Source organism: Pseudonocardia sp. (genome assembly GCF_035305885.1).
Lineage (GTDB): Bacteria > Actinomycetota > Actinomycetes > Mycobacteriales > Pseudonocardiaceae > Pseudonocardia.
In genome coordinates this window covers 1-44,824 of the sequence record NZ_DATGOP010000125.1, presented here as the reverse complement: position 1 = coordinate 44,824, position 44,824 = coordinate 1, and the positions used below count along the sequence as shown (strand labels likewise).

The window sequence follows — 44,824 nt, the reverse complement described above, 5'->3', positions numbered from 1 at the left end:
CATCCGGCCAACACCGGCGGGTTCGCCCGGGCCACCAGGGCCGCCGCCTGCCGCCCCGGATCCGGCACGGGCGCCTCCGCCCTCGGGCCCAGGCCCGCGCTCAGCCGACCAGCTGCCGCGCACCCCGCGGGCCGCCGCCCTCCGAGCCCCATCGGGAGCACACCCGTGAACCCCACCACCAGCACGGCACCCCACCCGACCGCCACCCTCGCCGACCGCCTCCGATCCCGCCTCGTCACCGCCCGTGACGGCCCCACCCGGCCGCCCGGCCGCCCGGACACCGACGGCGTCGCCTCCGATCTCGACGCGCTCATCCCCACACGCGCCCCCCACCGATCGCACCCCGGTGCGGGGACGACCGACCGGCGACCGAGCAACCCCCGCACCAGCGCCCCGCCCTGCACCGTCCGCGCGAAACCGGAGGCACGGCGATGACACCGCACACCGTTGCGGCATCCCACCCCGCGACCACCCTCGTCGACCGGGTCCGCTCCCGCCTCGCCACCACCGGCGGCGAGCTCACCCAGGCGGCCGTGGCCGCCGCCGTCCGCGCCGAGTCCAACGGCGTCGCCTCCGACCTCGACGTCCTGACCGCCCTGCGGGTCCTGCGCCAGGAGTTCGTCGGGGCGGGCCCGCTCGACCAGCTGCTGCGCGACCCGCGCACCACCGACGTCCTCGTCTGCGGGCCGACCGCGGTGTGGGTCGACCGGGGCGCGGGGCTCGAACGCACCCCGATCCGGTTCCCCGACGACGCCGCGGTGCGCCGCCTCGCCCAACGCCTCGCCATCGCCGCGGGACGGCGCCTCGACGACGCCAGCCCCTACGTCGACGGCTGGGTGGCCGACGCGGGCGTGCGGCTGCACGCCGTGCTGCCGCCGGTCAGCGCCGACGGCACCTGCCTGTCGCTGCGCGTCCTGCGCCCCGCCGCGCACGACCTGGCCGGGCTGCGCGCGTCGGGCACGTTCGACGAAACCGGCGAGGCGCTGCTGCGGGCGGTGCTCGCGGCGCGGCTGGCGTTCGTCGTGTCCGGCGGCACCGGCAGCGGGAAGACCACGCTGCTCGCGGCCCTGCTCGCGGCCGTCGACCCGCGGGAGCGGATCGTCTGTGTCGAGGACGCCGAGGAGCTGCGGCCCCGCCACCCCCACGTGGTGCGGCTCGTCGCCCGGCCCGCGAACATCGAGGGCGCCGGCGGGGTCGGCCTCCGCGACCTGGTGCGGCAGGCCCTGCGCATGCGACCCGACCGGCTGGTCGTCGGCGAGGTGCGCGGCGGCGAGGTCTGCGATCTGCTCGCCGCGCTCAACACCGGCCACGACGGCGGCGCCGGCACCGTCCACGCCAACTCCGCGCACGAGGTGCCCGCCCGGATGGAGGCGCTCGCCGCCACGGGCGGCCTCGCGCGCGACGCGCTCCACAGCCAGCTCGCCGCCGCGGTCCAGGTCGTGCTGCACGTGAAGCGGCTTCCGTCGGGGTCGCGCGTGCTCGACACCGTCGCGGTGCTCGGCCGCGATCACGAGGCCGGCCACGCCGTCACCGTCCGCCCCGTCTGGACGCGTGCCCACGGCTGGACCGCCGACCGCCCGGCCCTCGACGCCCTGCTCACGCAGCGCGAGGTGGCCCTGCCGTGACCCGCGTCGCCCCGCCGCACCGCACACGGGATCACCGCGCCGCACGACGCGGCCACCCACCGCCGCGCGAAGGCCGCGCCCCGGGCTCGAACGGCGCCACCACGGGCATCGTCGCTGCCCGCTCCAGCCACGCGCACCCGACCGGACCACCGACCACCACCCAGCCCGTCGCCCCGCTCCCGAAACGCGAGGTCGATCGACGTGAACACCACAACCGTCGCCTGCGCCGCCTTCGCCGCCGCCGTCGCGTGCCTCCCACCGCCGCCCGCGGTGGCGCGGTTCGCGGCGCTGTGGCCGCCTCCCGCGCGCCGGGTCCGCATCGCCCGGCCCGCCGTGATCGGACCCGTCCTCGTCGGCGGGGTCGGCGGCGCCGTCCTCGCCGGGGTGGGCGGTGCGATCGCCGGCGTGGTCGCCACCTGCCTGATCCGGCAGCGGCGGGTGGCCCGCCGCGCGGCGCACGACCGGGCGACCGCCGCCGAGCAGCTGGCCGCCGCCGTCGCCCGCATCACCGACGAGCTGCGCGCCGGCAGCCACCCGGCCGCGGCGCTCGCCGGCACCGAGGCCGACGGCCCGCACGCCCGTGCCGTGCTCGCACCGGCCGCGGTCGCTGCGCGGCTCGGCGACGGGATCGTGCCCGCGCTGCGCCGCGGCGCGGCGGGGCGGCCCGACATCGGGCCGGACGTGGAACGGATCGCCACGGCCTGGGCCCTCGCGGACCGGCACGGCATCCCGCTCGCCGACCTGCTCGGCCGCGCCCACGAGGACATCCGCTGGCGGGTGCGGTTCGCGGCCACCGTGCGGGCGCAGCTCGCCGGGCCGCGCGCCACCGCAGGCGTCCTCACCACGCTGCCGGTGCTCGGCATCGGGCTCGGGCAGCTCGTCGGAGCCGACCCGATCGGCGTCCTGCGCGGCAGCCCGCTCGGACAGGTCCTGCTCGTCATCGGCGTGGCGCTGCTGGCGGCGGGCAGCACGTGGTCGGAGCGGATCATCGGCTCGGCGGTGCCCCGATGACGGGCTCGACGCCGGCCACGAGCGGTCAGACCGCCGCGCTCGTGCTGATCGCCGCCGCCCTGCTCGTCGCCGGCGCCCGGCACGGCCGGCTCCGGCTGCGCGCGCTGCACGACCCGCCGGCACAGCCGCCCCCGCAGCCCCCACCGCTCCGCCCCGCGTGGGTGGCGGTCGGCGCTGCGGCCGCCGCCGCGATCGGAGGGGCGGCGGGCGGGGTGGCGGGAGGCCTGCTGCTCGCCGCACTCACCACGGCCGCCGGGGTCCTCGCCGTGCGTCGCGCGCGGCCCGACCCGGCGCTCGCCTCCGAGCCGGACACCGACCTCGCGGCGGCGTGGGAGCTGCTCGCCGTGTGCCTGGAGGCGGGCCTGCCGGTCGCGTTGGCGGTCGCGGCGGCCGCCGAGGCGCTGCGCGGCGGGGTCGGGGCGCAGCTGCGCCGCACCGCAGGCCTGCTCGAGCTCGGCGCCGACCCGGAGAGCGCGTGGCTCGCCGCGGAGCAGCTGCCCGCCCTCGCCACGTTCGCCCGCGCCGCGGGCCGGTCCGCGAGCACCGGATCCGCGCTGGCGCCGCTCGCCCGCGCCGAGGCCGAGCGGACCCGGGCGGGCCTGCTCGACGCCGCGCAGGCCAAGGCGCAGCGGGCCGCCGTGCTGATCACGGCGCCGCTCGGCCTCTGCTTCCTCCCGGCCTTCCTGGTCCTCGGCATCGCCCCGGTCGTCGTCGGCCTCGCCGGCGAGGTACTCACCCAGTGGTGAGCAACATCACAACACGGATGAAGAGGAGAGAACCATGATCCAGACCCGCCTCACCCGCGGTGCCCTCCTGCCGGCCAGGCTGCGCCGGCTCGGCCGGGACGACCACGGGATGAGCACCGTGGAGTACGCGATCGGCACCGTCGCGGCCGCGGCCTTCGGGGCGCTGCTCTACACGGTGGTCACCGGCGACTCCATCCTCACGGCGCTCACCGACCTCGTCCGCCGCGCGCTGACGGTCGACTTCTGATGGGCGCCCGGGCTCCAGCCGGTGCCGCGCGGCGCCGGTGCGGGTCGGCGGACGACCGCGACCGAGGAGCCGTCACCGTCGAGGCTGCGCTCGCGGTGTGCAGCCTCGCGGTGTTCCTCGTCATGGCCGTCGGCGCCATCGCCGCGGCGGGCGGATCCATCCGCTGCGTCGACGCGGCCCGCGAGCTCGCCCGCCTCGCCGCCCGCGGCGAGGCCGAGCGGGGCCGCGCGGTCGCCGCCCGGCTCGCCCCCACCGGCGCCGACCTGACGCTGAGCACCGAGGGCGACCTGGTCGTCGCCGAGGTGTCGGCCGAGGTCCTGCGCCCCTTCCCGGTGCGGGTCGGGAGCCGGGCGGTCGCCGCCGTCGAGCCCGGGACGGCCCCGCCGTGAGCGAGCGGGACGGCGGGCGCGAGCGCGGCAGCGCCACGGTCTGGGCCGCCGTGGGCATCGCGGCGATCACGACGGTCCTCGTCGTCGGGCTGCACTTCGGCGCCGCGGTCATCGCCCGCCACCGCGCCGAGGCGGCGGCCGACCTCGCCGCGCTCGCCGCCGCCGGCGCCGCCGTCGAAGGAGCGGAGGCCGCCTGCGAGCGGGCCGAGCGCGTGGTGGAGGCGATGGGCGCGACCCTCGCCGCCTGCCACCTGGACGGGTGGGACGCCCTCGTCGAGGCGCACGCACCGGTCGCGATCGCAGTACCCGGCGTCGACACCGCCTCCGGCCGCGCCCGCGCGGGCCCGGTCACCCCTACCGATCCCGGAACGGAGCCATCGTGAACGAACGCGAGGATCGCCCCCGAAGGGCGGCGTGCGGCCCCGGCGGTTCAGCGGCGGTCGGACTCGTCGAAGCGGATGAGCCCACGGATGGTGGTGCCGGCCAGCATGTCCGCGTACCCGCCGTTGACCTCATCGAGCCGGTACTCCTTGGTCACCAGCTCCTCGAGCGGGTACCGGCCCTCCTTGTCGAGGTCGAGGATCCGCGGGATGTCCGTGCGCGGGTTGCACCCGCGAAAGACCGTGCCCCTGATCTGCTTCTCCAGCATCGCCGGCCAGAACGGTTTCAGCGCGACCGCGTCCATGCTCACCCTCCCGAGGCAGGCCGGCACCACGACGCCGCCCTTCGCGGTGAGGGTGAGCGCCTCCTGGACGATCTCGGGCTGCAGCTCGCCGACGGCGACGACGACCTCGTCAGCCCGCACCCCCCACGTCAGCTCGCGGACCGGCTCGGCGGCCGCGGCCATCCTGGGGAACCAGTGGGTCGCACCGAACCGCTTCGACAGGCCCTCCTTGACCGGCGACGGGTCGACGACGATCACCCGGGCGGCGCCCGCCGTCGCCGCGCCCCACACGGCGTTGGCGCCGACGCCGCCGCAGCCGACCACGACGACGGTCTCACCCGGGTACGGATCCGCACCGCCTGCGACTCGTGCACCGTGATGTCCGGCGAGAAGGTGCCGAGCAGCGACATCGGCGCGGCGCCCCGGCCCCCGACCGTGGTCCGGTGCGTGCCGTCGGCGATCGCGACACCGCCCATGATCCGGGCGCCGACGTCGCAGAGGTTCGACCGGCCGCGGGCGCACCACGCGCACCGCCCGCACGCGGGGATGTACGCCGCGACCACGTGGTCGCCCTCCTCGAGCTCCGATCGCCCAGGGCTCACCGGGACCCCAGCAGATCGCTCCCGTGGTCCTCACGGGACCTCCTCACCTCCACCGGGAGGCGCCCACGTCCGGGGCGGAGCCGGTCACGCCGTGGTCTCGCCCGACCGGGCGGGGTCGGGCAGGGGAGCGCATCGAGGCCCGTGTCGACGGAGGCGGCACACCGCGGTGCCGTGGACGGGTTCGCAGACCGTGCCGGCCTGGCCGCACCCGGTCGCTCCGGTGCACGCCACCGGCCCATCCTTCTCGCCGGGCGGGCACACGGACCGCGCTCGGCGGAGCAACCGTGCCCGTGCCACCTCAACCGGCTCGGCGCCCGCACCGGACGCGAGCCCAGCCGTGCCCGCGACGAACCGCAGCGCGCCACCGAGCGCACCAACGCGCCATCAGCCGCTCGGGGCCCGCATCGATGGCAGAGCGGCGAACCCCACGACGAGCGGTAGGTCCCCGTGGGCGGGCGGGCCCGCGTGGCGGCCAATCGCGCAACCCACGCCATCGCGCCGCCGCCCGACGACTCGGCGCACCACGGGAACGCTCGTCGTCGCATCCGGACCGATCAGCGACCCGGACTGGAAACGGCGCGCCGTGGCGCGCCTACTGGATGCCGTGCCCGGCCGGGTCCGCCCGGTCGGTCGACTCGAAAAGCCGCTCCCCAGACTGCGGTGGGGCCGGAACGTCGGAACCGACGCCCACCCCACTCCCGGCCCACCGCGCGACGACCGTCGCCGGCCGGCCCGGCCCCCGACGCGGCCGGCCGGCGGCGGTCTACCTCGAGGCCGCGCCCACCGGTCCGGGCCGTCCCGGCGGGACGGCGGTCGGCGCGGGCGGCTCCCCCAGCGCGTCGAGCACCACGTCCAGCACCGCGATCGCCCCCGACTTGTCCAGCGGGGCGTTGCCGTTGCCGCACTTGGGCGACTGCACGCAGGACGGGCAGCCGGCGCGGCACTCGCAGTCGGCGATCGCGGCGCGGGTGGCGGCGAGCCACCGACCGAGGACCGCGTGACCGCGCTCGGCGAAGCCCGCGCCGCCCGGGTGGCCGTCGTGCACGAACACGGTCGGCCGGCCGGTGTGCGGGTGCAGCGCGGTGGACATGCCCCCGACGTCCCACCGGTCGCAGATCGCGAAGAGCGGCAGCAGGCCGATCGCGGCGTGCTCGGCGGCGTGGAGGGCGCCGGGGATGCGCCGCGGCGGCACCCCGGCCGCCACGAGCGCCTCCTCGTCGAGGTCGTACCAGACGCCGCGCGTGGGCAGCACCTGCTCCGGCAGGTCGAGCGGGGTGGTGGACAGCACGGTGCCGTCCGGGGTGCGGCGCAGGTACTCGACCACGCGGGAGGTCACCGTCACCTCGCCGAACGACACCCGCACCGGGCCGAGGTCGCGGTGCTCGAGCACGCGCGCCACCTCGACGTCGGCGGTGGACCGCGCGTCGGTGCGGAACCCGGGGTCGGCGGGTGCCACCACCGCCACGCCGGCGTCGAGGTCCAGCTCCTGCACGAGGTAGGTCTCGCCGCGGTGCAGGTACACCGCGCCGGGGTGCACGGTCGCGGGGGCGGACGCGCCGTCCACGGTGCCGAGCATCCGGCCGGTGTCGGCCTCCACCACGGCCACCTGGCCCAGCCCCGAGCCCCTGATGTCGACCGAGCCCGCGGGGCGTTCCCGCGTGGACGGCCAGTACCACCCGGTGGGCCTGCGGCGCAGCACCCCGTCGGCCACCAGCTCGTCGAGCACGGCGGCGGCCTGCTCCCCGCCGAACACGTCGCGCACGTCCGCCTCGGTGAGCGGCAGCTCGGCGGCGGCGCAGGCCAGCTGCGGACCGAGGATGTAGGGGTTCGCCGGGTCGAGCACGCAGCCCTCCACCGGGGTGCCCAGGAGGGCCTCCGGATGGTGCACGAGGTAGGTGTCCATCGGGTCGTCGCGAGCCACGAGCACCACGAGCGCCTCCTCGCGGGCCCGCCCGGCGCGGCCGGACTGCTGCCAGAACGACGCCCGCGTGCCCGGGAAGCCCGCCACCACCACCGCGTCGAGCCCGGCGATGTCCACCCCGAGCTCGAGCGCGTTGGTGGTGGCCATGCCGACCAGCTCCCCATCGGCCAGCGCGGCCTCGAGCGCGCGCCGGTCCTCGGGCAGGTAGCCGCCGCGGTAGGCGGACACGCGGGACGGGAGCTCCGGGTCGACCTCGCCGAGCAGGCGCTGCGCGGTGAGCGCGGTGACCTCGGCGCCGCGGCGGGACCGCACGAACACCAAGGTGCGCGCGCCCTCGAGCACCAGGTCCGCGAGCATCCGCGCGGCCTCGGTGCCCGCGGGGCGGCGCACCGGGGCGCCGTTCTCGCCCGTGAGCTCCGGCAGCAGGGGCGGCTCCCACAGCGCGACGGTGCGCCCGGCCGCGGGCGAGCCGTCCTCGGTGACGGCAACCACCTCCCGCCCCGTGAGCCGCGAGGCGAACCCGGCCGGCTCGGCCACCGTGGCGGAGGCGAGCACCACCGTCGGGCGCGAGCCGTAGCGCGCGCACACCCGCAGCAGCCTGCGCAGGAGCAGCGCCACGTGCGAGCCGAACACGCCGCGGTAGGTGTGGCACTCGTCGACCACCACGAACTGCAGCCTGCGCAGGAACACCGCCCACTGGCCGTGCCGCGGCAGGAGCGCGCGGTGCAGCATGTCGGGGTTGCTGAACACCCAGCGGCCGTGCCTGCGGGCCCACTCGCGCGCATCGGGCGGGGTGTCGCCGTCGAACGGGGCGGGCCGGACGTCGGGCACGGCCAGCGCGTCGAGGGCCCGCAGCTGATCGGCCGCGAGCGCCTTGGTCGGGGACAGGTAGAGCGCGGTGGCCTTGGGGTCCTGGGCGAACCGCGCGAGCACCGGCAGCTGGTAGGCCAGCGACTTGCCCGACGCGGTGCCGGTGGCCACGACCACGTCGCGGCGCGCCCAGGCCAGCTCGGCCGCTTCGGCCTGGTGCGTCCACGGCGCCGCCACCCCTTGGCGCCGGAACGCCTCGCGCAGCGCGGTGGGCACCCAGCCGGGCCAGTCCGCGGTGCGGCCGGGCCGGGGCGGGAGGCGCACGGCGTGGCGCAGCGGTCCGGCCTCGCCCGCGGGCGCCGCGCACCCGGCGAGCACGCGGCGCAGCAGCACCTCGCCCCGTCCCTGCGGTTCGCCGTCACCCACGGTGTCCGAGGTTGGCACACGACACCGACACCTCACCCGCCCGGCACCGGGGTTCCGCCGGCGATCACGGGGCCGTGAGGGGCCTCACTGCGGGGTGTCGTGGGCCACACACTTAGACTGCACACGCCTGTACCGCGCCCACGTGGGGCGACGGGTTTCTCCAAGACGCCAGGGTTGCCGTCCGTGTTCCCTGGCCCGTTCGTAAGTGACCAGGAGGACGGATGTCCGTGTCCACCCTCGCCGCGAGCGATCTGACGCTCGCGGGGGGCGACTACGCCATCGTCGGCGTGGTCGCGGTGGTCGCGCTCGCCGCCCTGGCCATCGGCTTCGTCCTGCTCCGGGAGGTTCTCGCTGCCGGCGAGGGCACTTCCAAGATGCAGGACATCGGTCGAGCGGTCCAGGAAGGCGCCGCGGCGTACCTCAACCGCCAGTTCCGCACGCTCGGCATCTTCGTCGTGGTCGTGTTCGTGCTGCTCTTCGCGCTGCCGGGCGACATCGGCGAGCGCGTGGGGCGGTCGATCTTCTTCGTCATCGGCGCCGTGTTCTCGGCCACGATCGGCTACCTCGGCATGTGGCTCGCCACGCGCGCCAACATCAGGGTCGCCGCGGCCTCCAACGAGGGTGGCGGCCGCGAGAAGGCGATGCGCATCGCGTTCCGCACCGGTGGCGTGGTCGGCATGTTCACCGTCGGCCTCGGCCTGTTCGGCGCCGCGGTGGTCGTGCTCGTCTACACCGGCCAGGCGCCGAAGGTGCTCGAGGGCTTCGGCTTCGGTGCTGCGCTGCTCGCGATGTTCATGCGTGTCGGCGGCGGCATCTTCACCAAGGCCGCCGACGTGGGCGCCGACCTCGTCGGCAAGGTCGAGCAGGGCATCCCCGAGGACGACCCCCGCAACGCCGCCACCATCGCCGACAACGTCGGCGACAACGTCGGTGACTGCGCGGGCATGGCCGCTGACCTGTTCGAGTCCTACGCGGTCACCCTCGTCGCGGCCCTGATCCTCGGGACCGCGGCCTTCGGCCAGCAGGGCCTGCTGTTCCCGCTGATCGTCCCGGCCATCGGCGTGCTCACCGCGGTCGTCGGCGTGTACATCACCCGGGCCCGGGAGGGCCAGGGCGGCCTCACGGCCATCAACCGCAGCTTCTACATCTCCGCCGTCATCTCCGGCGTGCTGTGCGTGATCGCCGCGTTCGTCTACCTGCCCTCGAGCTTCGCCGACCTGGTCAACCCGGGCGACGCGGGCGTCGTGGACGACATGGCCGGGGCCAACCCGCAGCTGATCGCCGCGGCCGCGGTGCTCATCGGCATCGTGCTCGCCGGCGTGATCCTGTGGCTCACCGGCTACTTCACCGGCACCGAGCACAAGCCGGTCAAGACGGTCGGCGAGTCCTCGCTCACCGGCTCCGCGACCGTCATCCTCGCCGGTATCTCCATCGGCTTCGAGTCGGCGGTGTACACGGCGCTGGTCATCAGCGGCGCGGTGTTCGCGGCGTTCGCGCTGGCCACCGGCTCGATCACGGTGGCGCTGTTCGCCGTGGCGCTGGCCGGCACCGGCCTGCTCACCACGGTCGGCGTCATCGTCGCGATGGACACCTTCGGCCCGGTCTCGGACAACGCGCAGGGCATCGCCGAGATGTCCGGCGACGTCGAGGGCGAGGGGGTCAACATCCTCACCGAGCTCGACGCGGTGGGCAACACCACCAAGGCCATCACGAAGGGCATCGCCATCGCGACGGCCGTGCTCGCCGCCACCGCGCTGTTCGGGTCGTACCGCGACGCGATCACGCAGGCGCTCGAGGACGCGGGCGTCACGCTCGCCGACGCGGGCACCGCGTTCGCCTACGAGGTGTTCGCCCCGAACACCCTCGTCGGCGTCGTCATCGGCGCGTCCGTGGTGTTCATGTTCTCCGGGCTCGCGATCAACGCCGTGACGCGGGCGGCGGGCGCGATCGTGTTCGAGGTCCGCAGGCAGTTCCGCGAGAACCCCGGGATCATGGAGGGCACTGCCCGCCCCGAGTACGGGCGCGTCGTGGACATCTGCACCCGCGACTCGCTGCGGGAGCTGGCCACCCCCGGCCTGCTCGCGATCTTCGCGCCGATCGCCGTCGGCTTCGGCCTCGGCGTCGGCCCGCTGGCCGGTTACCTCGCCGGCGCCATCGCCTGCGGCACGCTCATGGCCATCTTCCTGGCCAACTCCGGTGGGGCGTGGGACAACGGCAAGAAGCTGGTCGAGGACGGCCACCACGGCGGCAAGGGCTCCGACGCCCACGCGGCCACCGTCATCGGCGACACCGTCGGCGACCCGTTCAAGGACACGGCCGGTCCGGCCATCAACCCGCTGATCAAGGTCATGAACCTGGTCTCGGTGCTGATCGCCCCGGCCGTCGTGACGTTCTCGGTGGGCGACTCGGCCTCCACGCCGGTCCGCGTGCTCATCGCGCTCGTCGCGGCCGCGATCATCGTCGCGGCGGTCGTGATGTCGAAGCGCCGGTCGACGGCCATCGCCGGCACGCCGGCGGAAAGCACGGTCAGCTGACCGAACCTTCCCGACACAGGGGCCGTTCACCCGTACGGGTGGACGGCCTCTGTCGTTGATAAGGGCAAGCGCCAGCCCCGGGAGGAACCCATGAGGACGCGCAGGATCAGCTGTACCGTCGCCGCGCTCGCGGCGTTGGCCGTCGCCTGCGGCGGCCCGGCCGGACCGAGCGAGGAGGCGGTGGCCTGGACCAACCGGGTGTGCGACGCGCTCTCCGGGTTCACCCGGGCCGCCACCACCGGCCCGCAGATCGATCCCGCCGACCCGGTGGCCGCGGTGCAGGAGCTCGACCGCTACCTCGCGGCGACGTCCGAGGAGCTGCAACGGTCGCTGACCGCGCTCGGCGCCGTCGGCGGCTCACCGGTGGACGGCGGCGACGCCTACGTCGCCCGCCTCGAGGAGGCGCTGCGGGGCATCCGCAGCGGCTTCGACACGGCGCGGGAGCAACTCGCCGCGGTCGACGTGAGCAACGCCGAGCAGCTCGCGACGGCCGTACCGGGCGCCATGGCGCCGCTGCAGGAGCTGCGCAACCTGCCCTCGCCCACCGAGGGGCTGCGCGACACCGAGGAGCTCGGGGCGGCCAGCGAGCAGGCGGAGCAGTGCCGCGCGCTGCGCTCGAGCGCCGCCCAGGGTGGCTGACCCGGGATCGCGGAGGGCCCGTGCGGGGCGGATCGACCTTGCGGGCACACTGTCGAGCGACCGTGTCCCCACACGCCGGGAGCAGCCGCATGCCCCGTTCCACCCCGCCCGCCCTGGTCCTTCCGGCCGTCGTGGCCCTGGCCCTGAGCGGCGGGTGCACGACCTCCGTGCAGGGATCCGCCTCCGCCGACAGCGCTGCGGTCGAGCAGGTCGCCGTGGCGTGGGTGGACCAGATCTGCGGGTCGCTGCTGCCGTACGTCAAGGCGGCCATCTCGCCGCCGAAGCCGGCCGCGGCCCCGGACGCGGCCACCCTCGTCCGGGAGCTGAGGGACTGGCTCAGCGAGTCCGAGCGGAGCGCGGGGTCGGCGATCGACGGCATGGAGGCGGCCGGGCCCGCGCCGGTCGATGGCGGCGACGAGGTCGTGCGCAAGCTGCGCAGCAGCCTGGAGACGATGCAGGCGTCGTTCCGGGACGCGCGGACCCGCATCGAGCGGGTCGACATCACCGACCGGCAGCAGCTGCAGCGCGAGGTGCCGGCCGCTGTCGAGTCGGTGGAACGGCTCGCGAGCACGTCGAGCCCGATGGCCGACCTGCAGCTCAACCCCGAGCTGGCCCGGGCGGGCAAGGAGGCGGCCGGCTGCAAGCAGATCGCACGTGAGGTCGGGGGTTGATGGCATGACCCGCTCGTTCCGGCGAGGGCCTGCGCTGATCGGGATGCTGGCCGCGGCGGCGGTGCTCGCCGCGGGGTGCACGACCACCGTCGGTGGTTCCCCGGCGCCCGACCCGGCCCCCGCGCCGACCGAGGGCCCGGGCAGCGATCCGGTCGCGTGGGCCGACCGCGTCTGCCAGGCGGTGTTGAGCTTCGCCGTCCCCGCGACGTCGGCCCCCGACTTCTCGCGGACGGCCGACCTGTCCGCCGTCCAGCGGACGATCAGCTCCTACCTCGACACCGTCATCAGCGGGGCGCAGCAGGGCAGGTCCCAGCTCGCCGAGGTGGGCAGGGCACCCGACGCGAGCGGCGACGAGGCGGCGAAGCGGGCGCAGGACGCGCTGAGCGCGCTCGAGGAGGACTTCGGCGGGGTCAAGGCCACCGTGGAGCGGATGAACCCCGACGACCCCTCCTCCTTCATGTCTGCGCTGGCGGAGGTGGAGTCGACGGTGTCCGAGGTGTCCCCGCCCAACCCGTTCGGCGATCTCGCGTCGGCGCCCCGGCTGTACCGGGCGGCGGAGCGTTCGCCGCAGTGCCAGCGGCTGTCCGCGCTGGCCGACGCGCCCCGGTAGATCGGCGTGCCCGGTACCACCGATCGAACGGGTGTTCTACTCTGCGCGTCGTGTCGCAGCTGTCGATGTTCTCCGCGGAGGCGCGGCCGCCACATGTGAACGACCTGGCCGGACTGCTGTGCGGCCCCGGGCAGATCGTCCGGTTCGGAGCCGGGGACCAGGCCCGCCTCTCGATCGTCCTGCCCGATCCCACCCGCGCGCCCGCGGTCAGCGCCGCCTGCGCCGCCACCGGCGTGCCCGTCACGGCCGTCCGCACCGAGTCCGGGGGGCTGGCGCTGCGCACGGCGTTCCGGTGCGATCTCGTCGGCCTGGCGAAGGCGTGGACGCGCGGATCGACGAAATGCGTCCCGGAGGGATGGCAACTCGACGGTCCGGCGTTACGCATGTGGGCGCTGGCTGCAGGCAGGCCGGACGGGAGGGGCGGCTACCTCTTGGGGCTCGACCCGCACGCCCCCGAGACGCACCTCCCGCTCATCGCGGCGGCCACGCGGGCGGGCCTCCCACCTGCTCGCGTGGGCTCGGAACCGGCGCTGCGGATCAGCGGAACGCGCCGCGTCGCGCGGCTGGTCGAGCTCGTCGGACCGGTCCCCCCGGGGGCCGCGACGGCGGAGTGGCCGAGGTACTGGGGTAGAACTGCGTCTTGACGGAGTGGTTACGCTCTCGCGGTCGCAGGTCGGCAGCACGTCGGTCCCTTCGCGGTTCCGCAGCTGAATGTGACGAGCGTGACACAGCGAGTGGGTGCGCGGACGCGGGGTTCCGGCGAATGCCGGTTCCACCGCCACGCATACTCGGTGTCCCGGCCCCCGTGCAGCCGGCGCGTGGGGTACGGGGGCGGCCGGTGGGCATGCCGACGCGAGAGAGGCGCTCGCCGGCAGTCCGTAGACGATGGAGTAGGACCAGGTGGCAACCGGAACGACGAGTGCGAAGGCCGCGACCTCGAAGGCCGCGGGCGGCCGTAAGGGCGGCGGCAGCCGGGGTACCGGCGCCTCCACCGGCACCGGGAACGGGCGGCCGACGCGACGGTTGGTGATCGTCGAGTCCGGCACGAAGGCCAAGAAGATCCAGCAGTACCTCGGCCGCGACTACGTGGTCGAGGCGTCGATGGGGCACATCCGCGACCTGCCGCGCGGAGCCGCCGACGTCCCGGCGAAGTACAAGGGCGAGCCGTGGGCCCGCATCGGCGTCGACGTCGACAACCAGTTCACGCCGCTGTACATCATCACGCCCGAGAAGAAGGGCAAGGTGGCCGAGCTCAAGGACGCGGTGAAGTCCGTCGACGAGATCCTGCTCGCCACCGACCCCGACCGCGAGGGCGAGGCCATCGCCTGGCACCTGCTCGAGACGCTCAAGCCGAAGGTCCCGGTCCGCCGGATGGTCTTCCACGAGATCAGCGAGCCGGCGATCCGCGCGGCCGTGGAGAACCTGCGCGACCTCGACCACCACCTGGTCGACGCGCAGGAGACCCGCCGCATCCTCGACCGCCTCTACGGCTACGAGGTCTCCCCCGTGCTGTGGAAGAAGGTCATGCCGAAGCTGTCGGCGGGCCGGGTCCAGTCGGTGGCCACGCGGATCATCGTCCAGCGCGAGCGGGAGCGCATGGCGTTCGTCCCGGCCACCTACTGGGACATCGCCGCGCAGCTGGACGCGGGCCCGGACGCGTCGCCGCGGCAGTTCCCCGCGCGGCTGGTCGCCGTCGACGGCGTCCGCGTCGCCACCGGCCGCGACTTCGGGCCCGACGGCAAGCTCAAGGGCACGGGGCGCAAGGACGCCGCCCGGCCGCTGGACGAGGCGAGCGCGCGCCGGCTGGCGGAGGCGCTCGAGGGCCGCGACCTCGTCGTCGAGTCGGTCGAGGCGAAGCCCTACACGCGCAAGCCGTACCCGCCGTTCATGACGTCCACGCTGCAGCAGGAGGCCGGCCGCAAGCTGCGGTTCTCGGCCGACCGCACCATGCGCGCCGCGCAGCGGCTCTACGAGAACGGCTACATCACCTACCTGCGCACCGACTCCACGACGCTGTCGGACACGGCCATCCAGGCCGCCCGCACCCAGGCCCGCGAGCTGTACGGCGACGAGTACGTGTCGCCGCAGCCGCGGCAGTACACGCGGAAGGTCAAGAACGCACAGGAGGCCCACGAGGCGATCCGGCCCGCGGGCGAGGTCTTCCGCACCCCCGGCGAGATCGCCGGTGAGGTGGAGGGCGACGACTTCCGGCTCTACGAGCTCATCTGGCAGCGCACGGTGGCCTCCCAGATGGCCGACGCGCGCGGCACCACGGTGAGCGTGCGGATCTCCGGGACGGCCGCCACGGGCGAGGAGGTCACCTTCGCCGCGTCCGGGCGGACCATCACGTTCCCCGGCTTCCTGAAGGCCTACGTCGAGACGCTCGACGAGGGCAGCGAGGGCCAGGCCGACGATGCCGAGTCGCGGCTGCCCGAGCTGGTGAAGGGCCAGCCGCTCACCGCCGCCGAGCTCACCCCGGAGGGCCACACCACCAACCCGCCCGCCCGCTACACCGAGCCGAGCCTGGTCAAGGCGCTCGAGGACCTCGGCATCGGGCGGCCGTCGACGTACGCAGCGATCATCAAGACGATCCAGGACCGCGGCTACGTGTGGAAGAAGGGACAGGCCCTCGTGCCGTCCTGGGTCGCGTTCGCCGTGGTGGGGTTGTTGGAGCACCACTTCGGGCGGCTCGTCGACTACGACTTCACCGCCGCGATGGAGGACGAGCTCGACGCCATCGCGCAGGGCACACAGCAGCGCACCGCGTGGCTGTCGGGCTTCTACTTCGGCGCGGAGCACGGCTCCGAGGACTCGGTCGCCCGCTCGGGTGGCCTGAAGAAGCTCGTCGGCGTCAACCTCGAGGAGATCGACGCCCGCGAGATCAACTCGGTGCCGGTGTTCGACGACGTCGTGGTGCGCGTCGGCCGGTACGGGCCGTACCTGGAGCGGGTGCGCGACGGGGTGTCGCAGCGGGCCAACTTGCCCGACGACCTCCCGCCCGACGAGCTCACCCCCGAGGTCGCCGAACAGCTGTTCTCGGTGCCGCAGGAGGGGCGCTCGCTGGGCGTCGACCCGGTCACCGGGCACGAGATCGTCGTGAAGGAGGGCCGCTACGGGCCCTACGTCACCGAGATCCTCCCGGACAGCGAGCCGGCCGCCGAGAGCGACGGCAACGGCAAGAAGAAGGCCGCGAAGCCCAAGCCGCGCACCAGCTCGCTGCTGAAGTCGATGTCCGCCGACTCGGTGACGCTCGAGGACGCGCTGAAGCTGCTCTCGCTGCCCCGGCTGGTCGGGGTCGACCCGGAGAGCGGTGAGGAGATCACCGCCCAGAACGGCCGCTACGGGCCCTACCTGAAGAAGGGCTCCGATTCCCGGTCGCTCGCCAACGAGGAGCAGCTGTTCACGATCCCGCTCGACGAGGCGCTGGAGCTGTACAAGCAGCCCAAGCAGCGGGGCAGGCGCACCGCGGCCGCCACCCCGCCGCTGCGCGAGCTCGGCAAGGACCCGGTCACCGGCAAGCAGATGGTGATCAAGGACGGCCGGTTCGGCCCGTACGTCACCGACGGCGAGACGAACGCGTCCCTGCGCAAGGGCGACGAGGTCGAGAAGATCACCGACGAGCGGGCGGCCGAGCTGCTCGCCGAGCGGCGCGCGAAGGCGGGCACCACGAAGAAGGCGCCCGCGCGCAAGAAGGCGACCACCCGCAAGAAGGCGGAGGCCGCGAGCTGACGGCGCCGCACCGCGGAGCGGTCGCCCGGCGACGGCCCCGGGTGCGGCCCGGGTTCAGCCGAGCAGCGCGCGCACCGCGTTCGCGATGCGCTTGCCGTCGGCGCGCCCGGCGGCAGCCGCGGTGGCGCGCTTCATGACCTGCCCCATCTGCCGGGGTCCCGGTCGCTCGCCCAGCTCGGCGGCCGTCTCCTCGACCGCGGCGCGGGCGATCTCGGCCAGCTCGTCGTCCGACAGCTGGGCGGGCAGGTAGCGGGCCAGCACCTCGCCCTCGGCGCGCTCCTGCGCCGCGAGCTCCTCGCGGCCGGCGCTCGCGAACGCCTCCGCGGACTCGGCCCGCTTCTTGGCCTCCTTCCGGATGATCGCGAGCACCTCGTCGTCGCTGAGCTCCCGCGCCTCGTCCCCGGCGACCTCGGCGTTGCCGATGGCCGTCAGCGTCATCCTCAGGGTGGCTTTGACCAGCTCGTCCTTGGACTTCATGGCCGCGGTCAGGTCCGCCCGCAGCCGCTCCTTGAGAGTGCTCACGGGAGCGCACGCTAATGCACGGCCCGCCCAACGTACCCTGCAGTCGTGAACAGCTGGGCTCGGCTCGCGCTCGGCGCGACGACAACCGGTGCGGCCACGCTCGCGTACTCGGCGGGAGTCGAGCGCCGCTGGTGGACCCTGCGGCAGAGCACGCTGCCGGTGCTCGCCGCCGGGGCGCGGCCGCTGCGGGTGCTGCACATCTCGGACCTGCACCTCACGCCCCGCCAGCGCAGCAAGCAGCGCTGGGTGGCCCGGCTGGCCGAGCTCGAGCCCGACCTCGTCGTCAACACCGGCGACAACCTCGCCCACCCGCGCGCCGTGCCGGCCGCGATCGCCGCACTGGGCCCGCTGCTCGACTTCCCCGGGCTGTTCGTGTTCGGCAGCAACGATTACTTCGGGCCCACGCCCAAGAACCCCGCCCGCTACCTGGTGAAGAGCTCCCGGCGCAGCCACGGGGAGCCGCTGCCGTGGCGGGATCTGCGCGCCGCGCTCGTCGAGCGGGGCTGGCACGACGCCACCCACGCACGCGTCGACCTCACCGTGGCCGGGCTCGAGGTCGCCGCGGCCGGCGTGGACGACCCGCACCTGGGGCTCGACCGCTACGACCGCGTGGCGGGCCGCCGCGAGGGCACGGTTGCGCTGCGCCTCGGGCTCACCCACTCCCCCGAGCCGCGCGTCCTCGACCGGTTCGCCGCCGACGGCTACGACCTCGTGCTCGCCGGCCACACGCACGGCGGCCAGCTGCGCATCCCCGGCATCGGCGCGCTCGTCACGAACTGCGGGCTGGACCGGTCCCGGGCCCGCGGCGCGTCCCGGTGGGGCGCGCACATGTGGCTGCACGTGTCGGCCGGGCTCGGCACGTCGCCGTTCGCCCCGGTGCGGTTCGCCTGCCCGCCGGAGGCCACGCTGCTCACCCTCGTGCCCCGGCCGGCGGCCGCGGAGGCGGCCATGACCACCCCCGCGTCGGCGCCTGCGGACGTCCGTTAGACTCGTCCCCGGCCCACGGGCCATCGGGGTGTGGCGCAGCTTGGTAGCGCGCTTCGTTCGGGACGAAGAGGTCGCAGGTTCAAATCCTGTCACCCCGACATCGCGAAAGCCCTGGTCAGGAACTCGACGATTGGTGCCTGATCGGGGCTTTCGGCGTTCCCGGGGCGACCGCGACCCCGCTGAACCGCGACGGCGAGGGCGGGTTCCTCGCCGTCGGCGGTGGCGCCCCGATCCACCCCTTCGCCGAGTCGGTGCGGGCGCACCGGGATGCGTGCTCGACGCCGGATCGGAACCGACGATCGACGATGCGGCGTGATTTCCATCACTTGATCTGCACGTCCGCCGGCAATACCGTGCTGTCTTGGCGCAGTGGATTTCGAATCCGTACGCGATACGCTCGCCGCATTCCCCGACACCCTGATCATCGAGGCCGGCGGCGACGTCTACGCCGTCTACGACCCGGACCACGACTACGAGGAGCGGCCCCGCAACGGCTGGGCCACCGTCGTCACGTCCGACGCCCACGACTCGGCGTCCGACCTCGACCGGCCCGGGGTGTACCGGCTCAACCTCGGGCTGCCGCGCGACCGCTTCCGCGAGGTGGTCGACCCGGCGGCCGAGCACGACCCGACCGCGCTCGACACCCTGTTCCCGCACCCGGTCTACGGCCGGCTGAACTGGGTGAGCGTGCTCAACCCCGACCGGACGTGGCCCCTTGCCCGGCAGCTGCTCGCCGACGCGCACGCGTTCGCGGTGCGCAAGCACGCGAACGCCGCCCGCCGACGCGCCCGCTGATCTCCTGCACCGCACCCGGGCAGCGCACAGGGTTGCCCGGTGCGGTGGCATCGACCCCCGGTGCTGGAGGTGTGCCTCACCGTCCTGATCACCGCCGTGATGTTCGGGGCGGCCCTGTAGTCACCGGACGTCCCGGCACGGCCGCTCGACGCCGTCTTCGTCGTCGCCGTGGTCGCGATCGGCCTGTGGGCGCTGCTGGTGCGCCGGGCGCCGCGCACCGCCCTGATCGGGGGTACGGCGAGCTTCTTCGCCGCGCTGGCGCTCGACGTGCCCGCGTTCTCGCCCGCGCTCGCCCTGGGGATCCCGGTCTTCGCCGTGGCCCGCGCCGGGCGGCTGTGTGGGGCGTCGCGGTCATCGGCGTGATCGCGGCGACCGGGCTGCCGTTCCGCCTGCTCGCACCCGGCGCCGAACCCCTGGTCCGGGTCGTCGTCGACACCCTGTTCGACGTCTCGCTGCTGGCCGTCCTGCTGCTGCTCGGCGAGACGCTGCGCAGCCGGGCGGCGGTGCGGGAGGAGGCCGAGCTGCGGCTGCGGCTCGCCGAACAGGAGCGGCGGCAGCGGGTCACCGAGGAGCGGTTGCGCATCGCGGGATCTGCACGACGTGCTGGCCAACTCGATCACGGTGGTGCGGATCCACGCCGGCGTGGCCGCCGAGAAGGACCTGGCGCACGTCGACGCGCGCGGCTGGGAGCTGCCGTCGCCGTGCGCCGGGTGGACCGTCCACGACGTGGTGGCGCACCTCGTGGACGGCGCCCGGACCACGCGGCCGGGGTTCCTGGCCGGGCTCGCCGCGGCCGGGTTCGACTTCGACCGGCTCAACGCCCGCGGGGTGGCGCGCGAGCGCGGGGCGTCGCCGCGCGACACCCTCGACCGGCTGCGCCGGGTGGCGGCGCGGACCTCGGGCCCGCCCCGGCTGGTCGAGGAGGTGGTGCACGGCGAGGACGTCCGGCGGCCGCTGGGCATCGCGCGCTCCTACCCGCTGGAGGCGGTCGTGCGGGCGCTGCGGCTCCAGGTCCGCACCCCGGTCTCCTTCGGCGGGGCGAAGGAACCGGCGGCCGGGGTGCGGCTCGTCGCCGTGGACGCCGACGCGCCCATCGGCGAGGGTCCCGAGGTCGCCGGCACCGCGCTGGCGCTGCTGCTGGCCGTCTGCGGCCGCCCGGTGGCGGACGACGAGCTCCACGGGCCGGGGAGGGCGACGCTCGTGCGCGTGTCGTGAGCCCGGTGGGTTGACACGTGGACGAGCATCGATGGCCGAGGAGGCGCGGCGTGGCCGGCATCGACATCGAGCTGCTTCCCGAGCTGACCCGCCGTCGGGCGCTCGTCGGCTGGATGCTGGCCGCGTTCCTGGTCACGTTCCTCGCCACCAGGGCGATCACACGGGCGATCCGGACCGGCCGCGGGCCGTTCCGGAACGCGCACGTCGGCGGCGTGCACGTGCACCACCAGGTCTACGGGATCTTCCTCATCCTGGGCGCCGGGACGGCCGAGTTCACCTACCGCCCCGAGGCGCCGTGGTCGGACGTGCTGGCCGTCCTGTTCGGCACCGGCGCGGCGCTCACCCTCGACGAGTTCGCGCTCTGGCTGCACCTGCAGGACGTGTACTGGCAGCGGGAGGGCCGCAGCTCGGTCGACGCGGTGCTGGTCGCGCTGATCGTCGGGGCGCTGCTCCTGGTGGGGGTGAACCCGTTCGGCGACGACGCCGAGGGCGGCGCGCTCGCCACCGCGATCGGGGTCGTCGGGAACCTGGTGTTCGCGCTCGTCGCGATCCTCAAGGGCCGGCCGGTGCTGGGGGTGGTGGGCGTGTTCGTCCCGTTCGTGGCGCTGGTCGCGGCCCTGCGGCTGGCCCGCCCCTCCTCGCCGTGGGCGCGTCGCCGCTACGACGAGCGCCGGATGGCCCGGGCCCGCCGCCGCTTCCCCGCCGGGCGCCGCACGCGCTGGGACCGGCTGGTCGACCTCTTCGCAGGGGCACCCGCGGCCGAGGGGCCGGACGCGCCGCCGCGCTAGCCGACCGCCCGCGAGCTGCCGGCCAACGTCGCCGAGCACGCCGCCGCGGGCAAAGTGACGGTCGGGCAACCGGGCGCGGCTCACCGTGACCGACGACGGCACCGGCATCTCCGACGACGGGCTGGGGCGGAGCCTGCGCGCGGGCCACATCGGGTTTCTGTCGCACGCGGTGCAGCTCGTCGAGGAGGCCGCGCACCCAGGCCAGCTCGGCCTCGCGCACGGCCGGCTCGTACTCGGTCTCGACGAGGAACAGGCGCGGGACGTCACCGGACCCCTCCAGCGCCGCCCTGGTCGCCGCGACCGCACGCTCCAGCTGCGCGATCCGGGACCCCAATGCCGACGCCGCCGCCTCGGGCGGGAGCACCGCGAGCATGGACAGCCCCGCCTTGAACCGGGGGTGCTCCGGCACCGCCGTGGCCACCAGCTCGTGGTTCCAGTCCCGCAGCTCGGCGCGGCCCGCGTCGGTGATGCGGTAGACCGTGCGCTCGGGCCGAGCGCCCTCCCGCCCGCTGCCCGCGACCTCGATGAACCCGTGCGTGACCAGGTTGCGGACCACCGTGTACAGCGAGCCCCACTCGACGTCCAGGTCGGCGTCCTCGCCCCTGGCCCGGATGAGCGACGCCATCTCGTAGGGGTGCATGGGCCGCTCGACGACCGTGCCCAGCACGTCGCTGACCACCGCCGTCACCCGGGAACCCGCCCGGAAACGCCGCCGCGGCGGCGGCGCCGAGGTCGTCCCGCGCGGCATCGGCCGGGGACGCCCCCCGGCACGCCCGTCGCCGGCGCCCCCGCGGTGGACGGCGGTGACGCTGCCGAGCACCGCGACCCGACCGCGCCGCCCAGCTGCGGCGCGGTCGAGGAGATCGCAGGACCGGGCGAACCCGCGGATCCGCCGAGGCCGACCGGCGGCGACGTTGCTACCGTCGGGTGCGATCAGCACTTCCCCGCGCGGAGGAACGGCACATGGACAAGCCCTACGACTGGGTGTTCGACTACTGGACGGTCACGATCTTCCTCCCCGCCGTCCTGCTGCTGATCGTGGCGCTCGCGGTGATCACCCGGATCACGGACAAGAAGTCGGAGCGGAAGTAGCCGCACGGGGTTCGCGCGCGAGCACGGCGATCGCGAGCGCCGCGACCACCAGCCCCGCGCTCACCCACAGCGGTGCGCCCAGCCCCGCACCCACCCCGATCGCCACGCCCCCGACCCACGGCCCCACCGCGGCCCCGACGTTCAGCGACGCCGTCGCGAAGCTGCCCGCGAGGTTCGGCGCGTCCGCGGCCGCGTAGAGCACGCGGGCGATCAGCGTGCTGCCGACCGCGAACGAGAGCGTCCCCACGACCGGCACGAGGACGAGCGCGGCCACCGCGCCGCCGGTGAGGGCGAACCCGGCCCAGCCCGCGGCGAGCAGCACCCCGCCACCGGCGACGACCGGTCCCGGCCGGGTGTCGGACCAGCGGCCGGCGAGCCGGACCCCGAGGAACGCCCCGGCGCCGAACAGCGCGAGCATCGCCGGGACCCACTCGTCGCCGATCCTCGAGACGCCGGTGAGCACCGGGGCGAGGTAGGTGAACGAGCAGAACGTCGCGCCGTTGACCAACGCCCCGAGCAGCAGCAGGACCTGCAGCCGCGGGCGCCGCAGCACGCGCAGCTCCCCGCGGGCGCTCGGCGGGATCGCCGCCGGGCGGGCGTGCGGCACCGCGACCAGCACCGCGACGAGGGCCGGCAGGCAGAGGAGGGCGACGACCCAGAAGGCCGAGCGCCACCCCCACAGGCTCCCGAGGGCGGCCCCGCCGGGGACGCCCGCCACGCAGGCGAGGGTGGTGCCGGCGAGCAGCACCGCGAGGGCGCGCCCCTTGGCATCGGGGGCGACGAGGTCGGTCACCGTAGCCAGCGCGACGGCGAGGAAGCCGGCGTTGGCCAGGGCGCCGACCACCCGGGTGCCGACGAGCACCGCGAAGCTGCCGGTCACGGCCGCGACGACGTGCGCGAGGACGAAGGCCACGAGGAAGGCGGCGAGTGCGGTCCGGCGCGGCCAGCGCATGGCCAGCAGCGCCACCAACGGGGCACCGACGGCCATGCCGACCGCGAACGCCGAGGTCAACAGCCCGGCGGCGGGGAGGGAGACGGACAGTTCCGAGGCGACGTCCGGCACGAGGCCGGCCACCATGAACTCGGACGTCCCTTGGGCGAACACCGCGGTCCCGAGCAGGGGGACGACCGGCGGCAGGGGTTGTCTGGGCACGACGCGCTCCGAGGCGATGTCGACGGGTCGGGAAGGAAGCCGGACCGGTCGAACGGCGCGGACGTGCAGGAAAAGGGGGAAGGAACCGCCCCAGGAGGGGAGGACCACCGATCGACCGGTGGTCAGGCTCTGGACGCCTCGGGGCTCGACATGATCACGACCTTAGCGCCCTGCGGCCGCGCGGGGCCAGCGGAATACTGCGCCGCATGGAACAGGGCGAGATGGAGCGACCGCCGCTGACGCTGACCGCCACCGTGCTCGACGCGCCGGACCCCCGCGCCCTCGCGGCGTTCTACCGGCACCTGTTCGGCTGGCCCGTGGTGCAGGACGACCCCACGTGGGTCACGCTCCGCCCTCCCGGCGGCGGGCCGGGGCTGTCGTTCCAGCTGGAGGAGCGCTACGAGCGCCCGACCTGGCCCGCGCAGGAGCGGCGCCAGCAGATGCAGCTGCACCTCGACATCGAGGTCGAGGACCTCGACCAGGCGGTCGCCCACGCGGAAGCGGCCGGCGCCGCGCTCGCGGAGTTCCAGCCCCAGGAGCACGTGCGGGTCATGCTGGACCCGGTCGGCCACCCGTTCTGCTTCTTCGTGAACGCCTGACTCAGGGCTCGCGCCGCGGCCGCCCGATCCCCGCGACGTAGAGCACCAGCAGCACGATCCCGGGCGGCACCGCCACCCACACCCACCACGGGTACACGTAGCTGCCGGTGGTCAGGCCGATCAGGCCCCACACCGCGAGGTTCACCGCGGCGAGGCTGCTCCAGATGATCGTGAGCACCCGCATCGCGACACCGCCGCCGGTGTCGGAGAACACGCCTCGGCGCGCCGACCCGGTCGGGGGCGCGGGCAGATCGGCGGTGATGCGGTCCAGCTCGCCGCGGGTGCGGGCGGACCAGACCGACTTGACGCGGTCGTCGAACTCGCCGAGGTCGAGCTGCCCGATGTCGTGGGCCAGGCGGAGCCGCTCCTGCACCGCGCGGCGCTCCGCGTCCGAGATGCGCATGTCCTCGGGGCGCACCGGCTCGGTCACGCGCAGATCATGGCAGACCGTCATCCGATCGGGCGCGGCGTTGCACTTATGCGTACTTACGCATATGTTGGGCCCGTGGGCGCGGGTCACGGGCACGGGATCGAGGCGGGCGCGAGCGCATCCGGCAGGCACTCGCGGCGGCTCGCCATCTCGTTGGGCGTGCTCGTCGCGTCCCTCGTCCTGCAGGTCGTCGTCGGGCTGCTGACCTCGTCGCTGGCCCTGCTCTCCGACGCGGGCCACAACTTCACCGACGTGCTCGGGATGGCCATGGCGCTCGCCGCCATCACGGCCGCCCGGGCGGCCCGCAGCGACGACCGGCGCACGTTCGGCCTCTACCGCGCCGAGGTCCTCGCCGCGCTGGCCAACGCCGTGCTGCTGTTCGGGGTGGCCGCCTGGGTCGTCGTCGAGGCCGTCCAGCGCTTCGCGGACCCGCCCGAGGTGCCGGGCCTGCCACTCCTGCTCACGGCGCTGGTGGGGCTCGCCGCGAACCTCTTCGTGTTCGCCCTGCTGCGCCGGGGCGCGAAGGAGAGCCTCAACATCCGCGGCGCCTACCTCGAGGTCGTCGCCGACACGCTCGGCTCCGTCGGCGTGCTCGTCGCGGGCGCGGTCACGCTCCTGTTCGGCTGGCGCTACGCCGACCCGATCGTCGCGATCGCGATCGGCCTGTTCATCCTGCCGCGGACGTTCTCGCTGGGCAGGCAGGCCGTGCGCATCCTCGTGCAGGCCGCGCCCGCGCACGTCGACGTCGCCGCCGTGCGCGCCGAGCTGGGCGCGCTGGAGGGCGTGCAGGACGTCCACGACGTGCACGTCTGGACGCTGACCTCGGGCATGGAGGTCGGGTCGGCGCACCTCGCGGTCGGGGCGGGCTGCGACCCCGCCGCCGTGCTCACCTCCGCCCAGCGGCTGCTCACCGAACGCCACCAGCTCGCGCACTTCACGCTGCAGGTCGAGCCGCCCGGCTGCCGCACCGGTTGCGCGGAGCTCAGCTGGTAGCTGAGGCATGATCCTGGGGGTGACCGAGCACCCCGTCGCCCCCGTCCCCGACCGGCTCTTCGACGACGACGAGCGCGAGGAGCGCTGGCGCGCCCGGTTCACCGCGCCGCGGATGTCGCGTCCCGCGTGGGCGCGGGACGCACCGGACCGCTGCGTCTACACCTCCAACGCGAGCGGCACCACCGAGGTGTACGTCTGGGACCGGGCCACCGACCTGCACCGCAAGGTCACCGACCGGCGCAGCGGCACCCACATCGCCACGCTCCCGCCGGACGGCGGCACGGTCTGGTGGTTCGCCGACACCGACGGCGACGAGTTCGGCCACTGGGTGCGCGAGCCGTTCGCGGGGCGGGCCCCGGACGCCGACCCGGAGCCCGCGCTGCCGGGCGTCGAGGACGGCTACCCGGCCGGCCTGGAGATCGGCCGGGAGGTCGTGGCGGCGGGCACCTCCACCGACGACGGCACGAAGATCTGGGTGCGCCGGAGCGGCGGGCCCGCGCAGATCGTCTACCAGCACGCCGAGGACGCGAGCGTCGGCGCGCTGTCGGAGGACGAGACGCTGCTCGCGATCAGCCACTCCGAGCACGGCGACTCCCGCCACCCGGCGGTGCGGGTCGTGCGGGCCGCGGACGGCGAGGTCGTGGCCGAGAAGTCGGACGGCACGGGCAAGGGGCTGACCCCGATCGTGTTCGCGCCGATCCGCGGCGACGGCAGGCTCCTGCTGCTGCACGAGCGCCGGGGCCGCGAGGAGCTGCTCATCTGGGACGTGCTCGCCGACACCGAACGCGAGATCGCGCTCGACCTGCCCGGCGAGGTCTTCGGCGACTTCTACCCCGACGGGCAGAAGCTGCTCGTCTGGCACACGGCGGCCGCCCGGACCCGGCTGTACCGCTACGACCTCACCACCGACGAGCTGACCGAGCTGCCGGTGGCCCCCGGGTGCGTCGGCTCGGCCGAGGTCCGTCCGGACGGCACGGTGGAGTACACCTGCTCGTCGGCGGCCGAGCCCACCACGGTGCGGGCGCTGCACCCCGACGGCACCGACCGCGTGCTGGTCGCGCCGCCGGGTCCGCGGGCCCCCGGCTCGGTGCCGGTGGAGGACCTGTGGGTGGACGGGCCGGGCGGCCGGGTGCACGCCCTCGTCGCCAAGCCGGAGGGCGTGGCCGGGCGGGCCCCGGCCGTGTTCGCCCTGCACGGCGGGCCGCACGCCGCCGACGAGGACCGGTTCAGCGCGGCCCGCGCCGCGTGGGTGGATGCCGGGTTCGTCGTCGTCGAGGTCAACTACCGGGGCTCCACCGGTTACGGGTCCGCCTGGCGGGACGCGATCGAGGGCAGGCCGGGGCTCACCGAGCTGGAGGACGTCGCCGCGGTGCACGACCGTTGCGTCGCCGACGGCCTGGTCGACCCGGCCCGCTGTGTGGTGGAGGGCTGGTCGTGGGGCGGCTACCTCGCGCTGCTCGCCGTCGGCACCCAGCCCGAGCGCTGGGCAGCCGCGATCGCCGGGGTGCCCGTCGCCGACTACCTCACCGCCTACGCCGACGAGATGGAGCAGCTGCGGGCGTTCGACCGCGCGCTGTTCGGCGGCTCGCCGGAGGAGCGCCCGGAGGCGTACCGGGTCGCGTCGCCGCTCACCTACGTCGACCGCGTGCGCGCCCCGGTGCTCGTGCTGGCGGGCGAGAACGACCCGCGCTGCCCGATCCGGCAGGTGGACAACTACTTGGACGCCCTCGCCGCCCGCGGCGACGTCCGGTACGAGGTGAGCCGCTTCGACGCGGGGCACGGGAGCCTCGTGGTGGAGGAGACGATCCGCCACGTCGCGACGGAGATCGGCTTCGCCCGCCGCGCCCTCGCCTGACGGCCCCTCACCGGGACGCCCGTACCCAGACCGCGACTCGCCCGCACCCACACCGCGACTCGCCCGCACCCAGACCGCGACTCGCCGATCGGGGTTCGCCGCCGGCCCGTCACGCACCGGTAGCGGGCCGGAAACACAGCGGGGGGACGCTGGCCCTCATGGCACTGTGGCGGATGCACGTCGAGCTCGAGGACCGGCCAGGGCGGCTCGGCGGACTGGCCACCGCCGTGGGCGCGGCGGGGTGCAACATCCTCTCCCTCCACGTCGTCGGCGAGCCCACCGACGACGGGGCGGTCACCGACGAGCTGCTCGTCGAGGTGCCCGAGGACGTCGAGCCGGCGACGCTGGCCGACGCCGTCGCGGCCGCGGGCGTCCCGTGCACGCTGCTGGTGCGCGCCGACGCCACGGAGCTGTCGGACCCGGCCACCACGGCGCTCGCGCTCGCGCGGATGGTCGTGGCCGACCCCGGCAGCGCCCCGAGCGCGGCCGCCACGCTCCTGCGGGCCCGGCTGGTCGACCCGGCGGCGCCGCCGGCGGGGCACGTCCACACGCTGCGCGGCGGCACGCAGCAGATCCACGTCGCGCGCCCATGGCCGTTCACGGCCACCGAGCTCTCCCGGGCCGCGGCCCTGCTGGAGCTCGCCACCCAGCTCACGATGCGCGTGCCGACGCGCACGCCGAGCGCGGAGCGCACCCTCCAGCTGCGCGACGGGTCGCAGGTGCGGCTGCGCGCCGCCGAAGTCGGCGACGGCCCGCTCGTCGCCGCGCTGCACGCCCGCTGCTCCCCCGGCTCGCGCCGTTCCCGGTTCCTGAGCCCGGCCCCGCGGCTGCACCCCGACGAGCTGGCGGCGCTGCTGGGCCCGTCGAGCTCGCCCACCGGCCTGCACACCGTGCTGGCCGTCACCGCCGACGGCGGCAGCGCCGTCGGGATCGCCAACCTCGACGCCGAGCCCGGCGACGCCGGGTCGGCACGGGTCGCGGTGCTCGTCGAGGACGCCTGGCAGGGCCGGGGCCTCGGCACCGCGCTGCTGCGCCACATCGCCGAGGTCGCGGCCGAGCGCGGGCTCGCCGAGCTCCGGGGCTGCGCGCGCCCGGACGACGTGGGCATCACCCGGCTGCTGCGCCGGGCGGGGCTGCGTCCCGCGGCGGAGATCCTCGGCACCGAGGTGCGGCTGCGCGCCGCGCTGCCCACGCCCGTCGGCTGACGACGACGCACCGCGGCCCCGGGACCGGACCGGTCCCGGGGCCGCGGCGTGAAGCGGGTGGGTCAGACCTCGATGCGCTCGCCGGTGTCGCCGGAGAACAGGTGCAGGTGACCCTGGCGCGGGGCGAAGTGCAGCACCGAGCCCTTGTCCGGCGGCGTGCGGCCGTCGACGCGGGCGATGATCGAGCGGCGCTCGCCGCCGACCTCGGTGGTGCCGTAGACGTAGGCGTCCGCGCCGAGCTCCTCGACGACGTCGACCTCCGTGGCGAGGCCGTCGCCGGCGCTGACCAGCTCCATGTCCTCGGGACGCACGCCGACGGTGACCTTGCGGGTGGCGCCGACCTCCTCCACCGCGGTGCGCGGGATGTGGATGTCGGCGCCGCCGAAGTGCAGCGTGTCCCCGTCGACCTTCACCTCGAGGAGGTTCATGGCCGGCGAGCCGATGAAGCCGGCGACGAAGACGTTGGCCGGCTTGTCGTACATCGCACGCGGCGTGTCGACCTGCTGCAGGACGCCGTCCTTCAGCACGGCGACGCGGTCGCCCATCGTCATGGCCTCGGTCTGGTCGTGCGTGACGTAGACCGTGGTGATGCCCAGGCGGCGCTGCAGCGACGCGATCTGGGTGCGGGTCGAGACGCGCAGCTTGGCGTCCAGGTTGGACAGCGGCTCGTCCATGCAGAACACCTGGGGCTGGCGCACGATCGCCCGGCCCATCGCGACGCGCTGCCGCTGACCACCGGAGAGGGCCTTCGGGCGGCGGTCGAGGAACGGCTCGAGGTCGAGGATCTTCGCCGCCTCCTGCACGCGCTGCTGGATCTCCGACTTCGGGCGACCGGCGATCTTGAGCGCGAAGCCCATGTTCTCGGCGACGGTCATGTGCGGGTAGAGCGCGTAGTTCTGGAAGACCATCGCGATGTCGCGGTCCTTCGGGGGCACGCGCGTGACGTCGCGGCCGCCGATGTAGATCGACCCCTGGTCGATGTCCTCCAGCCCCGCGAGCATGCGCAGCGAGGTGGACTTGCCGCATCCGGACGGTCCGACGAGGACCAGGAACTCACCGTCGGCGACCTCGAGGTCGAGCGAGTCGACCGCGGGCTTCGTGGACCCCGGGTAGATCCGGGTCGCCTTGTCATAGACAACAGCAGCCATGCTGTTTCACCTTCCACCGGCAGGAACGTGCCGGACGATCCGAGTGGCAGGGGTAAAGCGCTTGCAGCCTGCCATGCAAGTGGTCTCCAGGAGAAGACCCAACACGAACCGTGAGAACTTGACTACATAGCGTAGGAGTTACGGCATCGTTACCGCGTCGTCGTTGCCCGTGTGCGTGCGTAAACGCTTCCATGGCCCGGATCTCAAGGGAGTGGGCCACCGCCCGCTCCGTCCCCATCGACGCGGAGGGTGCGATGCCAGCCCCGAAATCGGGATCGATCCTGCGGAGACCGTCGCGCACGGCCGTGATCAGCGCTGCGCTGGGCCTCAGCCTCGCGCTCGCCGGATGCGGCGGCAGCAACGTCGCAGGCAGCGGCGGCAACTCGGCCGCCTCCGACCAGGACTGTGCGGCGTTCGCGCAGTACGGCGACCTGTCCGGGACCCGGATCACGATCTACACCTCCATCGTGGCGCCCGAGGACGAGCCGCACATCGAGTCCTACAAGCCGTTCGAGGAGTGCACCGGCGCGCAGGTCGTCTACGAGGGGTCCAAGGAGTTCGAGGCCCAGCTCCCGGTGCGGGTCCAGGCGGGCTCGCCGCCGGACATCGCCTACATCCCGCAGCCCGGCCTGCTGAACACCCTGGTCAAGCAGAACCCCGGCGCGGTGAAGCCCGCCCCGCAGGCCGTCGTGGCGAACGTCGACCAGTACTACTCCGAGACGTTCAAGGCCGCGGGCAGCGTCGACGGCACCCTGTACGGCGCTCCGCTCGGCTCGAACGTCAAGTCCTACGTCTGGTACTCGCCCCAGGCGTTCGCGGAGAAGGGCTACACCGTCCCCACGACCTGGGACGAGATGGTGGAGCTCTCGGACCGCATCGTGGCCGACGGCGGCAAGCCGTGGTGCGCGGGCATCTCGTCGGGTGACGCGACCGGCTGGCCGCTCACCGACTGGCTCGAGGACGTGATGCTGCGCGAGAACGGCCCCGAGGTCTACGACCAGTGGGTCTCGCACGCCATCCCGTTCAACGACCCGCGCGTGGCCAGGGCCCTCGACCGCGTCGGCTCGATCCTGAAGAACCCCGACTACGTCAACGGCGGCCTCGGCGACGTCTCGTCGATCGCCACCACGACGTTCCAGGACGGCGGCCTGCCGATCCTCGACGGGACCTGCTACATGCACCGCCAGGCCAACTTCTACGCGGCCAACTTCCCCGAGGGCACCGACATCTCGGAGAACGGGCAGGTCTTCGCGTTCGAGCTGCCGCCGATCAACGAGGGCGCGCCGCAGACCATCCTCGTCGGCTCGGAGTTCGTCGTCGCGTTCTCCGACCGCCCCGAGGTGCAGGCGTTCCAGGCCTACCTGTCCTCGCCGGAGTGGGCCAACGCGAAGGCCAAGGCCGGTAGCGACCTCGGCCAGAGCGGCTGGATCAGCGCCAACACCGGGCTGGACCCGAACAACCTGACCAACCCGATCGACCGGCTGTCGGCCGAGATCCTGCAGAACGAGGACAACACCTTCCGGTTCGACGGCTCGGACCTGATGCCCGCGGCCGTCGGGTCGGCGTCGTTCTGGCGCGGCATGACCGACTGGATCACCGGGCAGGGCACGACCGAGACGCTCGACTTCATCGAGCAGTCCTGGCCCGCCTCGTCGTAACCGGCGAGAGCTCCCATCCCCGCGCCGGGACGGGCGCGATCCGCCCGTCCCGGCGCCTCCCCGGCGCGCCCGGCGCACGGCCTCGGGCGCCCCCGACCCCTTGGAGGTGAGCCGGCTTGACCCTGCTCGACAAACTGCTCCAACTGCTGGTCGCGGTGGTCGTCTTCGCCGCCGTGATGGGCGTCGTCCTGCTCGTGGTCGGCCGCGCGAAGGGCCGCCGGGCCGACGTGGTCTCCGGGGTCGCGTTCACGGCCCCCGCCCTGCTCCTCCTGCTCATCGGCCTGCTCTACCCCGCGGCCCGCACGGCGGTGCAGTCGGTCCTCGACGCCCGCAGCGCCGGGTTCGTCGGCCTGGACAACTACGTCCGGATCTTCACCCAGCCCGACCTCGTGGTCGTCATGCGCAACACCCTGCTCTGGGTGGTGATCACGCCGATCCTCTCGACCGCGATCGGTCTGGTCTACGCGGTGCTGGTGGACCGCACCCGGTTCGAGGCGGCCGCGAAGGCCCTGATCTTCCTGCCGATGGCGATCTCGTTCGTCGGCGCGGCGATCATCTGGAAGTTCGTCTACGAGTACCGGCCCAACCAGCAGAACATCCAGCAGATCGGGTTGCTCAACCAGATACTGGTCTGGCTGGGCTTCGAGCCGGTGAACTTCATCCTCGCCGAGCCGTGGAACAACCTGCTCCTGATCGTCGTGATGATCTGGATCCAGGCCGGCTTCGCGATGACGATCCTCTCGGCGGCGATCAAGGCCATCCCGAGCGACATCATCGAGGCGGCGCGGCTCGACGGGGTCGGCGGCCTGCGGATGTTCTTCTACATCACCCTGCCGAGCATCCGACCGGCCGTGGTCGTCGTGATCACCGCGATCAGCATCGCCGTGCTCAAGGTCTTCGACATCGTCCGCACGATGACCGGCGGCCAGTTCGGCACGAGCGTCGTCGCGAACGAGTTCTACGTGCAGAGCTTCCGACTCTCCGACCTCGGCATGGGATCGGCGCTCGCCATGATCCTGTTCGTCCTCGTGGTGCCGATCGTCATCTACAACGTGCGGCAGATGCGGAAGGTGGACGCGCGATGACCATCCTGAGCACCGAGGGCAGCGCGGGCACCGGAACCGACCTCGCCGCCGCGGCCACCTCGCGCGCGTCGGCCGCGAAGAAGCGGCTCACCTCGCCGTGGGCCTCGATCGCCGCGCTCGTGATCGCGGTCCTGTGGACCCTCCCCACGTTCGGGCTGTTCCTGACGTCGTTCCGGCCCGAACGCGACGTGCAGCGCACGGGGTGGTGGACGTTCTTCGCCAACCCGCAGCTGACCCTCGACAACTACGCCGAGGTCCTCTTCGGGGGCAACCAGCCGCTCGTCGGCTTCTTCACCAACTCGATCCTGATCACCATCCCGTCGGTGGCGATCCCGATCATCCTGGCCACGATGGCCGCCTACGGGTTCGCGTGGACGCGCTTCCCGCTGCGCGACACGCTGTTCGTCGCGGTCTTCGCGCTGCAGATCGTGCCGCTGCAGGTGGCGCTCCTGCCGCTGCTGGAGATCTTCGTCGGCACCGGGCTGAACGGCACGTTCTGGACGGTGTGGATCGCGCACTCCACGTTCGCGCTGCCGCTGGCGATCTTCCTGCTGCACAACTCGATGCGCGACATCCCCGCGGAGCTCGTGGAGGCCGCCCGGGTGGACGGGGCGGGCCACGTCCGGATCTTCACCACGATCATGGTCCCGCTGATGAAGCCCGCGATCGCGGCGTTCGCGGTCTTCCAGTTCCTGTGGGTGTGGAACGACCTGCTCGTCGCGCTGGTGTTCGCGGGCGGCACGCTCGACGTGGCGCCGCTGACCGTTCGCCTGGCCAACCTCGCGGGCGAGCGGGGCTCCAACTGGTACCTGCTCGCGCCCGGCGCGTTCGTCGCGATCGTCGTCCCGCTGGTGGTGTTCTTCGCGCTGCAGCGGTACTTCGTGCGCGGCCTGCTGGCCGGCAGCGTCAAGGGCTGACCGAGCGCAGGCGGAGCCCGGCGTGAGCACGATCAGGGACGTCGCGGAGGCGGCGGGGGTGTCCATCGCGACGGTCTCCCGCGCGCTGCACGGGCTGCCCCGGGTCTCCGAGGAGACCCGGCGGCGCGTGCTCGCCGCGGCCGCCGAGCTGCGGTACGTGGCCTCGCCCAGCGCGGCGAGCCTCGCGAGCGGCCAGACGAACGCGATCGGCGTGGTCGCGCCGTTCGTCAACCGCTGGTACTTCGCGGTGATCGTGCACAGCGCCGAGGAGCGGCTCCGCAAGGCCGGCTACGACCTGCTGCTCTACAGCCTGGGCACCAACGCCCACGAACGCCGCCGCGCCTTCGCGGGCACGTTGCTGCGCAAGCGCGTCGACGGCGTGCTCGTGCTCGGCCTGCACCCCACGCCCGAGGAGGTCGCGGCGCTGTCGGCGGTCGGCGGGCCGGTGGCGATCGTGGGCGCCGAGGTCCCGGGCTGGGCGAGCGTGCGCATCGACGACGAGGCCGCCGCGCGCTGCGCCGTGCGGCACCTGCTCGACCTCGGGCACCGGCGCATCGGGTTCATCGGCGGCGACGACGAGCTGCACACGGCGATGCCCGCCGACCGGCGCCTCGGGTACCGGGCCGAGCTGGCCGCGGCGGGGCTGCCCACCCGGCCCGAGCTCGAGGCCGTCGGCGGGTTCACCGTGACCGGGGGCCACGACGCCGCCGAGCGCCTGCTCGCGCTACCGGAGCGGCCCACCGCCCTGTTCGCCGCCTCGGACGAGATGGCGATGGGCGCCCTGCAGGCGGCCCGCCGGTCCGGGCTGCGCGTCCCGGAGGACGTGTCGGTGATCGGCATCGACGACCACGAGATGGCGCACCTGATGGAGCTCACGACCGTGGCCCAGCCGGTGGTCGCGCAGGGGACGCTCGCCGCGGAGATGATCCTCGCCGCGCTCACCGAGCCGGAGCGGCCGCCGCCGGCGGTCACGGTGCCCACGGAGCTGGTGGTGCGGGGCTCGACCGGGCCACCGCCCCGCCGCGCGGGCTAGTTCCCGCCGGGGAGACCCGGGAGGTCGGGGATCTCGCCGATCTCGGGGATCTCAGGGATCTCGGGGATCTCGGGGATCTCCGGCATGCCCGGGATCGTCACGCTCGTGTCAACCTGCGACGGGTCGGGCTCCTGCACGGTCACCGGGACCCCGAAGTCGAAGTACTCGATGCGGGCCTCGACCGTGATGACCCGGTCCTGCAGCATCTCCTGCATCATCGGGCTGTCGCCGAGCATCCCGCCGAGCTCCGGCACCGCCGCGAGGTCGGTCACCTTCGTCTCGAAGGTCAGTTCCAGCCGGCGCACGCGCCCGTCGGAGTCGACGAACAACCGCGCCGGGATCGGCTCGACCGCCTGGAGGACGGCCTGGGTCAGGCTGTCCTTGACGACGACACCCTGGGCGGCGGCGAGCCGCTGCGGGTCGATCGTGATCGCGTACTCGCGCACCTCGGCACCGCGCAGCTGCGTGGTTCCGACCTCCTGCACGTCGTCGGAGACACCTCGCAGCAGCTCGAGCTGCTCGCTCGGGTCGTGCTGGCCGATCGGGGTGTCCACGAGCTCGGAGAGGTCGAACTTCCGCCACCGGTCCTCGCCGACGAAGCGGTGGTAGACCTCGTTGTTGGTGAAGATCTCCTCCTGGGGTGGGAACGGGAGCTCCGAGTCGTCGGAGGTCGCGCGGCCCTCGCCGATCTGGCGGGCGAAGTCGTAGGTGCCGGTGGCCCGCATCGTCGTGGTGAGGTCGCCGACCGGGCCGCCCGTGCTGGTGTGGATCATCTCGAGCTCGAAGCGCGACGATCCGGCGGCCCGGGTGGCGTCCGGCGCCTCCCGGGCGATCTCCGCCGCGGGCCGCCACGGCTGCAGCCCGCCCCCGAGGGAGTCCCCGCCGCCGCACGCGGTGAGTGTGAGCGCCGCGACGCAGCCAGCGAGCACCGCCCGGCTCCGCCGCCCGATGGTGGTCGTCACCCGTTCCCTCCCTTCGTCCGAACCGGCCGAGCCGCCCCCCACGTCCTTCGGCTCGGCCGGTACAGGAAGTGATCATCCATGGTCGACGATCGTTGTGCCCGAGTGACAGGCATCACACCCCAGCACCGCCCGTGCCGGAGCCGGGTCGTGCCCGTCGGTGGCCCGGAGCACGATGGCGGGGTGGAGACCGACACCGCGACGGGCCTGCGCGCCTACCGCGCCGTCCTCGCCATCCCCGGCGTCGCAGCCGTCACCGCGGTGTCGTTCCTCGCCCGCCTGCCCGCGTCCGCGGCCGCGATCGCCCTCACGCTGCACGTCGTGCTCACCCTCGACGAGGGCTACGCGGCGGCGGGCGCCGTGGCGGCGGCGTCCACCGTGGGCATGGCGATCGGCGCCCCGCTGCTCGGCAGGCTGGTCGACCGGCGCGGCCTGCGCACGATGCTCGCGCTCACGCTGGCGGCGCAGGCCGCGTTCTGGGGCGCGGCGCCGTTCCTGTCGTACCCGGCGCTGTTGGTGAGCGCGCTCGCCGGCGGGCTGCTCGGCGTGCCGGTCTTCTCGATCACGCGGCAGTCGCTCGCCGTGCTGGTACCGCCCGAACGCAGGCGCACCGCGTTCGCGCTCGACTCGATGTCGGTCGAGATCTCCTACATCATCGGGCCCGCGATCGGGGCGGTGCTCGCGGTGAACGCCTCGTCCACCGCCGCGATGTGGGTGGTCGGCGCGGGCTGGCTCGTCGCGGGCGCCGCGCTGGCGCTGCTGAACCCGCCGACCCACCTGCCGGGCACGAGCCGCGGCGGGCACCCGCCGCCCGTCCGACAGTGGCTCGACGTGCGCCTGATCGGGGCGCTTCTCGCCACCACGGCCGCGGTCGTCGTGGTGTTCGGCACCGAGCTCACGATGATCGCCGGCCTCGAGCTCGGCGGGCACGCCGCGTGGATCCCGGTGACCAACGCCGTGTGGTGCGTGGCGTCGCTGGTCGGCGGGTTCGCCTACGGCGGCGCGCGGCGGTCCCTCCCGCTGCCGCTGCTCGTCGGCTGCCTCGGCGCCGCCGCGCTACCGGTCGCGCTGGCCGGCCCGTGGTGGTCCTACGCCCTGCTGCTCGTGCCCGTCGGGCTGCTCATCGCGCCGACGATGGCCACGAGCGCCGAGGCGGTGAGCGCGTTGACCCCCGAGCACGTGCGCGGGCTGGTCACCGGGCTGCACGGCTCCGCGATCACCACCGGCGCCGCCGTCGCCACGCCGCTCGCCGGTCTGCTCGTCGACGTCGCGTCGCCCGCCGCAGCGGTGCTCACGGTCGGGATGGTCGGGGTGTGCGCCGCCGTGCTGGTCGGGTGGTCGGGGCGACGGCGCGAGGCTCCGGTCACTCCCTCAGCGGGCTCTCAATCGATCTAGGGAAGACTCCTCGTCGATGACCGCACCGCCGGGCCGGCTCACCGCCGCTCCCCCGCCGCGCCCGCCCGCGCGCGGCCGCATCCGGGGCGCCGACGTCGCGCGCTACCTGGCCGCCGCCCTGTTCACGTCGTTCGTCGCCGTGCCGGTCCTACCGGACCTGTTCGGGCTCGACCGGCGCAGCCCGTTCGTGCAGCTCGTGTCGATGCGGCCGTGGTTGCTCGTCGGAGTGCTCGCCGTCGTGGTGCTGCTGGGCGTGGTGCTGGTGTTCGAGCGCCGCGTGCTGCCGTTCGCCGCCGGGGTGCTGGCGGTGCTCGTCGCCGGCGCGGGGCTGGTCCTCCCGCGCGCGCTGCCGGACCCCGGCGCCGCGACCGGGGACCCGTTGCGGGTGCTCGCGTTCAACGCCTACGAGGGCGACGCCGACGCCGACGAGCTCGCTTCCGTGATCGAGGAGCACCGACCGGACGTGGTGGCGATCAGCGAGTCCGGCCCCCGCTTCGCCGAACAGATCGCCGAGCGTGTCGAGCCGCTGGGCTACCGCGTGCACGTCACCACCGACGACGAGGACGACGACGACGTCGAGGAGGTCACCGCTCTCGTCGCGGACCGGCTCGGCGACGTCGACGTCCGGGTCGGCGACGACACCACCACGTTCCCCTACATCGAGGTGAGCGGCGGCGAGCTCGGCGAGCTGCGGTTCGTGGCGTTCCACTCGGTGGCGCCGGTGCCCGGCTCGGTTCCGGACTGGAACGACGACCTCGCCCTGCTCCCCCGGTGGTGCTCGGGGCCGACGCCTGCGGTCATCGCGGGCGACTTCAACGCCACGCTGGACCACTCCGCGCTGCGCGCGGGCGCGGCGGGCTGCGCGGACGCGGCCGCCCAGCGCGGCGCGGGCCTGATCCCGACCTGGAGCCCGAGCCCGCGGGTCCGCCTGTTCGGCCCGCAGATCGACCACGTGTTCGCCACCGACGGCATCACCGCCGAGACGTTCGAGGTGCACGACGTCGCGGGCAGCGACCACCGGGCGATCCTGACCACCCTGCGCCTGCCCGGCTGACGAGAACGGCGCGCCCCCGCCTTGCGAGGGCGCGCCGTCCGGCGATCAGACCGTCAGAGGCTGACCGCGACCGTCTCCGCGATCTCGTAGGTGTTCAGGGCGGCGCCCTTGCGCAGGTTGTCGCCGCAGACGAACAGCTCGAGCGTGTTGGGGAAGTCGAGCGCCTGCCGGATGCGGCCGACCCACGTCGGGTCGCTGCCCACGACCTCGGCGGGCGTCGGGAACTCGCCGGCCGCCGGGTCGTCGCGCAGCACGATCGAGGGCTGCTCGGCGAGCACCTTGCGGGCCGCCTCGACCGTGACCTCGCGCGAGAACGTCGCGTGCACCGCGAGCGAGTGGGTGGTGACCACCGGGACGCGCACGCACGTGGCGGACACCTTGAGGTCCGGGATGCCGAGGATCTTGCGGGCCTCGTTGCGGACCTTCAGCTCCTCCGACGACCACCCGTCGTCCTTGAGCGAGCCCGCCCACGGCACGACGTTGAGCGCCAGCGGCGCCGGGAACGGCGAGTCCGACGGGGCGAGCCCGGCCGCGGCCAGCGCGGCCGCGACGTCGCCGCCGCGCACCCCGACCTGCTTGCCCGCGAGCGCCGACAGCTCCGCGTAGAGCCGGTCGATGCCGCCCTGGCCCGCGCCGGACGCCGCCTGGTAGGAGGCGACGACCAGGGCCTCGAGCCCGAACTCGCGGTGCAGCGCGCCCATCGCGGCCATCATCGACAGCGTGGTGCAGTTGGGGTTCGAGATGATCCCCTTCGGCCGCTCGGCAGCCTTCTCCGCGTTCACCTCGGGCACGACGAGCGGGACGTCCGGGTCCATGCGGAAGGCGCCCGAGTTGTCCACGGCCACCGCGCCGCGCTCGGCCGCGATCGGCGCCCACTGCGCGCTGACCTCGTCCGGCACGTCGAACAGCGCGATGTCCACTCCGTCGAAGACCTCAGGGGCGAGCGCCTGCACCGTGATGTCCTGGCCGCGGACCCGCAGCACCTTGCCCGCCGAGCGCGGCGAGGCGACGAGCCGGATCTCCGACCACGGCACGTTCTCGCGGGCGTCGATGATGTCGATCATCGTGGTGCCCACGGCCCCGGTCGCGCCGACGATCGCGAGCACGGGACCGCGCTCGTGACGACCGTGCTCGTGCCGGCCGTGGTGTTCCTGCGCGAACTCCATCCCGCTCACCGCCCCGTCCCGGCGTGGACCACGGCCTGCTCCTCGCCGCCGAGGTCGAACGCCTCGTGCAGCGCGGCCACCGCGGTGTCGAGCTGGTCGGGCCGGCAGAGCACGGAGATGCGGATCTCCGAGGTGTTCATCGTCTCGATGTTGATCCCGGCGTTGGACAGCGCCTCGCAGAACGTGGCCGTGACCCCCGGGTGCGAGCGCATCCCGGCGCCGACCAGCGAGACCTTCCCGACCTCCTCGTCGTGCAGGACGTCGCCGAACCCGATCTCGGGCTGGGCGGCCTTCAGCGCCTCGACGGCGCGGGGGCCGTCGGTGCGCGGCAGCGTGAACGTGATGTCGGTGCGCCGGTCGGAGTTGCGGCTGATGTTCTGCAGCACCATGTCGATGTTGATCTCGGCATCGGCCACGGTGCGGAAGATCCGGGCCGCCATGCCGGGGGTGTCCGGCACGTCGGTGACCGTGATCTTCGCTTCCGACCGGTCGTGGGCGACCCCGGTGATGATCGCCTGCTCCATGGGGATCTCCTCGATCGAGCCGGTGACGAGCGAGCCCGGCTTGTCGTTGTACGAGCTGCGCACCCGCAGCGGGACGTTGTAGCGCCGGGCGTACTCCACAGCGCGCAGGTGCAGGACCTTCGCCCCGCACGCGGCCATCTCGAGCATCTCCTCGTAGGTGATGGTCTCGAGCAGCTGCGCGTCCGGGACGATGCGCGGGTCGGCGGTGTAGATGCCGTCGACGTCGGTGTAGATCTCGCAGACGTCGGCCTCCAGCGCCGCGGCCAGCGCGACGGCCGTGGTGTCCGAGCCGCCCCGGCCGAGCGTCGTGACGTCCTTCGAGTCCTGGCTCACGCCCTGGAACCCGGCGACGAGCACGATCGCGCCCTCGTCGAGGGCGTCGCGCAGGCGCTGCGGGTTGACCTGCACGATCCGCGCGTCGCCGTGCTTGGACGTGGTGACCATGCCCGCCTGCGAACCGGTGAACGAGCGGGCCTCGGCCCCGAGCGCGTGGATCGCCATCGCCACGAGCGCGTTGGAGATGCGTTCACCCGCGGTGAGCAGCATGTCCAGCTCGCGCGGCGGGGGCGCCGGGGAGACCTTCTCCGCGAGGTCGAGCAGGTCGTCGGTGGTGTCACCCATGGCCGAGACCACGACGACGACGTCGTTGCCCTCTTTGTGCGTGCGGACGATCCGTTCGGCGACCTTCTTGATGCGGTCCGCGTCCTGTACGGAAGAACCTCCGTACTTCTGCACGACGAGGGCCACCGCCGACCTCCTGTCCTGGCCGCGGGAATCTCCTTGCGCGGCCTCGAGGGCTGATCACCACTGGTGCGTGCGGGAGCCGCACCGGGTGCTGGTCGGGACCCCACCCTACCGGCCACCGCTCGCAGCGCAGATCGGAATGAACTTCGCCACAGGGCGCCGGCGCGCCACAAGACCCACCGGGGCGAATCCGCCCGGTGGAACCGCTCAGCCCGGCGGTGCGCTCACGGGATGCGCCGCACGATGCGCACGACGACCGTGGTGATGACGAACCAGATCAGGGCGGCGGCGCCGTAGTTGAGCACCACGGCCAGGCGCGGGTCCTCGGGCAGGAACAGGTCGCTCAGGCCGAGGTTGAAGGTGTCGGCGGCATCCCGGATGAGCTGCGTGAGCCCGTTCTCCGGGTTCGCACCGAGCAACGTGAGCACGATGTGCACCACGAGGACGGTGACGATCAGCATCCCGACGATCCGCAGCACGTTGCCCAGGGCGTCGATGCCCCGCCGTGCCGTGCTCCCCACTGCCACTGGAGACCTCCCCCGGATTCGTTGTTCGCCATGCTCCCACGGCGGTGGGCACCCTGCGCTACCGGTCGGTATTACCCGATCGGGTGACACCGGATCGGGGCGACGTCCGACGCGTCACAGAGGGGGTGGGTTGCGCGGGGCCCCCACCCCGGGGCTACTCTCGGCTCCGTGGCACGCCTGCTCCTTCGCCGCCGCGGCGGGGTCTGATCGACCGGCCCCTCGTCGCGGGTGGTGGCGTGCGCCGGTCACAACAGATCGGCAAACCCACCAGGAGCACATCGATGACCACCTCTCCCGACGCGTACACCTCGTCGCCCTCCAGCCGTCTGCGCAGGCCCGACCGGCCCGCCCCCGACGACCAGCCCGCGTGGAACAAGCAGCGCGGCTCGTACATGCCGGTCCACCGCTACCGCCCCTTCCACGAGCTGGTCGAGCCGGTGTCGCTGCCGGACCGCACCTGGCCGGACAAGCGGATCACCCGGGCCCCGCTGTGGTGCGCCGTCGACCTGCGTGACGGCAACCAGGCGCTGATCGACCCGATGAGCCCGGCGCGCAAGCGGCGCATGTTCGACCTGCTCGTACGCATGGGCTTCAAGGAGATCGAGGTCGGCTTCCCGGCGGCGAGCCAGACCGACTTCGACTTCGTCCGGGAGATCATCGAGCAGGACCTGATCCCGGACGACGTCACGATCCAGGTGCTGACCCAGGCCCGGCCCGAGCTGATCGAGCGCACCTTCGAAGCCTGCGAGGGCGCGCCGCGGGCGATCGTCCACCTGTACAACTCGACGTCGATCCTGCAGCGGCGCGTCGTGTTCCGCTCCGACCGCGCGGGCATCACGAAGATCGCCACGAACGGCGCGGAGGACGTGCTGCGGTTCGCCGAGAAGTACCCCTCCACCGACTGGCGGTTCGAGTACTCCCCGGAGTCGTACACCGGCACCGAGCTCGAGTACGCCGTGGAGGTCTGCAACGCGGTCAGCGCGATCTGGCGGCCGACGCCCGACTCGCCGATGATCGTCAACCTGCCGGCGACGGTCGAGATGGCGACCCCGAACGTCTACGCCGACTCGATCGAGTGGATGCACCGGCACCTGGACCGCCGCGACGCCATCGTGCTGTCGCTGCACCCGCACAACGACCGCGGCACCGGCGTCGCCGCCGCCGAGCTGGGCTTCCAGGCGGGCGCCGACCGCATCGAGGGGTGCCTGTTCGGCAACGGCGAGCGCACCGGCAACGTCGACCTGGTCACCCTGGGGATGAACCTGTTCACCCAGGGCATCGACCCCCAGATCGACTTCTCCGACATCGACGAGATCCGCCGGACCGTCGAGTACTGCAACCAGCTGCCCGTGCACGAGCGGCACCCGTGGGGCGGCGACCTGGTCTACACCGCGTTCTCCGGCAGCCACCAGGACGCGATCAACAAGGGCTTCCAGGCGATGCAGGCCGACGCGGCCGAGGCGGGGGTCGACGTCGACGACTTCCGCTGGGAGGTGCCCTACCTGCCGGTCGACCCGAAGGACATCGGCCGCACCTACGAGGCCGTGATCCGGGTGAACTCGCAGTCCGGCAAGGGCGGCGTCGCCTACATCATGAAGACCGAGCACCAGCTCGACCTGCCGCGCCGGCTGCAGATGGAGTTCTCGCGGGTGATCCAGGAGGTCACCGACACCGAGGGTGGCGAGATCTCCCCGAAGGAGATGCGCGACATCTTCGAGTCGGAGTACCTGGACCGGGTCACCCCGCTGAAGCTCATCCGCCACCGCATCACCAGCGACGGCGAGGGCAACGACGAGATCGTCGCCACCGTCCGCGTCGAGAACGACCTGCACGAGATCGTCGGCAGCGGCAACGGCCCGATCGCGGCGTTCGTCGACGCGCTCGCCGGCATCGGGTTCGACGTACGCGTGCTCGACTACCACGAGCACGCCATGTCCGCCGGTGACGACGCGCGCGCCGCCGCGTACGTCGAGTGCGCGGTGGAGGACACCGTGCTCTGGGGCGTCGGCATCAACGGCTCGATCGTCAACGCCTCGCTCAAGGCCGTGGTATCGGCGGTCAACCGCGCCATGCGCTGACCCCGCGCTACCGATCTGGGACCGATCCGGGACCACGTGGGAACACGACCGTCTCCCACGGCCGAACTCCACGTGCGTGGAATCCCTCCCGAGCTGCACGAACGGCTTCGGGAACGGGCTTTCGCCGAGGGGCGATCCCCCTCGGCGGAGGTGGTCGCGACCCTGCGGCGCGTGCTCGACCGGCCGCCCGCGGGGTCGCAGCGGTCCGACGCCGTCGAGCGCCTGCGGCGGATCCAGGCGCGAAGCGGTCAGCGGGGCCGACGAGCTCGGAGGGGATCGGGACGAGCGGTGACCGCGGTGTGCGGCCCCCGTGGCCGAGCTGACGCGCGGGGTCAGCGGCCCAGGATCTCCGTCACCGAGCCGGGTTGCTCGGGCACGGCGCCGGGACCGAGCACGTCGTCGGCCACCGCGGCCGGTTCCACCCGGTGCGGCTGCAGCGCACCGCTGCGGATCTCCTCGGCCCAGTGGCAGGCCACCCGGTGCCCCTCCGGCACCCCCTCCAGCACCCGCAACTGCGGACGCTCGTCCGCGCACCGCGTCGGCTGCCGCCACGGGCACCGCGTGTGGAACCGGCACCCCGACGGCGGCGCCGCGGGCGACGGCAGGTCACCCGTCAGCAGGATCCGCTCCCGCTGGTCCTCCAGCTCCGGATCCGGCACCGGCACCGCCGACAACAACGCCTTCGTGTACGGGTGCTGCGGATCGTCGTACAACGCCTGCGACGGCGCCTCCTCCACGATCCCGCCCAGGTACATGACCCCCACCCGATCGCTCACGTGCCGCACCACCGCCAGGTCGTGCGCGATCACCAGGTAGGTCAGCCCCAGCTCCGCCTGCAGGCGACCCAACAGGTTCAACACCTGCGCCTGCACCGACACGTCCAGCGCCGAGACCGGCTCGTCGGCCACGATCAGATCCGGCTCCACCGACAGCGCACGCGCGATGCCGATCCGCTGCCGCTGCCCACCCGAGAACTCGTGCGGATACCGCCGCAACGCCGACGCCGGCAACCCCACCGACTCCACCAGCTCCCGCAACCGGGCCGCGTCCGCCTCCGGGCCGCGCGACAGCCCGTGCGCGTTGATCCCCTCCCGCAGCAGCGACTCCACCGACTGCCGCGGGTCCAGGCTCGACATCGGGTCCTGGAACACCATCTGGAACCGGCGCCGCATCGTGCGCAGCCGCTCGCCCGACAGCTGCGCGACATCCACCCCGTCGAACTCCACGGTGCCCGCGGTCGGGTCCACCAGCCGCAGGATCGCCCGCCCCAACGTGGACTTCCCGCACCCGGACTCCCCCACCAGTCCGTAGGTCTCGCCCCGGCGGATCTGCAACGAGACCCCGTCCACCGCGTACACGTAACCGACCGTGCGATCCAGCACCAGGCCGCGCTTGATCGGGAAGTGCACGGCGAGGTCGCGCACGTCGAGCAGGACGTCGTTCGATGGTTCGGCCATGTCGCTCACTCCGCGCTCGCCGGCACCGGGTTGTGGCAGCGCAACAGTCGCCCGCCCGTCGTCTCGGCCTCCGGCGTGATCTCGAGGCACCGGTCGAGCGACCGCGGGCAACGGGGGGCGAAGGCGCAGGCGTGGTCCCACGGGACGTTGTCGGCCACCGACCCCCGGATGGCCGGCAGCTCCTCCCCCTGCGGGCTGTCCAGCCGGGGGATCGACCGCAGCAGGCCGTGGGTGTAGGGGTGGCGGGGGGTGGTGAACAGGCGGTGCCGCTGCGCCCGCTCCACGATCCGGCCCGCGTACAGGACGTTGACCGTCTCGCACAGGCCTGCGACCACACCCAGGTCATGGGTGATCATCACCAGCGCGGCGCCGGTCTCCCGCACCAGCTCGCGCAGCAGCTCCAGGATCTGGGCCTGGATCGTGACGTCCAGCGCCGTGGTCGGCTCGTCCGCGATCAACAGGCGCGGGCTGCAGGCCAGCGCGATCGCGATCAGCGCCCGCTGCCGCATGCCGCCGGACATCTGGTGGGGGTAGGCCTCGAGGCGGCGGCGCGGGTCGGGGATGCCGACCCGGTCCAGCAGCTCCACCGCGGCCTTGCGGGCCGCCTCCTTGCCCATCCCCTGGTGGCGCCGCAGCACCTCGGTGATCTGCAGGCCCACCGGGATCACCGGGTTCAGCGACGTGAGCGGGTCCTGGAACACCATCGACAGATCGCGGCCGCGGCGCTCGCGCATCTGCGCCTCGGGCAGCGTCAGCAGGTCGGTGCCGTCCATCAGGACGCTGCCGCTCACCCGCACCCCGCGGTCCGGGAGCAGGCGCAT

General features: G+C 74.0%; 43 protein-coding genes, 1 tRNA gene and 2 pseudogenes. 31 read left to right on the top strand and 15 right to left on the bottom strand.

The genetic code is table 11. The annotated features are described in order from the left end of the window. A partial coding sequence (locus VKZ81_RS28820; protein WP_324244866.1) for a hypothetical protein occupies window positions 1-206 on the bottom strand: 206 nt, incomplete at its 3' end. A gap of 225 nt (window positions 207-431) precedes the next feature. On the opposite strand from VKZ81_RS28820, the gene VKZ81_RS28815 reads away from it, so the two are divergent. The 6 genes from VKZ81_RS28815 (at window position 432) to VKZ81_RS28790 (ending at window position 4,401) form a co-directional block, all read left to right on the top strand. After that, window positions 432-1,625: a TadA family conjugal transfer-associated ATPase gene (locus VKZ81_RS28815; RefSeq protein ID WP_324244865.1), complete on the top strand. Its 1,194-nt coding sequence runs from the start codon at window positions 432-434 to the stop codon at window positions 1,623-1,625. 201 nt (window positions 1,626-1,826) lie between these two features. Then, complete coding sequence (locus VKZ81_RS28810; protein ID WP_324244864.1) at window positions 1,827-2,636, top strand: type II secretion system F family protein; 810 nt, start codon at window positions 1,827-1,829, stop codon at window positions 2,634-2,636. Beyond that, entirely contained in the window at window positions 2,633-3,382 is a 750-nt protein-coding gene (locus tag VKZ81_RS28805; protein ID WP_324244863.1) for a type II secretion system F family protein, read from the top strand. The genes VKZ81_RS28810 and VKZ81_RS28805 overlap by 4 nt, the downstream gene beginning before the upstream one ends. Before the next feature lie 34 nt (window positions 3,383-3,416). Further along, a complete protein-coding gene (locus VKZ81_RS28800) occupies window positions 3,417-3,629 on the top strand; it encodes a DUF4244 domain-containing protein (protein ID WP_324244862.1) in 213 nt (70 codons plus the stop codon). Beyond that, window positions 3,629-4,018 carry a TadE family type IV pilus minor pilin gene (locus VKZ81_RS28795; protein ID WP_324244861.1) on the top strand — a complete coding sequence of 130 codons (390 nt, stop codon included), beginning with the start codon at window positions 3,629-3,631 and terminating at the stop codon, window positions 4,016-4,018. The genes VKZ81_RS28800 and VKZ81_RS28795 overlap by 1 nt, the downstream gene beginning before the upstream one ends. Next, on the top strand, window positions 4,015-4,401 hold the full coding sequence (locus VKZ81_RS28790; RefSeq protein ID WP_324244860.1) for an Rv3654c family TadE-like protein: 387 nt from the start codon (window positions 4,015-4,017) through the stop codon (window positions 4,399-4,401). The genes VKZ81_RS28795 and VKZ81_RS28790 overlap by 4 nt, the downstream gene beginning before the upstream one ends. A 47-nt stretch (window positions 4,402-4,448) precedes the next feature. Here the strand turns inward: VKZ81_RS28790 and VKZ81_RS28785 are convergent, their stop codons facing one another. The 3 genes from VKZ81_RS28785 to VKZ81_RS28780 form a co-directional block, all read right to left on the bottom strand. After that, window positions 4,449-5,006 carry a zinc-binding dehydrogenase gene (locus VKZ81_RS28785; protein ID WP_324244859.1) on the bottom strand — a complete coding sequence of 186 codons (558 nt, stop codon included), beginning with the start codon at window positions 5,004-5,006 and terminating at the stop codon, window positions 4,449-4,451. Next, the gene (locus VKZ81_RS35270) at window positions 4,937-5,284 is read right to left on the bottom strand and encodes an alcohol dehydrogenase catalytic domain-containing protein (RefSeq protein WP_414709497.1); all 348 of its coding nucleotides are present in this window, start codon (window positions 5,282-5,284) and stop codon (window positions 4,937-4,939) included. The genes VKZ81_RS28785 and VKZ81_RS35270 overlap by 70 nt, the downstream gene beginning before the upstream one ends. A gap of 763 nt (window positions 5,285-6,047) precedes the next feature. After that, entirely contained in the window at window positions 6,048-8,441 is a 2,394-nt protein-coding gene (locus VKZ81_RS28780; protein WP_324244858.1) for a DEAD/DEAH box helicase, read from the bottom strand. Between the two features lie 221 nt (window positions 8,442-8,662). Here VKZ81_RS28780 and VKZ81_RS28775 point away from each other — a divergent pair, with 221 nt between their 5' ends. The 6 genes from VKZ81_RS28775 (at window position 8,663) to topA (ending at window position 16,624) form a co-directional block, all read left to right on the top strand. Continuing rightward, the gene (locus tag VKZ81_RS28775; RefSeq protein ID WP_324244857.1) at window positions 8,663-10,975 is read left to right on the top strand and encodes a sodium-translocating pyrophosphatase; all 2,313 of its coding nucleotides are present in this window, start codon (window positions 8,663-8,665) and stop codon (window positions 10,973-10,975) included. Window positions 10,976-11,065: 90 nt separating this feature from the next. Continuing rightward, window positions 11,066-11,614, top strand: coding sequence for a hypothetical protein (locus VKZ81_RS28770; RefSeq protein ID WP_324244856.1), 549 nt, complete (start codon window positions 11,066-11,068; stop codon window positions 11,612-11,614). Window positions 11,615-11,703: 89 nt separating this feature from the next. Then, window positions 11,704-12,285 carry a hypothetical protein gene (locus VKZ81_RS28765; RefSeq protein ID WP_324244855.1) on the top strand — a complete coding sequence of 194 codons (582 nt, stop codon included), beginning with the start codon at window positions 11,704-11,706 and terminating at the stop codon, window positions 12,283-12,285. Window positions 12,286-12,289: 4 nt separating this feature from the next. Beyond that, complete coding sequence (locus VKZ81_RS28760; RefSeq protein WP_324244854.1) at window positions 12,290-12,895, top strand: hypothetical protein; 606 nt, start codon at window positions 12,290-12,292, stop codon at window positions 12,893-12,895. 50 nt (window positions 12,896-12,945) lie between these two features. Next, window positions 12,946-13,539: a hypothetical protein gene (locus VKZ81_RS28755; RefSeq protein ID WP_324244853.1), complete on the top strand. Its 594-nt coding sequence runs from the start codon at window positions 12,946-12,948 to the stop codon at window positions 13,537-13,539. 382 nt (window positions 13,540-13,921) lie between these two features. Beyond that, window positions 13,922-16,624 (top strand): type I DNA topoisomerase, encoded by a 2,703-nt coding sequence (gene topA, locus VKZ81_RS28750; protein WP_324244852.1) that lies wholly within the window; start codon window positions 13,922-13,924, stop codon window positions 16,622-16,624. A gap of 54 nt (window positions 16,625-16,678) precedes the next feature. Here topA and VKZ81_RS28745 read toward each other — a convergent pair whose 3' ends face one another. Next, window positions 16,679-17,146 carry a GatB/YqeY domain-containing protein gene (locus VKZ81_RS28745; RefSeq protein ID WP_324244851.1) on the bottom strand — a complete coding sequence of 156 codons (468 nt, stop codon included), beginning with the start codon at window positions 17,144-17,146 and terminating at the stop codon, window positions 16,679-16,681. Window positions 17,147-17,191: 45 nt separating this feature from the next. Here VKZ81_RS28745 and VKZ81_RS28740 point away from each other — a divergent pair, with 45 nt between their 5' ends. The 6 genes from VKZ81_RS28740 to VKZ81_RS28715 all read left to right on the top strand — a co-directional run bounded on the left by VKZ81_RS28740 (window position 17,192) and on the right by VKZ81_RS28715 (window position 20,931). Then, window positions 17,192-18,133: a metallophosphoesterase gene (locus VKZ81_RS28740; protein WP_324244850.1), complete on the top strand. Its 942-nt coding sequence runs from the start codon at window positions 17,192-17,194 to the stop codon at window positions 18,131-18,133. A gap of 24 nt (window positions 18,134-18,157) precedes the next feature. Then, a tRNA-Pro gene (locus VKZ81_RS28735) sits at window positions 18,158-18,231 on the top strand. A 271-nt stretch (window positions 18,232-18,502) separates the two neighbouring features. Beyond that, on the top strand, window positions 18,503-18,928 hold the full coding sequence (locus tag VKZ81_RS28730) for a DUF6194 family protein (RefSeq protein ID WP_324244849.1): 426 nt from the start codon (window positions 18,503-18,505) through the stop codon (window positions 18,926-18,928). Window positions 18,929-19,096: 168 nt separating this feature from the next. Next, window positions 19,097-19,291, top strand: a complete 195-nt coding sequence (locus VKZ81_RS28725; protein ID WP_324244848.1) for a hypothetical protein — start codon at window positions 19,097-19,099, stop codon at window positions 19,289-19,291. A 237-nt stretch (window positions 19,292-19,528) separates the two neighbouring features. Beyond that, complete coding sequence (locus tag VKZ81_RS28720; RefSeq protein ID WP_324244847.1) at window positions 19,529-20,143, top strand: maleylpyruvate isomerase family mycothiol-dependent enzyme; 615 nt, start codon at window positions 19,529-19,531, stop codon at window positions 20,141-20,143. Window positions 20,144-20,193: 50 nt separating this feature from the next. Continuing rightward, complete coding sequence (locus VKZ81_RS28715; RefSeq protein ID WP_324244846.1) at window positions 20,194-20,931, top strand: hypothetical protein; 738 nt, start codon at window positions 20,194-20,196, stop codon at window positions 20,929-20,931. A gap of 451 nt (window positions 20,932-21,382) precedes the next feature. Here the strand turns inward: VKZ81_RS28715 and VKZ81_RS35265 are convergent. After that, window positions 21,383-21,679, bottom strand: a pseudogene (locus VKZ81_RS35265) (PadR family transcriptional regulator); the annotation flags it as partial. A gap of 215 nt (window positions 21,680-21,894) precedes the next feature. Between VKZ81_RS35265 and VKZ81_RS28710 the strand changes: the two are divergent. After that, the gene (locus VKZ81_RS28710) at window positions 21,895-22,023 is read left to right on the top strand and encodes a hypothetical protein (RefSeq protein ID WP_324244845.1); all 129 of its coding nucleotides are present in this window, start codon (window positions 21,895-21,897) and stop codon (window positions 22,021-22,023) included. Here the strand turns inward: VKZ81_RS28710 and VKZ81_RS28705 are convergent. Beyond that, window positions 21,995-23,161, bottom strand: a complete 1,167-nt coding sequence (locus VKZ81_RS28705) for a Cmx/CmrA family chloramphenicol efflux MFS transporter (RefSeq protein WP_324244868.1) — start codon at window positions 23,159-23,161, stop codon at window positions 21,995-21,997. The genes VKZ81_RS28710 and VKZ81_RS28705 overlap by 29 nt on opposite strands. Before the next feature lie 221 nt (window positions 23,162-23,382). Here VKZ81_RS28705 and VKZ81_RS28700 point away from each other — a divergent pair, with 221 nt between their 5' ends. After that, window positions 23,383-23,775 carry a VOC family protein gene (locus VKZ81_RS28700; protein WP_414709494.1) on the top strand — a complete coding sequence of 131 codons (393 nt, stop codon included), beginning with the start codon at window positions 23,383-23,385 and terminating at the stop codon, window positions 23,773-23,775. Between the two features lies 1 nt (window position 23,776). Here the strand turns inward: VKZ81_RS28700 and VKZ81_RS28695 are convergent, their stop codons facing one another. Then, window positions 23,777-24,205 (bottom strand): DUF1707 SHOCT-like domain-containing protein, encoded by a 429-nt coding sequence (locus VKZ81_RS28695; protein ID WP_324244844.1) that lies wholly within the window; start codon window positions 24,203-24,205, stop codon window positions 23,777-23,779. Between the two features lie 75 nt (window positions 24,206-24,280). On the opposite strand from VKZ81_RS28695, the gene VKZ81_RS28690 reads away from it, so the two are divergent. The 3 genes from VKZ81_RS28690 to VKZ81_RS28680 all read left to right on the top strand — a co-directional run bounded on the left by VKZ81_RS28690 (window position 24,281) and on the right by VKZ81_RS28680 (window position 28,258). Beyond that, entirely contained in the window at window positions 24,281-25,198 is a 918-nt protein-coding gene (locus tag VKZ81_RS28690) for a cation diffusion facilitator family transporter (protein WP_324244843.1), read from the top strand. Window positions 25,199-25,205: 7 nt separating this feature from the next. Then, the gene (locus VKZ81_RS28685; protein ID WP_324244842.1) at window positions 25,206-27,053 is read left to right on the top strand and encodes a prolyl oligopeptidase family serine peptidase; all 1,848 of its coding nucleotides are present in this window, start codon (window positions 25,206-25,208) and stop codon (window positions 27,051-27,053) included. A 158-nt stretch (window positions 27,054-27,211) separates the two neighbouring features. Next, complete coding sequence (locus tag VKZ81_RS28680; protein ID WP_324244841.1) at window positions 27,212-28,258, top strand: GNAT family N-acetyltransferase; 1,047 nt, start codon at window positions 27,212-27,214, stop codon at window positions 28,256-28,258. Between the two features lie 62 nt (window positions 28,259-28,320). Here VKZ81_RS28680 and VKZ81_RS28675 read toward each other — a convergent pair whose 3' ends face one another. Next, the gene (locus VKZ81_RS28675; protein ID WP_324244840.1) at window positions 28,321-29,406 is read right to left on the bottom strand and encodes an ABC transporter ATP-binding protein; all 1,086 of its coding nucleotides are present in this window, start codon (window positions 29,404-29,406) and stop codon (window positions 28,321-28,323) included. A 305-nt stretch (window positions 29,407-29,711) separates the two neighbouring features. Here VKZ81_RS28675 and VKZ81_RS28670 point away from each other — a divergent pair, with 305 nt between their 5' ends. The 4 genes from VKZ81_RS28670 to VKZ81_RS28655 all read left to right on the top strand — a co-directional run bounded on the left by VKZ81_RS28670 (window position 29,712) and on the right by VKZ81_RS28655 (window position 34,099). Further along, window positions 29,712-31,064: an ABC transporter substrate-binding protein gene (locus VKZ81_RS28670; RefSeq protein ID WP_324244839.1), complete on the top strand. Its 1,353-nt coding sequence runs from the start codon at window positions 29,712-29,714 to the stop codon at window positions 31,062-31,064. 116 nt (window positions 31,065-31,180) lie between these two features. Next, complete coding sequence (locus tag VKZ81_RS28665; RefSeq protein ID WP_324244838.1) at window positions 31,181-32,149, top strand: carbohydrate ABC transporter permease; 969 nt, start codon at window positions 31,181-31,183, stop codon at window positions 32,147-32,149. Further along, window positions 32,146-33,066, top strand: coding sequence for a carbohydrate ABC transporter permease (locus tag VKZ81_RS28660; protein WP_324244837.1), 921 nt, complete (start codon window positions 32,146-32,148; stop codon window positions 33,064-33,066). The genes VKZ81_RS28665 and VKZ81_RS28660 overlap by 4 nt, the downstream gene beginning before the upstream one ends. 22 nt (window positions 33,067-33,088) lie before the next feature. Further along, window positions 33,089-34,099: a LacI family DNA-binding transcriptional regulator gene (locus VKZ81_RS28655; protein ID WP_324244836.1), complete on the top strand. Its 1,011-nt coding sequence runs from the start codon at window positions 33,089-33,091 to the stop codon at window positions 34,097-34,099. On the opposite strand, the gene VKZ81_RS28650 is transcribed toward VKZ81_RS28655, so the two are convergent. After that, window positions 34,096-35,061 (bottom strand): SCO4651 family lipoprotein, encoded by a 966-nt coding sequence (locus VKZ81_RS28650; protein WP_324244835.1) that lies wholly within the window; start codon window positions 35,059-35,061, stop codon window positions 34,096-34,098. The genes VKZ81_RS28655 and VKZ81_RS28650 overlap by 4 nt on opposite strands. Window positions 35,062-35,241: 180 nt before the next feature. Here VKZ81_RS28650 and VKZ81_RS28645 point away from each other — a divergent pair, with 180 nt between their 5' ends. Then, a complete protein-coding gene (locus tag VKZ81_RS28645; RefSeq protein ID WP_324244834.1) occupies window positions 35,242-36,453 on the top strand; it encodes an MFS transporter in 1,212 nt (403 codons plus the stop codon). Between the two features lie 16 nt (window positions 36,454-36,469). Continuing rightward, window positions 36,470-37,507, top strand: coding sequence for an endonuclease/exonuclease/phosphatase family protein (locus tag VKZ81_RS28640; RefSeq protein ID WP_324244833.1), 1,038 nt, complete (start codon window positions 36,470-36,472; stop codon window positions 37,505-37,507). 53 nt (window positions 37,508-37,560) lie between these two features. Here VKZ81_RS28640 and VKZ81_RS28635 read toward each other — a convergent pair whose 3' ends face one another. From VKZ81_RS28635 to VKZ81_RS28625, 3 genes are all read right to left on the bottom strand, one after another. Continuing rightward, a complete protein-coding gene (locus VKZ81_RS28635) occupies window positions 37,561-38,673 on the bottom strand; it encodes an aspartate-semialdehyde dehydrogenase (RefSeq protein WP_324244832.1) in 1,113 nt (370 codons plus the stop codon). Between the two features lie 5 nt (window positions 38,674-38,678). Then, on the bottom strand, window positions 38,679-39,944 hold the full coding sequence (locus tag VKZ81_RS28630) for an aspartate kinase (protein WP_324244831.1): 1,266 nt from the start codon (window positions 39,942-39,944) through the stop codon (window positions 38,679-38,681). A gap of 221 nt (window positions 39,945-40,165) precedes the next feature. After that, complete coding sequence (locus tag VKZ81_RS28625; protein WP_324244830.1) at window positions 40,166-40,468, bottom strand: hypothetical protein; 303 nt, start codon at window positions 40,466-40,468, stop codon at window positions 40,166-40,168. A 281-nt stretch (window positions 40,469-40,749) separates the two neighbouring features. Between VKZ81_RS28625 and leuA the strand changes: the two genes are divergently transcribed. Both leuA and VKZ81_RS35260 read left to right on the top strand, forming a co-directional pair. Further along, window positions 40,750-42,546, top strand: coding sequence for a 2-isopropylmalate synthase (gene leuA / locus VKZ81_RS28620; protein ID WP_324244829.1), 1,797 nt, complete (start codon window positions 40,750-40,752; stop codon window positions 42,544-42,546). A gap of 36 nt (window positions 42,547-42,582) precedes the next feature. Then, window positions 42,583-42,708, top strand: a pseudogene (locus VKZ81_RS35260) (FitA-like ribbon-helix-helix domain-containing protein); the annotation flags it as partial. Window positions 42,709-42,878: 170 nt separating this feature from the next. Here VKZ81_RS35260 and VKZ81_RS28615 read toward each other — a convergent pair. Together VKZ81_RS28615 and VKZ81_RS28610 are read right to left on the bottom strand one after the other, a co-directional pair. Further along, window positions 42,879-44,003, bottom strand: a complete 1,125-nt coding sequence (locus VKZ81_RS28615) for an ABC transporter ATP-binding protein (protein ID WP_324244828.1) — start codon at window positions 44,001-44,003, stop codon at window positions 42,879-42,881. Window positions 44,004-44,008: 5 nt separating this feature from the next. After that, window positions 44,009-44,824 (bottom strand): ABC transporter ATP-binding protein (locus VKZ81_RS28610; RefSeq protein ID WP_324244827.1); only part of this gene is annotated, 816 nt, incomplete at its 5' end.

What these genes read in the sequence shown, in the direction of transcription:
- VKZ81_RS28795 (WP_324244861.1), top strand. Translation starts at nt 3,629, where the DNA reads ATGGGCGCCCGGGCTCCAGCCGGTGCCGCGCGGCGCCGGTGCGGGTCG.
- VKZ81_RS28680 (WP_324244841.1), top strand. Translation starts at nt 27,212, where the DNA reads ATGGCACTGTGGCGGATGCACGTCGAGCTCGAGGACCGGCCAGGGCGG.
- VKZ81_RS28815 (WP_324244865.1), top strand. Translation starts at nt 432, where the DNA reads ATGACACCGCACACCGTTGCGGCATCCCACCCCGCGACCACCCTCGTC.
- VKZ81_RS28760 (WP_324244854.1), top strand. Translation starts at nt 12,290, where the DNA reads ATGACCCGCTCGTTCCGGCGAGGGCCTGCGCTGATCGGGATGCTGGCC.
- VKZ81_RS28660 (WP_324244837.1), top strand. Translation starts at nt 32,146, where the DNA reads ATGACCATCCTGAGCACCGAGGGCAGCGCGGGCACCGGAACCGACCTC.
- VKZ81_RS28685 (WP_324244842.1), top strand. Translation starts at nt 25,206, where the DNA reads ATGATCCTGGGGGTGACCGAGCACCCCGTCGCCCCCGTCCCCGACCGG.
- VKZ81_RS28675 (WP_324244840.1), bottom strand. Translation starts at nt 29,406, where the DNA reads ATGGCTGCTGTTGTCTATGACAAGGCGACCCGGATCTACCCGGGGTCC.
- VKZ81_RS28710 (WP_324244845.1), top strand. Translation starts at nt 21,895, where the DNA reads ATGGACAAGCCCTACGACTGGGTGTTCGACTACTGGACGGTCACGATC.
- VKZ81_RS28800 (WP_324244862.1), top strand. Translation starts at nt 3,417, where the DNA reads ATGATCCAGACCCGCCTCACCCGCGGTGCCCTCCTGCCGGCCAGGCTG.
- VKZ81_RS28805 (WP_324244863.1), top strand. Translation starts at nt 2,633, where the DNA reads ATGACGGGCTCGACGCCGGCCACGAGCGGTCAGACCGCCGCGCTCGTG.
- VKZ81_RS28765 (WP_324244855.1), top strand. Translation starts at nt 11,704, where the DNA reads ATGCCCCGTTCCACCCCGCCCGCCCTGGTCCTTCCGGCCGTCGTGGCC.
- VKZ81_RS28640 (WP_324244833.1), top strand. Translation starts at nt 36,470, where the DNA reads ATGACCGCACCGCCGGGCCGGCTCACCGCCGCTCCCCCGCCGCGCCCG.
- VKZ81_RS28770 (WP_324244856.1), top strand. Translation starts at nt 11,066, where the DNA reads ATGAGGACGCGCAGGATCAGCTGTACCGTCGCCGCGCTCGCGGCGTTG.
- VKZ81_RS28635 (WP_324244832.1), bottom strand. Translation starts at nt 38,673, where the DNA reads ATGGAGTTCGCGCAGGAACACCACGGCCGGCACGAGCACGGTCGTCAC.
- VKZ81_RS28700 (WP_414709494.1), top strand. Translation starts at nt 23,383, where the DNA reads ATGGAACAGGGCGAGATGGAGCGACCGCCGCTGACGCTGACCGCCACC.
- VKZ81_RS28775 (WP_324244857.1), top strand. Translation starts at nt 8,663, where the DNA reads ATGTCCGTGTCCACCCTCGCCGCGAGCGATCTGACGCTCGCGGGGGGC.
- VKZ81_RS28615 (WP_324244828.1), bottom strand. Translation starts at nt 44,003, where the DNA reads ATGGCCGAACCATCGAACGACGTCCTGCTCGACGTGCGCGACCTCGCC.
- leuA (WP_324244829.1), top strand. Translation starts at nt 40,750, where the DNA reads ATGACCACCTCTCCCGACGCGTACACCTCGTCGCCCTCCAGCCGTCTG.